This is a genomic window from Haladaptatus ordinarius (assembly GCF_054177595.1).
Genome location: NZ_JBPEHH010000018.1, coordinates 1 through 56,606, shown reverse-complemented (window position 1 = coordinate 56,606; position 56,606 = coordinate 1). Strand labels below are relative to the sequence as shown.

At 62.2% G+C, this 56,606-nt stretch carries 56 protein-coding genes and 1 tRNA gene (1 of these 57 running past the window's edge); 33 read left to right on the top strand and 24 right to left on the bottom strand.

Features of this window, described 5'->3' with window-relative positions:
- The 10 genes from ACR3FF_RS08815 to ACR3FF_RS08770 form a co-directional block, all read left to right on the top strand.
- A protein-coding gene (locus tag ACR3FF_RS08815; protein ID WP_458187624.1) for a GNAT family N-acetyltransferase crosses the window boundary here: on the top strand, window positions 1-322 show its 3' portion. Its footprint begins 161 nt before the window's first position; the window shows 322 of its 483 coding nt (coding positions 162-483); the start codon falls outside the window, past its left edge; its stop codon occupies window positions 320-322.
- Window positions 323-512: 190 nt separating this feature from the next.
- Window positions 513-875: a 50S ribosomal protein L7Ae gene (rpl7ae, locus tag ACR3FF_RS08810; protein WP_227376482.1), complete on the top strand. Its 363-nt coding sequence runs from the start codon at window positions 513-515 to the stop codon at window positions 873-875.
- A gap of 11 nt (window positions 876-886) precedes the next feature.
- Window positions 887-1,114, top strand: coding sequence for a 30S ribosomal protein S28e (locus ACR3FF_RS08805; RefSeq protein ID WP_049970866.1), 228 nt, complete (start codon window positions 887-889; stop codon window positions 1,112-1,114).
- Window positions 1,114-1,299, top strand: a complete 186-nt coding sequence (locus ACR3FF_RS08800; RefSeq protein ID WP_458187623.1) for a 50S ribosomal protein L24e — start codon at window positions 1,114-1,116, stop codon at window positions 1,297-1,299. The genes ACR3FF_RS08805 and ACR3FF_RS08800 overlap by 1 nt, the downstream gene beginning before the upstream one ends.
- A complete protein-coding gene (gene ndk, locus ACR3FF_RS08795; RefSeq protein WP_458187622.1) occupies window positions 1,296-1,751 on the top strand; it encodes a nucleoside-diphosphate kinase in 456 nt (151 codons plus the stop codon). The genes ACR3FF_RS08800 and ndk overlap by 4 nt, the downstream gene beginning before the upstream one ends.
- Before the next feature lie 158 nt (window positions 1,752-1,909).
- Window positions 1,910-2,047, top strand: a complete 138-nt coding sequence (locus tag ACR3FF_RS08790) for a hypothetical protein (protein WP_458187621.1) — start codon at window positions 1,910-1,912, stop codon at window positions 2,045-2,047.
- Window positions 2,048-2,167: 120 nt separating this feature from the next.
- A complete protein-coding gene (locus ACR3FF_RS08785; protein ID WP_458187620.1) occupies window positions 2,168-3,580 on the top strand; it encodes a selenium-binding family protein in 1,413 nt (470 codons plus the stop codon).
- Window positions 3,571-3,894, top strand: coding sequence for a 2Fe-2S iron-sulfur cluster-binding protein (locus ACR3FF_RS08780; RefSeq protein ID WP_458187619.1), 324 nt, complete (start codon window positions 3,571-3,573; stop codon window positions 3,892-3,894). The genes ACR3FF_RS08785 and ACR3FF_RS08780 overlap by 10 nt, the downstream gene beginning before the upstream one ends.
- Window positions 3,895-3,975: 81 nt before the next feature.
- Complete coding sequence (locus tag ACR3FF_RS08775; protein ID WP_458187618.1) at window positions 3,976-6,360, top strand: penicillin acylase family protein; 2,385 nt, start codon at window positions 3,976-3,978, stop codon at window positions 6,358-6,360.
- Window positions 6,357-6,686, top strand: a complete 330-nt coding sequence (locus ACR3FF_RS08770) for a hypothetical protein (protein WP_458187617.1) — start codon at window positions 6,357-6,359, stop codon at window positions 6,684-6,686. The genes ACR3FF_RS08775 and ACR3FF_RS08770 overlap by 4 nt, the downstream gene beginning before the upstream one ends.
- A 30-nt stretch (window positions 6,687-6,716) precedes the next feature.
- On the opposite strand, the gene ACR3FF_RS08765 is transcribed toward ACR3FF_RS08770, so the two are convergent.
- From ACR3FF_RS08765 to ACR3FF_RS08730, 8 genes are all read right to left on the bottom strand, one after another.
- Window positions 6,717-7,385, bottom strand: coding sequence for an HAD-IIB family hydrolase (locus ACR3FF_RS08765; protein WP_458187616.1), 669 nt, complete (start codon window positions 7,383-7,385; stop codon window positions 6,717-6,719).
- Window positions 7,386-7,500: 115 nt separating this feature from the next.
- On the bottom strand, window positions 7,501-8,646 hold the full coding sequence (locus tag ACR3FF_RS08760) for a DUF7973 family transport facilitator (protein ID WP_458187615.1): 1,146 nt from the start codon (window positions 8,644-8,646) through the stop codon (window positions 7,501-7,503).
- A gap of 1 nt (window position 8,647) precedes the next feature.
- Window positions 8,648-10,189, bottom strand: a complete 1,542-nt coding sequence (glpK, locus tag ACR3FF_RS08755) for a glycerol kinase GlpK (protein WP_458187614.1) — start codon at window positions 10,187-10,189, stop codon at window positions 8,648-8,650.
- Between the two features lie 150 nt (window positions 10,190-10,339).
- Complete coding sequence (locus tag ACR3FF_RS08750; protein ID WP_458187613.1) at window positions 10,340-11,296, bottom strand: NADPH:quinone reductase; 957 nt, start codon at window positions 11,294-11,296, stop codon at window positions 10,340-10,342.
- A 119-nt stretch (window positions 11,297-11,415) separates the two neighbouring features.
- On the bottom strand, window positions 11,416-12,201 hold the full coding sequence (locus ACR3FF_RS08745) for a sugar phosphate isomerase/epimerase family protein (RefSeq protein ID WP_458187612.1): 786 nt from the start codon (window positions 12,199-12,201) through the stop codon (window positions 11,416-11,418).
- The gene (locus ACR3FF_RS08740; protein ID WP_458187611.1) at window positions 12,198-13,757 is read right to left on the bottom strand and encodes an HAD-IIA family hydrolase; all 1,560 of its coding nucleotides are present in this window, start codon (window positions 13,755-13,757) and stop codon (window positions 12,198-12,200) included. Before ACR3FF_RS08740 ends, ACR3FF_RS08745 begins: the two co-directional genes overlap by 4 nt.
- Before the next feature lie 93 nt (window positions 13,758-13,850).
- On the bottom strand, window positions 13,851-14,783 hold the full coding sequence (locus tag ACR3FF_RS08735; protein ID WP_458187610.1) for a glycerophosphodiester phosphodiesterase: 933 nt from the start codon (window positions 14,781-14,783) through the stop codon (window positions 13,851-13,853).
- Between the two features lie 147 nt (window positions 14,784-14,930).
- Complete coding sequence (locus ACR3FF_RS08730) at window positions 14,931-16,184, bottom strand: CDP-glycerol glycerophosphotransferase family protein (protein WP_458187609.1); 1,254 nt, start codon at window positions 16,182-16,184, stop codon at window positions 14,931-14,933.
- Between the two features lie 367 nt (window positions 16,185-16,551).
- Here ACR3FF_RS08730 and ACR3FF_RS08725 point away from each other — a divergent pair, with 367 nt between their 5' ends.
- The 4 genes from ACR3FF_RS08725 to ACR3FF_RS08710 all read left to right on the top strand — a co-directional run bounded on the left by ACR3FF_RS08725 (window position 16,552) and on the right by ACR3FF_RS08710 (window position 19,841).
- Window positions 16,552-17,244, top strand: a complete 693-nt coding sequence (locus ACR3FF_RS08725; protein WP_458187608.1) for a TVP38/TMEM64 family protein — start codon at window positions 16,552-16,554, stop codon at window positions 17,242-17,244.
- 98 nt (window positions 17,245-17,342) lie between these two features.
- A complete protein-coding gene (gene sucC / locus ACR3FF_RS08720) occupies window positions 17,343-18,488 on the top strand; it encodes an ADP-forming succinate--CoA ligase subunit beta (protein WP_458187607.1) in 1,146 nt (381 codons plus the stop codon).
- Entirely contained in the window at window positions 18,485-19,354 is an 870-nt protein-coding gene (sucD, locus tag ACR3FF_RS08715; protein ID WP_458187606.1) for a succinate--CoA ligase subunit alpha, read from the top strand. The genes sucC and sucD overlap by 4 nt, the downstream gene beginning before the upstream one ends.
- Window positions 19,355-19,550: 196 nt before the next feature.
- Window positions 19,551-19,841 (top strand): hypothetical protein, encoded by a 291-nt coding sequence (locus ACR3FF_RS08710; protein ID WP_458187605.1) that lies wholly within the window; start codon window positions 19,551-19,553, stop codon window positions 19,839-19,841.
- Between the two features lie 282 nt (window positions 19,842-20,123).
- Here ACR3FF_RS08710 and ACR3FF_RS08705 read toward each other — a convergent pair.
- Window positions 20,124-20,198 (bottom strand) — tRNA-Val (locus tag ACR3FF_RS08705).
- Window positions 20,199-20,292: 94 nt separating this feature from the next.
- On the opposite strand from ACR3FF_RS08705, the gene ACR3FF_RS08700 reads away from it, so the two are divergent.
- The gene (locus ACR3FF_RS08700) at window positions 20,293-21,627 is read left to right on the top strand and encodes a hypothetical protein (RefSeq protein ID WP_458187604.1); all 1,335 of its coding nucleotides are present in this window, start codon (window positions 20,293-20,295) and stop codon (window positions 21,625-21,627) included.
- Here ACR3FF_RS08700 and ACR3FF_RS08695 read toward each other — a convergent pair.
- Window positions 21,624-21,869 (bottom strand): DUF7553 family protein, encoded by a 246-nt coding sequence (locus ACR3FF_RS08695; RefSeq protein ID WP_458187603.1) that lies wholly within the window; start codon window positions 21,867-21,869, stop codon window positions 21,624-21,626. The two genes, ACR3FF_RS08700 and ACR3FF_RS08695, sit on opposite strands and share 4 nt — an antisense overlap.
- A 115-nt stretch (window positions 21,870-21,984) precedes the next feature.
- Here ACR3FF_RS08695 and ACR3FF_RS08690 point away from each other — a divergent pair, with 115 nt between their 5' ends.
- Both ACR3FF_RS08690 and ACR3FF_RS08685 read left to right on the top strand, forming a co-directional pair.
- On the top strand, window positions 21,985-22,938 hold the full coding sequence (locus ACR3FF_RS08690) for an MBL fold metallo-hydrolase (protein ID WP_458187602.1): 954 nt from the start codon (window positions 21,985-21,987) through the stop codon (window positions 22,936-22,938).
- Window positions 22,935-24,644, top strand: coding sequence for an adenine deaminase C-terminal domain-containing protein (locus tag ACR3FF_RS08685; RefSeq protein ID WP_458187601.1), 1,710 nt, complete (start codon window positions 22,935-22,937; stop codon window positions 24,642-24,644). The genes ACR3FF_RS08690 and ACR3FF_RS08685 overlap by 4 nt, the downstream gene beginning before the upstream one ends.
- Here the strand turns inward: ACR3FF_RS08685 and ACR3FF_RS08680 are convergent, their stop codons facing one another.
- Window positions 24,645-24,845 carry a hypothetical protein gene (locus tag ACR3FF_RS08680; RefSeq protein ID WP_458187600.1) on the bottom strand — a complete coding sequence of 67 codons (201 nt, stop codon included), beginning with the start codon at window positions 24,843-24,845 and terminating at the stop codon, window positions 24,645-24,647.
- A 446-nt stretch (window positions 24,846-25,291) separates the two neighbouring features.
- On the opposite strand from ACR3FF_RS08680, the gene ACR3FF_RS08675 reads away from it, so the two are divergent.
- Both ACR3FF_RS08675 and psmB read left to right on the top strand, forming a co-directional pair.
- Window positions 25,292-25,471 (top strand): hypothetical protein, encoded by a 180-nt coding sequence (locus tag ACR3FF_RS08675; protein ID WP_458187599.1) that lies wholly within the window; start codon window positions 25,292-25,294, stop codon window positions 25,469-25,471.
- 75 nt (window positions 25,472-25,546) lie between these two features.
- Complete coding sequence (psmB, locus tag ACR3FF_RS08670) at window positions 25,547-26,281, top strand: archaeal proteasome endopeptidase complex subunit beta (RefSeq protein WP_458187598.1); 735 nt, start codon at window positions 25,547-25,549, stop codon at window positions 26,279-26,281.
- On the opposite strand, the gene ACR3FF_RS08665 is transcribed toward psmB, so the two are convergent.
- The gene (locus tag ACR3FF_RS08665) at window positions 26,278-27,780 is read right to left on the bottom strand and encodes a glutamate-cysteine ligase family protein (RefSeq protein WP_458187597.1); all 1,503 of its coding nucleotides are present in this window, start codon (window positions 27,778-27,780) and stop codon (window positions 26,278-26,280) included. The two genes, psmB and ACR3FF_RS08665, sit on opposite strands and share 4 nt — an antisense overlap.
- A gap of 27 nt (window positions 27,781-27,807) precedes the next feature.
- Window positions 27,808-28,146 (bottom strand): hypothetical protein, encoded by a 339-nt coding sequence (locus ACR3FF_RS08660; protein ID WP_458187596.1) that lies wholly within the window; start codon window positions 28,144-28,146, stop codon window positions 27,808-27,810.
- Between the two features lie 263 nt (window positions 28,147-28,409).
- Here ACR3FF_RS08660 and ligA point away from each other — a divergent pair, with 263 nt between their 5' ends.
- From ligA to ACR3FF_RS08645, 3 genes are all read left to right on the top strand, one after another.
- Window positions 28,410-30,059, top strand: coding sequence for an ATP-dependent DNA ligase LigA (gene ligA / locus ACR3FF_RS08655; protein ID WP_458187595.1), 1,650 nt, complete (start codon window positions 28,410-28,412; stop codon window positions 30,057-30,059).
- A gap of 444 nt (window positions 30,060-30,503) precedes the next feature.
- Window positions 30,504-31,775, top strand: a complete 1,272-nt coding sequence (locus tag ACR3FF_RS08650; protein WP_458187594.1) for an MFS transporter — start codon at window positions 30,504-30,506, stop codon at window positions 31,773-31,775.
- A gap of 202 nt (window positions 31,776-31,977) precedes the next feature.
- Window positions 31,978-32,727: an MBL fold metallo-hydrolase gene (locus tag ACR3FF_RS08645; protein WP_458187593.1), complete on the top strand. Its 750-nt coding sequence runs from the start codon at window positions 31,978-31,980 to the stop codon at window positions 32,725-32,727.
- 54 nt (window positions 32,728-32,781) lie between these two features.
- On the opposite strand, the gene ACR3FF_RS08640 is transcribed toward ACR3FF_RS08645, so the two are convergent.
- Genes ACR3FF_RS08640 through ACR3FF_RS08630 form a run of 3 tightly spaced genes read right to left on the bottom strand, consistent with a single transcriptional unit; the run spans window position 32,782 to window position 37,567 of the window.
- A complete protein-coding gene (locus ACR3FF_RS08640; RefSeq protein ID WP_458187592.1) occupies window positions 32,782-34,017 on the bottom strand; it encodes a cation:proton antiporter in 1,236 nt (411 codons plus the stop codon).
- Window positions 34,018-34,061: 44 nt separating this feature from the next.
- Window positions 34,062-35,153: a DNA topoisomerase IV subunit A gene (locus ACR3FF_RS08635; RefSeq protein WP_458187591.1), complete on the bottom strand. Its 1,092-nt coding sequence runs from the start codon at window positions 35,151-35,153 to the stop codon at window positions 34,062-34,064.
- On the bottom strand, window positions 35,150-37,567 hold the full coding sequence (locus tag ACR3FF_RS08630; RefSeq protein WP_458187590.1) for a DNA topoisomerase VI subunit B: 2,418 nt from the start codon (window positions 37,565-37,567) through the stop codon (window positions 35,150-35,152). The genes ACR3FF_RS08635 and ACR3FF_RS08630 overlap by 4 nt, the downstream gene beginning before the upstream one ends.
- 514 nt (window positions 37,568-38,081) lie before the next feature.
- Between ACR3FF_RS08630 and gyrB the strand changes: the two genes are divergently transcribed.
- Window positions 38,082-39,998 (top strand): DNA topoisomerase (ATP-hydrolyzing) subunit B, encoded by a 1,917-nt coding sequence (gene gyrB / locus ACR3FF_RS08625; protein ID WP_458187589.1) that lies wholly within the window; start codon window positions 38,082-38,084, stop codon window positions 39,996-39,998.
- Complete coding sequence (gyrA, locus tag ACR3FF_RS08620) at window positions 39,995-42,439, top strand: DNA gyrase subunit A (protein WP_458187588.1); 2,445 nt, start codon at window positions 39,995-39,997, stop codon at window positions 42,437-42,439. Before gyrB ends, gyrA begins: the two co-directional genes overlap by 4 nt.
- 446 nt (window positions 42,440-42,885) lie before the next feature.
- On the opposite strand, the gene rocF is transcribed toward gyrA, so the two are convergent.
- Window positions 42,886-43,806: an arginase gene (gene rocF / locus ACR3FF_RS08615; protein WP_458187587.1), complete on the bottom strand. Its 921-nt coding sequence runs from the start codon at window positions 43,804-43,806 to the stop codon at window positions 42,886-42,888.
- A 148-nt stretch (window positions 43,807-43,954) separates the two neighbouring features.
- On the opposite strand from rocF, the gene ACR3FF_RS08610 reads away from it, so the two are divergent.
- The 8 genes from ACR3FF_RS08610 to ACR3FF_RS08575 all read left to right on the top strand — a co-directional run bounded on the left by ACR3FF_RS08610 (window position 43,955) and on the right by ACR3FF_RS08575 (window position 49,480).
- Window positions 43,955-44,488: an Rrf2 family transcriptional regulator gene (locus ACR3FF_RS08610; RefSeq protein WP_458187586.1), complete on the top strand. Its 534-nt coding sequence runs from the start codon at window positions 43,955-43,957 to the stop codon at window positions 44,486-44,488.
- A 102-nt stretch (window positions 44,489-44,590) separates the two neighbouring features.
- Window positions 44,591-45,982, top strand: a complete 1,392-nt coding sequence (locus ACR3FF_RS08605) for a hypothetical protein (protein WP_458187585.1) — start codon at window positions 44,591-44,593, stop codon at window positions 45,980-45,982.
- Complete coding sequence (locus ACR3FF_RS08600) at window positions 45,979-46,239, top strand: DUF7410 domain-containing protein (protein WP_458187584.1); 261 nt, start codon at window positions 45,979-45,981, stop codon at window positions 46,237-46,239. The genes ACR3FF_RS08605 and ACR3FF_RS08600 overlap by 4 nt, the downstream gene beginning before the upstream one ends.
- Window positions 46,240-46,308: 69 nt before the next feature.
- The gene (locus ACR3FF_RS08595; RefSeq protein WP_458187583.1) at window positions 46,309-46,785 is read left to right on the top strand and encodes a GNAT family N-acetyltransferase; all 477 of its coding nucleotides are present in this window, start codon (window positions 46,309-46,311) and stop codon (window positions 46,783-46,785) included.
- Window positions 46,786-46,870: 85 nt separating this feature from the next.
- Window positions 46,871-47,245 carry a DUF555 domain-containing protein gene (locus ACR3FF_RS08590; protein ID WP_458187582.1) on the top strand — a complete coding sequence of 125 codons (375 nt, stop codon included), beginning with the start codon at window positions 46,871-46,873 and terminating at the stop codon, window positions 47,243-47,245.
- 42 nt (window positions 47,246-47,287) lie between these two features.
- A complete protein-coding gene (locus tag ACR3FF_RS08585; protein ID WP_458187581.1) occupies window positions 47,288-47,827 on the top strand; it encodes a CBS domain-containing protein in 540 nt (179 codons plus the stop codon).
- A gap of 195 nt (window positions 47,828-48,022) precedes the next feature.
- Window positions 48,023-48,634, top strand: coding sequence for a DUF1326 domain-containing protein (locus ACR3FF_RS08580; protein ID WP_458187580.1), 612 nt, complete (start codon window positions 48,023-48,025; stop codon window positions 48,632-48,634).
- A 60-nt stretch (window positions 48,635-48,694) separates the two neighbouring features.
- The gene (locus ACR3FF_RS08575; RefSeq protein ID WP_458187579.1) at window positions 48,695-49,480 is read left to right on the top strand and encodes a DUF2182 domain-containing protein; all 786 of its coding nucleotides are present in this window, start codon (window positions 48,695-48,697) and stop codon (window positions 49,478-49,480) included.
- A 28-nt stretch (window positions 49,481-49,508) separates the two neighbouring features.
- Here ACR3FF_RS08575 and purM read toward each other — a convergent pair whose 3' ends face one another.
- From purM to ACR3FF_RS08545, 6 genes are all read right to left on the bottom strand, one after another.
- Entirely contained in the window at window positions 49,509-50,483 is a 975-nt protein-coding gene (gene purM / locus ACR3FF_RS08570) for a phosphoribosylformylglycinamidine cyclo-ligase (protein WP_458187578.1), read from the bottom strand.
- A gap of 40 nt (window positions 50,484-50,523) precedes the next feature.
- On the bottom strand, window positions 50,524-51,159 hold the full coding sequence (locus tag ACR3FF_RS08565; RefSeq protein ID WP_458187577.1) for a zinc metalloprotease: 636 nt from the start codon (window positions 51,157-51,159) through the stop codon (window positions 50,524-50,526).
- Window positions 51,156-52,871, bottom strand: a complete 1,716-nt coding sequence (locus ACR3FF_RS08560; protein WP_458187576.1) for a TraB/GumN family protein — start codon at window positions 52,869-52,871, stop codon at window positions 51,156-51,158. Before ACR3FF_RS08560 ends, ACR3FF_RS08565 begins: the two co-directional genes overlap by 4 nt.
- Window positions 52,872-53,097: 226 nt before the next feature.
- Window positions 53,098-53,385: a HalOD1 output domain-containing protein gene (locus ACR3FF_RS08555; protein ID WP_458187575.1), complete on the bottom strand. Its 288-nt coding sequence runs from the start codon at window positions 53,383-53,385 to the stop codon at window positions 53,098-53,100.
- A 98-nt stretch (window positions 53,386-53,483) separates the two neighbouring features.
- The gene (locus ACR3FF_RS08550) at window positions 53,484-53,828 is read right to left on the bottom strand and encodes a DUF7344 domain-containing protein (RefSeq protein WP_458187574.1); all 345 of its coding nucleotides are present in this window, start codon (window positions 53,826-53,828) and stop codon (window positions 53,484-53,486) included.
- A 42-nt stretch (window positions 53,829-53,870) separates the two neighbouring features.
- A complete protein-coding gene (locus ACR3FF_RS08545; protein ID WP_458187573.1) occupies window positions 53,871-55,478 on the bottom strand; it encodes a bacterio-opsin activator domain-containing protein in 1,608 nt (535 codons plus the stop codon).
- 88 nt (window positions 55,479-55,566) lie between these two features.
- Here ACR3FF_RS08545 and ACR3FF_RS08540 point away from each other — a divergent pair, with 88 nt between their 5' ends.
- On the top strand, window positions 55,567-56,046 hold the full coding sequence (locus ACR3FF_RS08540) for an acyl-CoA thioesterase (RefSeq protein ID WP_458187572.1): 480 nt from the start codon (window positions 55,567-55,569) through the stop codon (window positions 56,044-56,046).
- Between the two features lie 220 nt (window positions 56,047-56,266).
- Here ACR3FF_RS08540 and ACR3FF_RS08535 read toward each other — a convergent pair.
- Window positions 56,267-56,606, bottom strand: a 340-nt coding sequence (locus ACR3FF_RS08535; RefSeq protein ID WP_458187571.1) for a hypothetical protein, incomplete at its 5' end; no start/stop codon positions are given.

Genomic DNA, 56,606 nt, shown 5'->3' with positions numbered 1-56,606 from the left:
CGAACCCATCGGCGAGGTGAGCGTGTTCGACGTCGAACGCGACCACGGCGAAATCGCCTACTGGATAGACACTGACTGGCAGGGAGAGGGATATGCCACGGAGGCGGTGTCGCTCCTGCTCGATTACGTCTTCGACACGAGAGGGCTTCATCGAGTCGTCGCGAAGGTCGTGGAGTTCAACGGTGCATCGCGAACCCTCGTCGAACGCCTCGGATTCACACAGGAAGGGCGGTTGCGAGACCACGTCTTCTCGGGTGGCGACTACCACGACGTGCTGTTCTACGGTCTGTTGTGCGACGAGTATTCCTCCGGGAGTCGATAAACTAAATGCCCGAAATCACCCAACACGGATGCGTGCGCACGCGTACCACTCAGTCGTCTATTTGAAAGCGTTTTTATGGGGGCATAATCTACTGACGGGTACAACCTGTGCGGGGTTGATGATGCTCCTAGCCATACAGGACTCATCCGGCAGGGGAGCCTGAGCCAGCGCACAGGGAGGTGAACAACCCATGCCAGTATACGTCAACTACGACGTCCCAGCCGACCTTCAAGACCGAGCGCTCGAAGCGCTCGAAGTCGCACGGGACACCGGAAGTGTAAAGAAAGGAACGAACGAGACGACCAAGGCAGTCGAACGAGGTAACGCAGACCTCATCTACGTCGCCGAGGACGTCCAGCCGGAAGAGATCGTCATGCACCTGCCCGAACTCGCAGACGAGAAGGGAATTCCCTTCGTCTTCGTCGAGACGCAGGACGATGTCGGCCACGCCGCTGGACTCGAAGTCGGCAGTGCCGCCGCGGCCATCGTCGATGCGGGCGAGGCTAGCGAGGACGTAGACGACATCGCCTCCAAGGTCGAGGAACTGCGGTGAGGTGGTAGACGATGAGTGCTGAAGAGACCGGACAGGAGGATTCCACCTCCGCCGAGGTCATCGAAATCGTCGGCAAGACTGGGATGCACGGCGAGGCCATGCAGGTCAAATGTCGCATCCGAGAGGGCGAGAACCAAGGGCGCATCATCACGCGCAACTGTCTCGGCCCCGTCCGCGAGGGCGACGTGCTCCAGTTGCGTGAAACCGCACGCGAGGCGGACTCCATCGGAGGACAATAATGCCACAGACGCGAGAGTGTGACTACTGCGGAAACGACATCGAACCCGGGACGGGCACGATGTTCGTCCGGACGGACGGAACGACCATCCACTACTGCTCATCGAAGTGTGAGAAGAACGCCGACCTCGGGCGCGAACCGCGCGACCTCGAGTGGACCGAGGAAGGCGCTGGTGGTGAACAATGACCGAGCGAACCTTCGTGATGGTCAAGCCCGACGGCGTCCAGCGCGGCCTCATCGGTGAGATCGTCTCCCGATTCGAAGACCGCGGGCTGAAGCTGGTCGGCGGGAAGTTCATGCAGATAGACCAGGAACTCGCCGAGGAACACTACGGCGAGCACGAGGGCAAACCCTTCTTTGAGGGCCTCGTGGATTTCATCACCTCCGGACCCGTCTTCGCGATGGTCTGGGAGGGACAGGACGCGGTCGCACAGGTTCGCACGATGATGGGCGAGACCGACCCCGCCGAGTCAGCGCCGGGAACGATTCGCGGCGACTTCGGACTCGACCTCGGTCGCAACGTCATCCACGGTTCGGACACCGAAGAAGGTTCCAACGAGCGCGAGATTTCGTTGTTCTTCGACGAGGACGAACTCGTCGAGTACGAGAAGAACGACGCCGAGTGGCTGTACGAGTAAATCCAGCCTCGATACGACTTTTTACGACACGAACCGATCGTACTAGTGAATTCTTTTTCGATATCTATTCGGTTGCCGAGGGTGGGTAGTCGTCTCTGTAAGCGTGTGAAACACGCAACGACCCGAACATATTTGTCGGCATTCGAATGTGTGGAGATATGGGACACTATCTCGCGTGCGGAGAAGAACTCGTCGAAGTCGTCGAAAGTGACACGGATGCCAAATTCAGCGACGCAACCGTCTGGGAGTGTCCGAAATGCGGGGGCATTCTCGGTGTCACGGAATACGGCGTGTGAGACCGATAGCCGGTCCCCACTTCGTTCATGTCGAACGGGCTACCACGAATTAACAGGCAATATTTTCCGCTACACGCCAGGTCACGACAATCGATAGCGTACCCCACCCGGGGGAAAACTGTGAGCGACACTGAATCACCAGAAAGCGGAGCACACGAACACCACGAACACCACGAACACCACCACGAGGTAGAGGGGCCGGGGTACGCGACGCCACAGGCAGCCATCGAACAGGCCGAGCGCGAGAAGATAGCGTACGTGCCATCGCTGTACGTCGGCACGGACATCGACGCACCGGACTTCCTGTCGGTCGTCAACGTCGACCCGGATTCCGACACTTACTGCCAGGTCGTCGACAGGGTGGAGATGCCCAACGAGGGCGACGAGTTACACCACTTCGGCTGGAACGCTTGTTCGTCGTCCTGCCACGTCGAGGGACTGGAGCGCCGACACCTCGTCGTTCCGGGCCAGCGGTCGTCGCGACTCCACATCGTGGACACGAAAAACCGCGAGAACCCGGAGATAGTGAAGACCATCGAACCCGAGGAAGTGTACGAGTACGACCTCTCGGCACCGCACACCGTCCACTGCATCCCCGACGGCGAGATACTCGTCTCGATGCTGGGCAACGCCGAGGGCGACCTGCCGGGTGGCTTCCTCGAACTGAACGAGGAGTTCGAAATCGAGGGGCGGTGGGACCCGCCGGGCGAAATCGGTATGAACTACGACTACTGGTACCAGCCCCGGCACAACGTGATGGTGTCGAGCGAGTGGGCCGCACCGAAGACCTACTACCCCGGCTTCGACCTGGAAGACGTGGAAGCGGGCAAGTACGGCCACAAAATCCACTTCTGGGACTGGACGAACCGAACGGTCGAACAGACCATCGACCTGGGCGAGGAGGGGCTGATTCCGCTGGAGGTTCGATTCCTCCACAACCCCGAGGCAGCCCACGGTTACGTGGGCGCGGCGCTCTCCTCGAACATGTTCCACTTCTACGAGGAAGACGGCGAGTGGCACGCCGAGAAGGTCATCGACGTCGAACCGCGCGAGCACGAGGACTGGGACATGCCGGTGCCGGGTCTCATCACGGACCTCCTCGTCTCGATGGACGACCGGTACCTGTTCTTCTCGGATTGGCTCCACGGCGACGTGCGGATGTACGACGTGAGCGACCCGAAGAACCCGCGACTCGCCGACCGGGTGTGGGCCGGCGGACTCTTCGGCCCGCGCCATCCGACCGGCGAGGACGACCGACCGGTCTTCGCGGGGCCACAGATGCTACAACTGTCCATCGACGGCGAGCGCCTCTACTGGACGACCTCGTTGTTCTCCACGTGGGACAACCAGTTCTTCCCGGAGGAGGGCGAACACGGTTCCGTGATGCTCAAGGCGGACGTGAACCCGCGGAAGGGAACGATGACCCTGGACGAGGATTTCCTCGTGGACTTCGGCGAGATGCCAAACGGCCCGGCGCGGGCACACGAGATTCGGTGGCCCGATGGTGACTGCACGAGCGACGTGTGGCAGTGAGCCACCGCGTCGAACTCGTCTGGCGCGATAGCCGAACCGAAACCGTCCACACCGACGGCGAACGGTCGGTACTCGACGCGGCGGAGAGCGCGGCGGTCGGTCTGCCCTTCGGCTGTCGAATCGGCGCGTGTGCGACCTGCACGGGACGACTGCTCGACGGGCGAATCGAACACACACGACCACCGAAGGCACTGAAATCGAGGTTTTTAGACGACGGTTACGTCTTGCTGTGTATTGCACGAGCGCGAGCGAACTGTCGAATCGAGGTCGGCGTCGACGTGCAGACCGACCTCGTGACGAATCCGTGGAAGTAACCCACGGACCATCACGAAACGGTCGCCGAACCTCTCGACCGGCATACGTTTATTTATATCGGCTCGCTCACAGTTCGATACATGGACACGGACATCACCCGTCGGGCACTCGTCGGGGCGATTCTCGGTGGGAGCGTCGTCGGCGGGTCGCTCTCGCCCGTTCGGAGCTATCTCCGGCGATTCGCGCCACTCAGCGGAACGGCGTGGGAGGGAGCGACCGACCGCACCGACCGGCGCGTCGAGAGCCCCTACGGTCCGGCAAAACTCCGATACGACGACGACGGCGTTCCGAACGTGACGGCAGAGGACGGACGGGCGCTCTACTTCGCGGTCGGGTACGCTCAGGCCCGAGACAGGCTGTTTCAACTCGACCTCCAGCGCCGACTGATGCGCGGTCAGGTGTCTGCCGTCGTCGGTGACGCGGCCCTGGAGTCGGACGAGTTCCACGTGCAGATGGATTTCGCGGGCGCGGCGGCGGCGACGTGGAATCACGTTTCGGATACCGACACGGGGAAACTCGTCGAGGCGTTCTCCGAGGGCGTCAACACCTACATCGAGAACGAATCGCTCCCGCTGGAGTTCGCCCTGCTGGAGTACGACCCCACCCTGTGGACGCCCGCAGACACCATGCTGATGGAAAAACAGATCTCGTGGAATCTGACCGGGAGCTTTCTCACCCTCCGGCGTGCGAAGGTCGCCGAGATGCTCGGCGGGGAGGCAGCACGCGACCTGTATCCGGCACGACTCGACCACGACTCGCCAATCGTTCGAGACAGTGGCCGCGAGAACCGCGGCCAAAACCGGGACGAGAGCGGCACCGAGCACGCTGGCGGGGGAGCGAGTGCGTACGAACCCCCGAGGGAGACGGTCGGTGAGTCGCTGCTCGACTGGGTGAGCGAGTTCGAACGCGGACACGGAATCGGGTCGAACAGCTGGGTCGTCTCCGGAGAGCACACCGCGAGTGGAAAGCCCATCGTGGCGAACGACCCGCACCTGACTCTCATGGCCCCGCCGGTCTGGTACGAGATGAACCTTCGAGCGGGCGAGATGCAGGTTCGCGGCGTCACCTTTCCGGGCGTGCCGTTCGTCGTCATCGGGGAGAACCACGCCGGAGCGTGGGGGTTTACGAACACCGGGGCAGACGTCATCGACTTCTACGATTACGAGACGGAAGGCGACCGCTATCGATACAGAGGCGCGTGGCGCGAGTTCGACACCGAGCGGCGGGAGATAGAAGTTGCCGACGGCGAGAACCGCAGCGTGACGGTCAGAAAGACGGTTCACGGTCCGATGCTGGAACGGGAAGGCTACCGCGTCGGCGTCGCGTGGACGGGCCACACCGCGACGGAGACGACGCTGGCGATTCACCGCTACAGCGAGAGCGAGGGGATGGACGACGTACTCTCGGCGACCCGGCAGTTCGACCTGCCGACACAGAACCTCGTCCACGCGGACCGGGATGGCAACACCCTCTACTACGTCACCGGTCGGATTCCGAGGCGGACGGTGGACGGCGAGCGGGTGCGAGGCGACCGCATCTTCGACGGTTCCGCCGGGGAGGGCGAGTGGACGGGCTTCGAACCCTTCGGCGTCTCCTCATGGGAGGGGTTCGTCCCGTTCGAGGAGAAACCGCACGTCGTCAACCCGGACGTGCTGGCCACCGCCAACCAGCGCGTCACCGACGACCCGTATCTCTCGGAAGCCTACTCCAGTCCCTACCGCGGTCAGCGGATTTACGAACTGCTGGACGCGGCGGTAGATTCCGGCTCGGTAAACGTGGCGACGATGGAGGCGATACAGGCAGACACGCTCGACAAGCGCGCTCAACGACTCGTACCGGAACTGCTCGAGGCGGCGCGTGGCGAAGACGACCTCCAGTCGACCGTGAAGACGCTCTCCGAGTGGGACTACCGAATGCGCCGCGATTCGCGGGGCGCGCTGTTGTTCGCTCGCTGGTTCGACGCCTTCCGCGAGGAGGTGCTGGGCGACGAGTTCGAACGGGCGGGGTTAGACGAGAGCTACTACCCCCGCGACTGGGTTCTGGCACACCTCCGGGGAAAACGGTGGTTCGGCGGCGACGGGAGGAAGACGGCGATGGTTCGGGCGCTACACGACGCCCAAGCGGAGATAGAGGAGGCGGGCTACGAGACCTACGGCGACTACAACACGACCCGGGCGATAACACACCCCTTCGACCAGTCGTTCCTGAACTATCCCCACCTGCCGACGGACGGGTCGAGCCACACCGTGAACAACTATCGGGTGGAGTCCGCCGCCGGCAGCAGTTGGCGGATGATTTGTCCGATGGGCGGCGATTCGGAGGCCATCTTGCCGGGTGGCAACTCGGGTGATTACTTCTCCGACCACTACCGCGACCAGCTGCGGGCGTGGGCGAACACGGAGTACAAATCGATGGCACGCGAGATTCGCGGGGACGTCGCCGTCACCTTTGAGGAGGGACGATGAGCCGACTCGACGCGGTTCAGGACGACGACACTCGCCGATGGATGCTGGTCGGCGGGGGAGCAGTGCTCGGCCTCGCGCTCGCGTGGTTCCACTGGCTCGGCTTGCTGGTCGGCGGCGCGCTGGTCAGTCTCCCCACGAGAGAGTGGAAACGCGGGGTGCTCGCAGGGCTCGGTTTCGGCGTCCTCGCCATCCTCGTTTTCGCCGGACTACTCGCCGCACACGGCACGCTCGCTCCGGCGGTCGAGATGGGTCAGATTACGTTCCTGGCCGTCGGCGTGCCGCTCGTCGCGGGAGGAATCGGTGGGCTGGCGCGGGCGCTGGTCTGAAAATTCGCCGCGCGTGTTCGGGGTCAGTCGCTACCGCCGAAGGTCCTCCAACACCGAAATCGCGCCGTCTGAGTACGACTCGGAGACGACCGTCTCGGCGGCCTGTTTCGCCTTTTCGTCGGCGTTCGCTACGGCGTAGCTCTCGCCGACGACGCCGAAGGTGGAGACATCGTTTTCCGAATCGCCGACCGCGACGAACTCCTCGGGGTCGCGGCACAGCAGTTCTGCGACGGATTTCACTCCCATTCCTTTGCTCATCCCCGACGATTTGACGTGGTAGGCGTAGCCGGTGTCGACCACCTCCTGGCCGTGTTCGCTGGCGAGTTCTTCCAGCGGGCCGAGTGGCTGGTCGCGCTGGACGGCGATTTCAGTCTCGCGCCAGCGATTCGTCAGGTCGGTCTCTCCCCACCCCAACTCGTAGCCCGTCGCTTCGTACGCCTCGGCGACTCGGCGGGCGGCCTCGCCGTCCCCGTTTTTCGTCACCTCGTCGTCCACCAGGACGATGCCGCCGTTCTCGGCGATGACACACTGTGGAATGCGGAGGAAGTGACAGAGGGCGACCGGATAGGGAAACGCCTTCCCGGTGGCGACGACGACCGGCGCATCCCAGTCGGGAAGCAGGTCGAAAAACCGCGGGTCGATGGAATCGTCGGGACGGGTCATCGTACCGTCGATGTCGAGGACGAGCGGCGGAACCATGTCCGAACTTCGGGTGTCCGGCACTTAGTCCCGGTGTTTCGCCGGTCTTCCCCGGCGGGTCGTCGCCCCCAGTCGCGGGTCTTCCCGACCACGTCGCCGGATACGCGTCGCGGCGTTACAGCCCCATCGTCGGTACCCAGACGCTCTGGGGGAAGACGTCGAGGATAGTGAGCACCGCGATGAGGAAGGTACCGACGACGATGGCCGCCGCAGGCGGGTCGAGGTGGGTGTCGGCGTGCGCGTAGAACACTCGCTGGACGATTTCACCGGCGAGCGCGCAGACGACGCCGAAGACTCCACCGACTGCCAGCGCGGGGAGTATCGGAACCGCCGTCGCGACTTCGGCGGGGGGGATCTGCGAGACCGACACGCTCGCGGGAGCGAGCGCGAGCGCCGCCGTACTCGCGGGAAGGCTGATGTGGTGTGTGACCGGAATCCGCTCGACGCCGCAGTTGAGGAAGACGAGACTCGCGGCGCTGATACCGAACGCGAGGAACGGACTCCCCGTCTCGTAGGCGATGAACGCCGCGAGGATGCCGACGACGAGGCCGATGGTCGCCACGTTCGCCCACTCGTACTGGTGAGGTAACCACGGTTCGACGACGAACCGTCCCTCCGCGGTCGCTCCACCGTCGGCGACCGGTTCGTCGGGCGTCGTCTCGCCGCCCTCCGTTGCTGCTTCGCCGATGACGCGGCGTTCACCATCCTCGAACGGTTTCATGTCGAGGATGCCGCCGCTGGTGTCGCCGACGAGGTCGTAGCCGAAGACGAGTCTGTGGGCGACGGCAGAGAGCACGACGCCCATGGCGATCGGGTCGTAGGGCATCGAGAACGACGACGAGAGGACGGTCAGCCAGTACCCGAGGATACCAAACACGCCGCCGACGCCGAGTACGTCGGGTTTCGTCCCCTGCGCGAAGGCGATGTCTTTCGCGTTGTGGTAGTCGAATCCGGATTCCATGTACCCTTTCTTCGCGGCGTAGGCGGCCGCGGCCGCACCCCCCGCGAAACTGATCGCGGGTGAGAACGGCGCGCCGAACGCGATGGTACCGGTGATGCCGACCGCAGCGAGTTCGCCCGCCGCGCCCGCTTCGGACGCACCGGCGACGGCTTTGCCGATGATGTTCGCGGCCTCGCCGGCGATGACCATGAAACCGGTGAAGATGAACGCCGGAAGCGCCCCGAGCGCCGCACCGAACGCGCCCCCGGCGAACGCGGCGATGAGCATCTCCACGGCGAACAGCGGTGTCAAATCCGCCATCTCAGTCACTCCCTTCTCGGGCCCAGTCGAGCGAGCGTTCGACCGCTTCCTGCCAGCGACCGTACTTCTCGTCGATGTCGGCGTCCGGTTCGGTTTCGAACTCGCGGTCGACCTGCCAGTTGTTCCGCAGTTCGTCTACCGTCTCCCAGTAGCCGACGGCGAGACCAGCGGCGTACGCGGACCCGAGTGCGGTCGTCTCGTCGACGACCGGGCGGACGATGTCCGCGCCGAGGATGTCGGCTTGCAGTTGACAGAGGAAGTTGTTCTTCACCGCGCCGCCGTCGACGCGCAGGGTGTCGACACCGATGCCACTGTCGGCTTCCATCGCTTCGGCCACGTCGCGGGTCTGGTAGGCGATACTCTCTAGCGTGGCACGAACGATGTGCTCTTTTCGTGTGCCGCGGGTCATCCCGACGATGGTGCCGCGAGCGCGCTGGTTCCAGTGCGGTGCGCCGAGGCCCGTGAACGCCGGCACGACGTAGACGCCGTCGGTCGAATCCACGCTCCGCGCGAGGGTTTCCGTCTCCGCCGCGTTCGAGATGATGTCCATGTCGCCGAGCCACTCGATAGCCGCCCCGGTGACGAAGATGGAGCCTTCGAGCGCGTACTGGACCGGTTCGCCCGACCGCTGGAAGCCGACCGTCGTCAACAGCCCGTGTTCGCTCTCGACGGCCTCGTTGCCCGTGTTGAGCAGGAAGAAACTCCCCGTCCCGTAGGTGTTCTTCGCGTCACCCGCGTCGAAGCAGGTCTGGCCGAACAGGGCCGCCTGCTGGTCGCCGAGCGCACCCGCGACGGGAACTTCCGCACCGAGGAAGCCCTCGGCGTCGGTCGACCCGTACGTCTCGTCGTCACTCGATGGCCTGACCTCGGGCAGCATCGCCTGTGGGACGCCGAACTCCGCACACAGGTCGTCGTCCCAGTCCATCTCGTGGATGTCGAACAGCATCGTCCGCGAGGCGTTCGTCACGTCCGTGACGTGTTCGCCCGTCAGATTGTAGACGAGCCACGAGTCGATGGTCCCGAACAGCACCTCACCGTCGTCGGCTCGGTCGCGCAGGTCGGCCGGGCGCGCACGTTGGGTTTTGATGGGGTCTGCGTTGTCGAGCAACCACTCGGCTTTCGTCGCCGAGAAGTAGGCGTCCGGTTCGAGCCCCGTCTTCGACCGAACGTCCTCGGTCTTGCCGTCTTCCTCCAACTGCTCGACGCGGTCGGTCGTCCGGCGGTCCTGCCAGACGATGGCGTTGTGAACCGGCTTGCCGGTGTCCGCGTCCCACAGCAGGGTCGTCTCCCGCTGGTTGGTGACGCCGAGTGCCGCCAGTTGACCGCCCTCGATTCCGGCCTCCGAGAGCGCGGACTGGATGACCGACTTCGTGTTCTCCCAGATTTCGAGGGGGTCGTGTTCGACCCACCCCGGTTCCGGGTACATCTGTTCGTGTTTCTCGTATGCGTTCGCCACGACCGTTCCGGCGTGGTCGAACACCATGAACCGAGTGCCGGTCGTGCCCTGGTCGATGGAACCAACGTAGGTTTCGTTCGAAGCCATGTCCACTGGTGCGTAGTGCTAACAAATAAACCAGGGTTATAACTATATGAAGTCAAACATGTTGGAAAGGCTATCTGAAAGAGAGCGATAATCGGTGCGCTCACAGCTACCGTTCGACCGCTTTCGTGGGGAGAGAACGGCCTTTTCGATTCACGGCTCCACGACGAGTTTCCCGAGGAAACTCGTCTCCATCACGTCGCGCTGTGCGTCGTCGACCTCGTCCAGCGAGTACACCTGTTCTATCTCCGGGACGATCTCGCCGTCGGCGACCAGACGAGCCAATCGTTCCAACACCACCGAAATGTCGGGGGTGTTGAACATGCTCATCAGCGTGATGGTGAGTTCTTTCGAGCGCGCCGCCGGGACGTTCTCGAAGCCCGCCGTTACGTCTTCGTTACCGATGCCGACAACGCGTGCACCCTGCGCGGCCACGTCGGCGTCGAAGTGGAGGTAATCGTCGAGACGGTGGTCGAGGACGACGTTCGGTTCGCCCGCCTCGCCCACCGCGTCCGTGAGGTCGTCGCGTGCGTAGTCAAGGACGGTTCTCGCACCAAGGTCTGCGAGACGGTCGTGATATCCTTCGCTCGCGGTCGTCGTCACGCGTGCGCCGGTCGAGGCCGCTAGCTGGACGGCGACGTGACCGACGCCGCCGCTCCCGCCGTGAATCAGACACGTTTCGGCGGGTTCGAGTCCGGCGTGGTCGACCAGTGCCCGCCACGCCGTGACGCCGACGAGGGCGACTGCGGCACCTTCGTCGAAGCCGACCCCACTGGGGAGGAGCGCCACTCGGTCGGTCGGCGTCGTGACGTACTCGGCGCAGGTACCCGGTCTGTCGTTGCCGAGGCCAGTACCGAACACCCGGTCATCTTCGGCGAATCCGTCGACGTTCGTGCCGACCGCTTCGACCACCCCGGCGAAATCGGACCCCGGAATCCACGGGAGGTCGCCGGGTGGGTACGACCCCTCGCGGAAGTAGGTGTCGACGGGGTTCACCGCGGCGGCGCGAACCGCCACGAGCAGTTCGTCGTCGTCCGGTTCCGGTCGGTCGACGTCGTCCACTCGGAGTACCTCTGGCCCACCGTGTTCGTGATAGCGTACTGCGCGCATACCCGAACCAACGTCGGGCAGGAAAATAAGTCCGCAGGGAACGCAGGCTACCGCCGACGTGTTCGGATTACCAACCGGTCCGTCTGGACGCCGACTGATTCCCTCCCAAGTCCACCCGCTCAGAGATAGCTGTCCAACTTTCGCTTGCTCAGTTCGAGGTAGTCGAAGTCGAAGGTGTACACCTCGACCGAGACGGTGCCCGACCACCCCTCTCGAAGTGGGGAGAGTGCCGTCTCGAAGTCCAGGGTTCCGGAACCGGTCGGGACGTGTTCATCCGCCGCGCGACGGGCGTCGTTGACGTGGACGTGCGAGATCCGCTTGCCGTGGTCGGTCAGAAAGGAGGCGATGTCCTGGGCGTCCATCCTGTCGACGCGTGCGTGGCCCGTGTCGAACGTCATCGACGCCTCCGTTTCGGCGAACACGCGGTCGAAGTCGTGGACCGTGAACAGCACACCGGGAAGGTTCTCGACACAGATTTCCACGTCGCGTTCGCCGGCGAACGCGTCGAGTTCACGTATCGCTTCGAGCAGATGCGGTTCCACGTCTGCGACGTTCCACTCCGGCGGCCTGGCGTGAGAACTCGCGTGCAACACCGCTTTTTCCGCACCCATCTCCGCGGCAGTCTCGATACACGTCTTCTGTTCTTCGCGTGATGCCGCTCTGATTCCCGCCCTCGGTGAACCGATTTCGACGTCTACGAACGGGAGGTGGACGAGCAGGTCGAGACCGTCGTCCGCTGCGAGCGACGTGATTGCCGCCGGGTCGAGCGTCGTTCGCTCGGTCGACCCGTCCATGTACAGTTCGGCGAAATCGAACCCGAGGCGTGCGCCCTGGTCGAGCGCTTCCTGCCACGATACGTCGCCCGTGTGCGTCTGGGTCACGAACCCGATTCGAACGTCGCTCACGACGCCTCCTCGTCGACGACTCGCTGTGCCCTCGCCTCCGACGACCCCGTCACGAACTGGTCGAGCGCGGAGACGCTCGGTGCGACGAGCGTCGGGCAGACGTCGCTCCGTTCGACGTCGAACCGAGTGGCGTCACCGGTCAGCACGCACACCGACTCACAGCCGACGTTTTCGGCCAACTGCACGTCGGTTTCTAATCGGTCGCCGACGACGACGACGTCTTCAGGGGCGTATCCGTTTCTGTCGAGGACGTGTTGTATCATCTCCGTGTTCGGCTTGCCGAAGATTCGGTCCGGTTTCCGGTCGGTCGCTCGTTCGACGAGGGCACCGATCGAACCGCAGTCTGGAACCATCCCCGCTGCCGTCGGGCAGACGGCATCGGGATGTGCGAGCAAGAACGTCGCCCCGTCGCGGATGGCGAGGGTCGCCTCGCGGGCCTTCTCGTAGGTGAGTTCGGTGTCGAAACCGACGACCACGTGTTCGGGATCGTCGGCACCGACTTCGACGCCGTGTGCGGCCAGCGCGTCCCGCATCGCCGTCGTGCCGAGAACGTACACCTCCTCGTCTACGTCTTCGAGATGCTGAATGACGCCATCCGTCGAGAGGAGCACGTCGTCGACGTCTGCTTCCACGTCCAGCGCGTCCAGTTTCGCCACGTACTGGTCCTTCCACCGCGAGGAGTTGTTCGAGAGAAAGTAGACGTCGACGCCGGACTCGCGTAGCGTTTCGATGCGCGCTCTCGCGTCGTCGACGAGGTCGTCGTCGAGATAGACGGTTCCGTCCAGATCGAAGAAGACCACCTCTTTCGAATCGAGCCACGAGAGCGAACTGAAGGTGCGATCTGCCGCCTGTAAATCCTCGAGGTCGTCGATTTCGACCCAGTCGTATTCACCGACGTCCACGGCCGTGAGGTCGTGGGGATGGGTTCGAACGACCCTGTCGATAGCGACCTCGGTCCACTCGCCGTACTCGCCGCGTCGGTCGATGGTCCTCGTAATCTCGTCGAACAGCATCGTCGAGAACGCCTCGGAGAATCTGTAGACGTCGGTGGACGAACTGTGGGCGGCTTGCTCCGGAATACCCTTGTCGATGTGTGTGATTCGGTCGTTCTCGTCGACGGAGACTTTCATCGCTTCGTCGATTATCTGTCCACTGTCGCAGGCGACGGCGCTGTCGACGTCGGCTTCGACGAGGGTCGCGAGAAGTCCGGGGTCGAAGGCGACGTCCCCGTTGCTGAGAACGAACTCCTCGCCGGCGACCTCCTCACCGGCGAGGGAAAGCGAGTACATGTTGTCCGTGTTGGCGTACACGTCGCTCGTTCTGACGGTCACGTCGAGGCTCGGACGCCGGCTTTCGACGTTCTCACAGACGGACCGCACGTGGTCGGCCAGATAACCGGCGACGACGGTTACGTTCGTTATCCCCGCGTCGACGTAGGCGTCGAGTTGTCGGGCGAGAACCGGCGTTCCGTCTACCGTCACACAACATTTCGGTTTGTGAAGCGTTATCGGTCGAAGTCGAGACCCAACCCCCGCTGCCAGAATGACCCCCTTCATGAAATGACACCGACCCAATACCGCGACGTAGTTCGTGATAACGTTGCTGGCTACGTGGCAGTTCGGTGAAAGTCACGAATCTCGACGATTCGCTCACTCGTCGGAAAACCGGAGAACGTTCGGATAATCCGCGATGATGCCGTCCACACCAGCGTCGCGAAGTTGGGTCGCCTGATACCAGCTCTCGACGGTCCAGACGTTTACGTCGTAGCCCTCCTCGTGAGCGACATTCACGATGTCGACGTCGTCGTAGGGGCCGAACGACCCGTACTCGTCGTTGAACAGTTCTGTCCCAGCTATCATGTTCCAGGGCGGATGAATCGCGTCACACTCGTATCGACGGGCGATTTCGAAGCCGTCGACGATGGATTCTGCGAACACTGCTGCGACGGGAATCGTCGAGTCGACCTCGCGCACTGCCGCGAGTGCACCCTCGGCGAACGAGGAGACGAGAACGTCGTGGTCGTAGCCGGCGAGCGTCGAAACGACGCGGTCGGCGAACGGAAGCCACAACTCTTTCTGGCTGTCTCGTTCACCGGGTGGGAGGTTCTCGTGCGTTCGAACGTCGAGCGTGCCGGGGTTTTTGAACTCGACGTTCACTCCGACCGATGGTGGAATCGCATTGAGGACGGTCTCCAACCGCGGTATCGTCTCCTCGGTGCCGAGAATCTGCACGTCGCTCAGCGTCTCGAAAGGGAGGTCCCAGACGGGTTGGTTCGCAATCGACTCCGGGGCGTCGGTCAATCGGTCGAGTCGGCTGTCGTGAAAGACGACGACCTCGCCGTCGGCAGTCGGATGGACGTCGATTTCTACCATCTCCGGCGTGCTCCCCAGCGCGGTCGTCGACTGACGAATCGCAGCGACCGTATTTTCTGGGTAGACGCCTGCAAAGCCGCGGTGGGCGATAACCGAGAGGTCGCTGCTGGATACCGCCTGCTGGTCGATGTCCGTGGATAGTTCGAGGTCCGAAGAGCGCTGTTCTAGGTTCGCCGACTGTCGTTCCGCCGTTCCGCTCGTGCGTGCCATATGCTGATTCGGGCAGATCCGCGCGTCCGGCGCGCTATGGCGGTTCTGCCACCCTTACCAGCGAATACGGCCAACCGAACTTCAATGTTTCTTTTTAGTATATGGAATTCCTTTGAACTCTAGAGTGGCAGGCGGTTTCACAGCAATCTATATAGATTCGTCCGGGGAGAACGACTGCACTATCGCGTCGTACACCGACGCCGACTGGTGGCCGTCGCGTCGCACGTCGGTCAGCAGATGCCGTCTGGTCGTCCGTCGCGCTGCGACGGCGGAATCGTCCTCTAGCACCTGTGACAAGGCAGCGAGCAAGTCGTCGAAATCCGAGGCTATCGGGCCAGCGGTGATCTCGTCGTAGTCGAAGTAGAATCCCCGCGTCTCCTCGTACCTGGCACGGTCGAACGCGTAGAACACGACCGGACGGTCGAGATACAGGAAGTCGAAGTAAACAGAGGAGTAGTCGGTAACGAGCACGTCCGCGAATCGGAGTAACGGATACACGTCACACTGCTCGGGCAGTGAAACGATTCGTGAGAGGTTCGGCGGGAAGGAAAATCGCTCCCGAGCGTGGGTTTTGACGACGAGATACGCGTCCTCGCGCTCCAGGAAGTCGTCGAGGGCCCGAAAATCGAGGTGGGCCGCGATATCAGCGGCCGAGTCGTCTCGAAACGTCGGTAAGTAGAAGACGACACGAGAGTCCCGTGAAAGTCGCCGTACTCGTCGTCCCGCCGTCTCGTCCGTTCCGAGGTCGCTCCCCCGCACGGGTCCGAAGAGCGGGTCGAGGCGAGGATAGCCGGTTATCACCATCCGGTCAGGGTCGATGTGGAGACCGGATTCGAACACGTCGGTGAGATTCTCTCCCGGGACGGCGAGTCGGTCGAACTCCCCCGCCATGTACTCGTGGACCGCTCTGAGCGGTGCCGGTTCGTCCGGAAACTCGGCGTCCCAGGAGACGTTCTTCAGGGGGACCCCGTGCCAGAGGAGTACCGTCTTCGCACCGGCACAGCACGGCATGACGACGTCGCGATGTCCTTGCGTCACGACGACGACCCCTGCACGGAGGTTCGCCAACAATCCGCGGAAAGAGTAGCAGTAGTGGGCTTCGTACCCGGATTTCCGCAGTTCGCGGACGACCCGCCGGTTCTTCGAGAGCCAGACGGAACGAACGCCCGGTTGTTCGTCGGCGACGTGGAGATACAGGTACTTGGCGTTGTCCACGAACGCGTCGCCGCCACGTGCGCCGAACACCCACAGGGAGTCGTCCCGCGTCCAGGTTCTCGACAGTCGTTTCACGACGAGGTACAGCAGCCACTGGGGGAAGAGCGAAGCGCGCTCGACCCGCGTGGAGAGGGCGCGAAGTCCCGACCGCACCCGTGAGACGAGTCCGGACTGGTCGAATTTCACAGCACCGACGAACGGTCGCTACTGGCAAAAATCACCTGCTTGCGTCGGAGACGGTGTCGTATCGAGACGAGAGAAAAGTCTCCACCCACACGAGAGCCGAAAAAGACGACGGGGTCGACAGGACCGTGGAGCGAAGAACCGAACTTACTCGGAGAACTCATTCCATAGATTAAACTGGTATTACTCGAATATCGCTACCATGGATACTATCGGTACGATGAGAATTTTCGATCCTGATAGCGACGTTCCCTACTCCGAACCGACCCTCGTCGTAGGGACAACTGCGTTCTCCGACGACGGTGGTCGACGAACCGTGCTCGCCAGGAGTCGCTAATATTACATGTCGGCTTCGCGACGACCGTTCGAGATGCTCCGCGAGGTCCGAATCTTCACTTCCGCTCGGAGCAGACGAACGACACTCGTGTACCTCGCCATCATCTCCATCGTGTTCGTCGGTGCGTCCGTTCTTCTCCCTCAGCGGTTCCCGGTTCTCACGAACTCCGCCGCACTTCGAGAGTACGTCCGGGGATTCGGCCTGTTCGCACCGGTGGTGTTCGTCCTGTTGCAGGCGAGCCAGGTCGTCGTCGCACCCATCCCCGGACAGTTGCTTGCGTTCGGTAGCGGCTACCTCTTCGGGCCCGTCTATGGGACCGCCTACAGCCTGCTCGGGGCGACGATCGGAAGCTACATCGCGTTCTCGCTCTCCCGGCGGTACGGCCGGCCGTACGTCGAGAAGGTAGTTCACGTCGAGACGCTCCAACGGTTCGACTCACTGGTCGGAAACCGGGGACTACTCGCGCTCTTTTTCGTCTTCCTCATCCCCGGCTTACCGGACGACGTCATCTGTTTCGCCGGGGGACTCACCGAGATGGACATCCGGAAGATGGTCGCGGTGTCGTTTTTCGGTCGATTGCCCGGCTACTTCCTCATCAATCTCGCCGGTGCAGAACTCGCAGCGAATCGCCTCGTTCAGATGGGACTCATCGTCGGGGGCCTCCTCGTACTCTCTGCGTGGGGATACCTCAAACGAGACGCGTTGGTCGAACGATTCACTCGGTGATATATCGTCCATCCGTTGGCCAGTCGCGCCAGCGTCGACCGCTCCGAGAATCCCGAACCGGCGGGATTTAAGCGGCACGGAAACCCCTTTTCGAGTGCATGAGGCTACACGAGTACCAGGCGAAGGAGGTGTTCTCCGACGCGGGGATTCCGACGCCCGACGCGGCACTCGCAGAGAGTGTCGACGAGGCTGTCGAGGCGGCGGAGAACATCGGCTATCCGGTCGCGGTGAAAGCGCAGGTACACGTCGGCGGCCGCGGGAAGGCCGGCGGTATCAAGCTCGCCGAGAACCGCGAGGAAGCCGAAGACGCCGCAGAGTCCATCCTCGGGATGGACCTCAAAGGCTACACGGTCGAGAAGTTGTTGGTCGAAGGGGCCGTCGATTTCACCGACGAACTCTACGTCGGCGTGACGATGGACCGCGGCGAGGGCGAACCCGTCGCCATGGTCTCCTCGAAAGGTGGTGTCAACATCGAAGAAGTCGCCGAAGAAGACCCAGACGCCATCGCACGCGAACACGTCGACCCGGCGTTCGGGATGCACCCCTATCAGGCCCGGAAGGCGGTCTACGACGCAGGTGTTGACCGCGACGTGGCACTGGACGTGGCGAGCGTCCTCACGACGCTCTACGACCTCTGGGAGGACAAAGACGCGAGCGACGCCGAAATCAACCCACTGATGCTAACCGCGGACGACGAAGTCGTCGCTGCGGACGCAGTGTTGAACATCGACGACGACGCGCTGTTCCGTCATCCCGACCTCGCCGAGATGGAAGAGGACTCTTACGAGGACGACCTTGAACGCAAGGCGGGCGAGTACGGCTTCGACTACGTCCGACTCGACGGCAACGTCGGCATCATCGGGAACGGGGCCGGACTAGTCATGACGACGCTCGACCTTGTGGACTACTACGGTGGGAACCCCGCCAACTTCCTCGACATCGGTGGCGGCGCGAAGGCCGAACGAGTGACCAACGCGCTGGACATGGTGTTCTCCGACGAGAACGTCGATTCGGTCGTCTTCAACATCTTCGGCGGCATCACCCGTGGCGACGAGGTTGCCAAGGGTATCAACGAGGCACTCGAATCGCTGGACGAAATTCCGAAACCCGTGGTCGTCCGCCTCGCCGGCACCAACGCAGAGGAGGGGATGGAGATTCTGAACACCGACCTCGTCCAGGTCGAAGCGACGCTCGAAGACGCGGTCCAGCGTGCCGTCAAAAACGCTGAGGAGGTCGAAGCATGAGCATTCTCGTCGACGACGAAACCCGTGTGGTCGTCCAAGGTATCACAGGCGGTGAGGGGAGTTTCCACACCGAGCAGATGATGGAGTACGGAACGAACGTCGTGGCGGGCGCTGTGCCCGGCAAAGGCGGACAGGAAGTGAAAGGCGTGCCCGTCTACGACACCGTGAACGAAGCCGTCGAAGCAGAGGACGCCGACGCGTCCGTCGTCTTCGTCCCGCCCGCGTTCGCTGGCGACGCCGTCTTCGAGGCGCTCGACACCGACCTGGACCTCGTGGTCGCCATCACCGAAGGCGTTCCGACCCAGGACATGTCGAGAATCTACAAGCGCCTCTCGGAAGTCGACACACGACTCATCGGGCCGAACTGTCCCGGCATCATCACGCCCGGCGAGGCGAAACTGGGTATCCTGCCCGGCAACATCTTCGAGTCGGGCAACGTCGGTCTCGTCTCCCGCTCGGGGACGCTGACCTACCAGGTCGTGGACAACCTGACCCAGCGCGGTATCGGGCAGACGACCGCCATCGGTATCGGTGGTGACCCCATCATCGGAACGGACTTCATCGACGCGCTGGAACTGTTCGAGAACGACACGGACACCGACGCCGTCGTCATGTGCGGCGAAATCGGTGGTGAGGACGAAGAACAGGCGGCGAAGTTCATCGCCGAGAACATGGACACTCCCGTGGCTGGCTTCATCGCGGGCCGTACCGCTCCGCCGGGCAAGCGCATGGGTCACGCTGGCGCTATCGTCTCCGGCAGTGGAACCGGGACGGCCAAAAGCAAGATAGACGCGCTGAACGACGCGGGCGTTCCGGTCGGCGACACGCCCGAGGAAGTCGCGGACAACATCGAAGACATCCTGTAATCTACGTTTTCACTTTTCTTGCGTCGCACCGTCGACTATCGGGGTTATTGTGAAAAGTGTAGTTGAAATACGATATCACATAGTAAATATTTGAAATAATACATATATGTGCGCAGTAATACCTCTCTACCGTATATCAGGTAACGAAGACGACAGTACTGGTGGGACGGCCCTCGATCAACGAAGCTATGGGAAGATGATTCTGTTTTTCGTCCTCTCACTGGGCTTCTACGGCCTGTACTGGATGCACCAGGTGCACAAGCAGTATCAGAAGGAGTTCGGGAAAAAGTACGACCCGACGCTCCGAACGCTCGGTCTGTTCGTTCCGTTCTACAACCTCGTCGTCTGGAAACTGTGTCAGCTCTCGGAGAACGTCGTCGACGACCAGGACGGTACTAACCTCTTCATACTGTGGATTCTCGTCGCACCCATCGCGGTGTATCTCATCCAGTCGGGTATCAACAGCAAAGTAGAGGACGCAGTCTAAGACTCTCGGCTCGTTTTCGAATCGTACCGCCTCGCCAGCGTGAATAGACCTTCGAGGTCGGTCGAGAGTTCACGCAGGCGGACTGTTTCACCGTCCCTGCCGACGATACCCAAATCGACTAATTTCGGCATTCGAACTACGCCAAGACGGGTCTGCTCACACCGCTACGCTCCGCGGACTGCGTCTTGTCTAGTTCGAACTGCCCCTCCGACTATTTCGTGGCTCACGCTGGGGCGAGTGCCGCAGACGCGGCACTCACCGAGTTGTTCGCCACAAAACGAGTGGGTCGGGGCAGATTCGAACTGCCGATCTGCTCCGTGTGAAGGAGCTGTCATAACCGGACTAGACTACCGACCCTCGCAGTTTCAGATTTCCTTGCCCGAGACTTAAGACTTGCTTTCGAAAGCGGGCGGCCACTACGACCAAGGGTCGCGGATACCCACCCCCTGACGTGAACGACTGGAACGTGGTGAACGTTGCCGAGAGGGACCCTGCCGTTCGAGACGGCGAGAAGTCGCTGCATCGCGTCCTCGCCGAACACGCTGACGCTCGGACGAAGTTCGTCCTGCCCGAAGGGCGATACCACATAGACGGACGGTTCGAGCACAACGACTGCGAAGCTATCGCCATCGAGGGCGACCCGCACGCGACGCTGGTCGTGACCGACCCCGACCAGCAGTACTGTCTCGACGTGGGCGGCGGGTGGGGTGTGGCACCCGACGAGGCCGCCGAGCGCGTGGAGGTGAGAAATCTCACGTTCGATATGAGCGCGGATGGGGTGGGCGCGCAAGCCGTCTCCGCACGGGCCGCTCGCGACCTCCGAATCGAAGACGTGTCGGTGGTCGGCGAGTGCGCGTCGGCGGAAAAGAAGGCCCTCGGCGCGATTTACGCCGCCGTCACGCACCCCGACGGGTCGGGGGTCGTGAACGTCTCGCTTCCGGATGGCTGTGCGTTTCGCCCCGACGCGTATCCCGACCAGTCGTCCGTGGAGTCCCAAACGAGCCATCCGATCGGCATCAGCGTCACCGACGACCATCGAGGCGAGCTGACGTTCCGTGAGTGTCACGTCGAGGGGTGGGTGAACAACGGTGGCTACCTCGCCGGCGGCGAGGGGCCGTGCGTCGTCGAGGGAGGACGCTGGAAGGACAACGGGAACGCGAACCTCCGCCTGGGAGACGGCGACGTGGCCCGGAACGTTCGAATCGACGTGGACGAGACGACGTACACCGGGTGTGGTCTCTGGTTGCAGGAGGGGGAAGTGCACGTCTCGGGCGGCGAGATGACTCTGCCGAACTGCGACAACGACGGTCTGCGCGTTTCGAGTCTGTCGGCCCGCGTGCGTGACCTCCGAATCGACTGTGACTCGTCGGCCCGAGCCATCAAGGTCAACGACTGGTCGGCCGAGGACGAGGCGACCCAGGACGGAGTGAGCGAGGTGCTACTGGAACGAGTCGAACTGCACGACGGCGGCGACGGCTCGAAACACACCTACTGCGCGGAACTCTGGCGCGACGGTACGACGCTTCGAGACTGCACGCTCACCTTCGAATCGGGAGCGAACAATCGAAACGGAATCAACGTTCTCGGCGCGAACGTCGTGTTCGACGGCGTGACCGCCACCCACGAAGCCAGCGACCGAACGACGGTGCTGGTCAAGGCGGACGACGTCGAACTCCGAAACTCGACGTTCCGTGGACGAGTCGACGTCGACCGAAAGAATGCGGCGTCGCCGCGGTTCGAGAACTGCGATTTCACCGATTGTGAGTGCGTCGGTTTCGAACCTTAGCTCAGCCCGATACGTTTTCGCGCGTCGCGCACTGCGTCACGGGAGCGTCGTTTTGCCTTCTTCTCTACGTCCTGGATGTTCGACCGCACCGTCCCGCTCCGGGACGGTTCTCGAGTCTTCTCCCTGCCGGTCGCCTCTCGAATCTTCAGTTCGAACGGTTCCAGTTCCTCTCTGATACCACGTTCGAGGTGCGTGCCGGCACGTCGAAGGTAGTACCACGCGTCTTCGAAATGTTTGTTCATCGTCGTGTACTCCAATTGTGTCCTTACGAAGGGGACAAATATAACGATTTCGCCAGAATGCGGAATCGACTGGCGGTTCAAAAACGGTTTTACCTCGGGCAAAGAAAGCAGGGGTATGTTCACCCGGTTTTCGATTCCGACGCCGTTTCAAATAGGACCAGTGAACGCCTATCTCGCGGGGCGGACGCTGGTCGACCCCGGTCCGGGAAGTGAAGAAGCATGGACAGCGTTGCTCGAAGAGTTGGAACACCGCGAACTCGACCCAACGGACATCGAGCAGGTGCTGGTCACCCACCCACATCCCGACCACTTCGGACTGGCGGCACGGCTTCGAGAATTGGGCGCGCGCGTCGTCGCGAGTCCCGAAACGGCGAAGATAATCAGCGATTTCGAACGACGGTTGGAGTACGAACAGTCGTACTTCGCCGACTTCTTCGACCGGAGCGGGATGGCAGAGACCACTGCCAGGACAGTGACCGACCTCCCGGCGGCGTACCTCTCCGTCTCACCCGGCGTCGAAACGGACCTCGAACTGACGGACGGCGAATCGGTCTCCGTCGAAAGAGTCGACGTGACCGCAGAAGCGGTGCAGGGACACGCGCCGGGTGAAACCATCTTCACCTTCGAAACCGATGGCGAGTCGCGCGCGCTCGTCGGCGACCACGTCCTCCCCGACATCACGCCGAACCCGCTCCTCCAGCCGCCTGCCGAGGACGGCGACAGCCGTCCCCGCGTCCTCCCGGCGTACAACCGGTCTCTCGAACAGCTCCGCGACCGCGAATTCGACGGATTTCTTCCGGGCCACCGCGAGGAGATTACGGCCCCGACGGAGCGAATCGAAGAGATTCTCGCCGCCCACGAAGACCGAACCGAGACCGTCCGTGACATCGTGGACGGCCCGACGACGGCGTTCGACGTGATGAACGCGCTGTTCGACGACCTGCCCGCGACGGAGTACTTCCCGGCCATGAGCGAGGCGGTCGGTCACCTCGACGTGCTCGAAGACCGAGGAGAGATAGAACACGAAGAACGCGGCGGTGTCGTGGTGTACGAGGAGGTGACGGCGTGAACGACTTGCAACCAGTCGCTCTCGATGACGAACCTGCAGATCTCGTCATCCGAAACGGCCGCGTTCTCCTCCCCGAACTCTGTGAGTTCCAGGCCCGTGACGTGGTGATACGGAACAATCGCGTCGCGGCCCTACCAGAATCCGCGACGGATGCTATCGGCGACGACACGAAGGTCATCAACGCGACCGACCGCGTCGTCGTTCCGGGATTCATCGACGCTCACACCCACCTGGACCTCCACCAGACGTTCGAGAACGCCTACCACTACGCCCTCGAAGGTGGGACGACGACCGTCGTCTCGGAGGTGACTGGATTCGGCCCTGCCTTCGGAACGGAGGGTGTCGAGCAGTTGCTCGCCGCGACGTCCTACCTCCCGATTCGCGTGTACGCTTCCGTCCCGCCACAACCGATAATCGACACGTTCGAACCCGGACGCGCCGACCCCGAATCGCTCGCTCACCTCCTCGAAGACCCGCGGATCGTCGGCGTCGGCGAAACCGACTGGATTCACGCCGTCGGACGCGACACGCGAGCGGAGGTGCTGTACGAACGCGCCAAACGCGAAGGGAAGACGGTCACCGGACACGGCGCAGGCTGTTCGGGTCCGAAACTACAGGCGTTCGCGTCCATCGTCGACGACGACCACGAGGCTATCACCGCCGACGAGATTATCGAGCGCGTCGAGAACGGCATCCACGCCATCGGTCGGTACGGGTCGATTCGAGACGACATGGGTGCGGTCGGCGAGGCCTACGAGGAAATCGGAGCGAGCGAGATTTCGCTCTCGACGGACGGGATGTGGCCGAGACAGCTCACCCGCGAGGGCTACATGGACGTGGTCGTTCGCCGGGCCATCGAAGAGGGGGTCCCACCGGCCGACGCCATTCGGATGGTGACGCTCAACCCGGCGCGACACTTCGGCCTGCAGAACCTCGGGACGCTCGCCCCCGGGAGCATCGCCGACGTGGTCATCATCAACGACTTAGAGACCGTCAACGTCACCACCGTCGTCAGTGGCGGCGAAATCGTCTACAACAACCACGAGACCACCGTCGCACCGCGTTCCTATGAGTATCCCGAGCACTTCTACGACAGTGTGAACGTCAGCACCGACCCCGAGGAATTCCGAGTGCCCGCAATCGACGGGCCAGTGCGGGCAATCGAGTACCGGGGCGGTCTGCTCTCCGGAGAGACGAGGGTCGAACCCCCCGTCGAAGACGGCGAACTCGTCGCCGCACCGGAACACGGACTGTTGAAGGCCACCCTGTTAGACCGGCACCCCGACGGCGACGGAACCGGCTTCACCGGCTTTCTGGCGGGTTACGGGACGCTCGACGGAGCGGTAGCGACCAGTCTCACCTGGGAACTTCCCGGCGTCGTGGCGGTCGGAAGCGGCGACGACGTGCGTCACGCGGTCGCCCACGTCAACGATATGGGTGGTGGCTGGGCCGTCGTCAAAGACGGTGACGTGGTCGCGGAACTGCCGACGCGGGTCGGCGGCGTGTGCTCCGACCTCGAAGTCGAGGAGACGGCGAAACTCTACGGCGCGATAGGGAACGCGCTCCGCCGTCTGGGTGTGGACGTGGAGCGACCGATGCTCGCACTCCAGACGCTCACGTTCCCCGGTGTTCCGTCGCTCAAACTCTCCTTCTCGGGCTACGCAGACATCTTCGCCCGTGAAATCGTCGGCCTGGACGCGAGCTAACTACGCTCGGTCGCTCCCGTCGTGCTCTCGAATCGTTCGAATCTGCTCGTACGGGAAGAAATTTCTGCCACCGGTTCGCGTGAGCCAGACTCCCGTTTCGTAGAACTCCAGTTCTGAACCTTCGACCGGCGAGACGATGTTCTGTTCGCTCCCCCGTTTTCCAGTCGGTACCAGATACACGTCGTATACCTTCTCGGGCATGACGAACGGCGTACGATAGTCGTGAGCAAAAGCGTACCGGCCACGGTCGAACTGTCAGACGACGGTTCGGTTCCCTGCTTTGCCCGACGAGACGGTCGGGTTCGAATCGCAGGCCGGGGCCAGGCGAACGACGCGCCGAGTGCGAACTTCTGGGGACGTCAGAACTCGACGTACCGAGCCACGATTCGTGGTGACACGTGTCAGCTGATTTGACCAGTCTGCGCGCACGAGAGACCGATAATGTCCATAACTTATGCGTACGCCCAGCGTTAGAAACTCCGTTCCTACGTCGTGACGCGCTCGAATCCGTCTTCAGTTGACCAGTGGACAAGCATAGTTGAATCGGCAGACTGCGCCGGGCATGTTCCGCAACATAAATAATTATGATAGTAAGAATTCAGAAATGCTTTTATAGAGAGATAGCTCAGGCACGGCCGAGGTACGAGATGTTCGCACCGCTACGACGCCTGACCCTGTTCGCCCTGTACCAGCTTAGTGTCCTGACCGGCATTCTCCTGCTTCCGGTTGCCCTCGTAGCCCGGCGGGCAGGTGTGCCAATCCCGATGCACCGTCTCATGGAGACACTAGAGAAAGCGTACGACGAGGCCACAGAATCGAACGCGTAACACGACTGCTGGTTTTACGACAGTCCATACCCGGAATGGTTGGTTTTATCAGTGCTGACGGATTACGTCCGGGTAATGCGTACTCCAATGCACGGTTCCGAATTTTCGCGCAATCTCGAGCGCGTCAGTGGCACCGAAACCAGTCCGTACGAGCCGGAAATCGGCTCGCTGCCCCAAAGTGAGTTCTCGAAAGACGACCTCAAAAACGTCAACAAGACCGGGACGACGACCATCGGTCTCACGACCGCAGATGGCGTCGTCATGGCGACTGACATGCGTGCCAGCCTCGGCGGGCGATTCGTCTCGAACAAGAACGTCCAGAAGGTCGAACAGATTCACCCGAGGGCGGCACTGACGATGGCCGGGTCGGTCGGGGGCGCACAGTCGTTCATCCGGACGATGCGCATCGAATCGAATCTCTACGAATCGCGGCGCGGCGAGCAGATGAGTATGCAGGCCCTCTCGACGCTCGCAGGGAACATGCTCCGTGGCGGCCCGTTCTTCATGGTCTCTCCAATCCTCGGTGGTATCGACGAAGAAGGGTCTCACATCTACAGCCTCGACCCCGCCGGTGGCGTCATGTCCGACGACTACACCGTCACGGGAAGCGGGATGCAACTGGCCTACGGTGTGCTCGAACAGGACTACGAGGAGGGTCTCTCGAACGAGGAGGCAAAGACCATCGCGGCCCGCGGTATCAAGAGCGCGGTCGAGCGCGACACGGGCAGCGGAAACGGTGTGTTCCTCGCAGAAATCACGGAAGAAGACGTGGAAATCGTCGGCCACAAGAACTTCGACGACGTGCTCTAGGTCCAGTCTGCGAAACTTCCCTCGAGTAACGTCTCTTTCTGTCGGTCGATGTACGTCCGCTGCATCCCTTCGATAGCGTCTGCGAACGTCTGACCGTCGTCAAGTCGTTCCCGAACCTCGGTCTTTTTCCATCCCGCCGGCGTCACGCCGTGGCGGGCACGTTGACGAAGCGGCCAGAGATACTTCGCGGCCGTCTCGTCGGACAACCCCCGGGCTTGCAGTCCGTCTTTCGCGTGGGCGAACAGGTCGGCGAACACCGACTCAGTGTCGGTCGTCTCCTCACCGTCGTTGGTAATCCAGTAGAGGTCGGCGTCGAGTCCCTCGCGCATAGCGGCGTAGAAGTTGTCTCGCGCGACCACCCAGTCGAGGTGGCGAACGGGATGTTCCCGGCGGAACGTGCTCTCTAACAAGCCGGCGAACGCCGCCTGAAACGCGATCGAATCCCGAACGGTCGGCTGGGCCGCGATGGGTCGAAATTCGAGTCTGGCGTTGGCGGCAGACCGCGTCGGGCCGCCGAAGACCGGTCGCACCCAGCGCCAGTAGGCTCCGTGTTTCAGTCGGAAGTGGGCGAACTCGTCGTCGAAGCGGGCCGAACGTGATACGGGCATCGGAACCATCGTGCGGTCTGCCGCTATGTTGTCGATAGTCGCTTCGACCGATTCGACGTCTTCGGGGAACCGAACTTTGCCGGGGTCGTTCTGATTCAGCACCGACTCGAAGACACCGATTCGGTTTTCCATCCACGCTTCGTCGACGATTTCCTCCGGCGGCGCGTCGTCGTACAGGTCCGGTGGGAAGAACGGCGAGTTCACGCCCAGCGCAAGCAGTGGGGCCGCGATTCGAATCGCGTATCTGAAGTAGGTCGGCAGGTCGCGGGCGTGAGGCATCTGATAGTGGGGTTGAATCGACGTGATGAGACTCTCCGGCATCACCGTCTCCGCCGAGAGCGAGACGTGTGGAGCGTCGAGTTCCATCCCCGCCGTGTCGTCGGCGTTCGCCATCGCGTGATACCGCACCGAGTCGCTCATGTTCGACGCGATTCTGACACCGTCGTCTTCGACGCTGTCGGTGAGATACTCGCGGGCGGTCTCGCCTTCCGGCGGAATCGTCCAGAGGCCGTCGCTGACGAGGAGCATCCCTTCGGTAGTGGTTCGATTCTCCGCCGCAGACAGGCGGGCTTTCACCTCGGCTTCCTGTGCGGCCAGACCGTACTCGTTCAACGGTTGCGGACTGGTCGACATCTCCGCGTTGTGCAAGCCCAGTTCCTTCTCGAATCCGATGAGTTCGAGCAGTCTGCGTGGGACGCGGGCGAGGGCTTTCGTCTCGGCATCGACGGCGTAGAACTCGTACTCGAAGCCGATGATGGCCTGCGGATTGTCGAACGTTCCGTCCGCGAGTTCCCGCTTGATGACCTCTGCGTCCTCCTCGACGCGAGTTTGAAACCCGCTACTGTCGACGGAAAGTACGTCCTGAACCTGCGATACGAGGTCCTCAGTCATTGGAGGGGAGTGAGCGTGCCAGACGCTTCAATCCACGGGCTTTGTGGCCGTCGTTTTCGTCGCTTCGCCGTGGCGGCGCTCAGTCGCAATGACTGTCCTCGCCACTGATTCACGGAACGTGACGACGAGTTCGTAAGCATCTGCGCTCATATCAGCCGTACAGCCGACCGGCAAAAGCGGAATATCGCGCAAAAGACCGTCTTTCTCTCCCGTCTTAACGACAACGTCGAGCGTTTCGTTCGACCGGTCGTACGAAACCGTGGCGAGTTTTGCCTTATTACACGACCCGGAACCGACCCAGAGCGCGCCCGAAACGACGATCTGCTTCGAATCTGGCCGAAATCGAACGTTCGGGGGTGCTTCCACGTCAGTCGAACCGTCGGCGTTACCGACGGCAAATTCAACGTCACGGACATACTCTCGTCAGTCCGCTTCCCGCCGACCAACTGGCCGAGACAACCGCTGCTCACGAGCACTCCGGCAGAAACGAGTAGTTCGCGGCGGCGCACACCTTCCCTGTCGTCCTCCCTTCGTAAAAATTGTCGGTAAAGTAAAACGAGTGTTTCAACCATCCAGTCCGTGAATTATCGACCGTTCGATTTATCTCCGCCCGTCGAAAATCGCCGGTAATGGAGTTCGCGGAGTTCGCCGAGCGTGCTGGTGAAATCGAAGAACTGAGTGCCGACAGCGACATCATCGAGGCCGTCGTCGACCTCCTCTCGGCCGCGAACGACGACGTCGAAGTGCTCGCCCGGTTCGTCCAGGGCCGGGTGTTCCCGGCGTGGGACTCCATAACGCTCGATATCGGGCCGAACCTCTGTTATACGGCTATCGCCCGCGCTGCCGGGCGGAACGTCTCGGCCGACGACGTGGAAGACCGCCTCGCCGAGATGGGAGACGTCGGCGCAGTCGCGGCGAGTTACGACTTCGGCGGGCAGCAGGGACTCGCCGCGTTCGGTTCGGGGCGAGACGAGTTGACCGTCGCGACCGTCGCAAAGGAACTCGAAACGCTGGCACACACCGAGGGGTCGGGGAGCCAGGACACGAAGATGGACATTCTGTTCGGACTGTTCAACCGAACCAGTTCGAAGGAAGCGCGCTATCTCGCCCGACTCGTCCTCTCGGAGATGCGAATCGGCGTCGGCGAGGGGACGGTTCGAGACGCCATCTCGGGGGCGTTCGAGGTGCCCGTCGACGCGGTCGAACGCGCATTGCAGGTGTCGAACGATTACGGCCGCGTCGCCCGAGTCGCCCGCGACGAGGGCGAAACGGGACTCGATGCGATGGAATTGGAAGTCGGTCGGCCCGTGCAGGCGATGCTCGCGCAGGCGGGTACCGTCTCCGACGCACTCGACGACTGGGAGAAAGCGGGCGTCGAGTGGAAGTTCGACGGCGCTCGAACGCAGATTCACTACGACGGCGAGGACGTTCGAATCTTCTCGCGGAACATGGAGGACGTGACCGACGCCCTCCCCGAAATCGTGGAGTACACCCGCGAACATTGCGACACCTCTGCCATCATCGACGGCGAAGTCGTGGCGATGGACGAGGGCGAACCCCTCCCGTTTCAGGAAGTCCTGCGACGATTCCGCAGAAAACACGACGTCGCCCGCGCCCGCGAGGAAGTGAGCCTCGAACTCCGGGCGTTCGACTGCCTGCACGCAGACGGCGAGGATATGCTCTCGGCACCTCTTGCGGAACGCCACGACCGATTGCAAGCGGTACTGTCGGGCGGCGTCTCAGCGCTCACCGTCACCGACGACGCAGAAGAGATCGCCGACGTCGAGGCGAACGCGCTGGAGGCGGGTCACGAGGGCATCATGCTGAAAAATCCCGATTCGACGTACTCGCCGGGTCGCAGAGGGAAGAACTGGCTCAAGCGAAAACCGGACGTGGAGACCGTCGACCTCGTGGTGACCGGCGCGGAGTGGGGCGAGGGCAGACGGGCGAGTTTCCTCGGCACGTTCTTGCTGTCGGCGTGGACCGAGGACGGCTTCGAGACAATCGGCAAGGTCGCCACCGGTATCACCGACGAGGAACTGGCCGAACTGACCGAACTCCTCGAACCGCACATCGCTACGCAGGACGGACAAACGGTCGAAATCACGCCGCGGGTCGTCTTCGAAGTCGGCTACGAGGAGATTCAACGGTCGCCGACCTACTCGTCCGGCTACGCCCTGCGCTTCCCGCGATTTCTCGGCGTCCGCGACGACAAATCGCCGGACGATGCTGATTCGCTTTCGCGCGTGGAACGACTCGCAGAAACGCAGCAGAGATGATGTATTTCGATTCGGTTCAGTATCGAGCGAGTGCTCGGCATCCGGACGGGAATTTTCGCGCACCGGGATGACAGCGTCGTGGCCGCACGGACCAAACGCAGACGGTCGTGAACGAAAGGACTCGCCCCTCGACAGGAGTTTGGGAGACTCCCCACAGTAAATTTGTCATCTGTATTTCACTATCCCCGGTGTATGTCGATAACGGCGTGACATTTCGATCGTAGTCCGACGACGCAACACCGCGTAGCTTCGGGTATCCGTGCCCGTGACACTGAGCGGTGACCTGCGTTGTGACCACCACTCCGTCACGCCGTATGTTCCGACAGTTCACACACAGTTCCGACCGACAGTATCGCTCTACGCACTCCCCTCCGTCTCCGAGACGGCCAGCTCATCGGTTTTGCTGTGCGCTCTTTCCCACGGGTTTCCTCGGAGGTGGTCGTGGTGAACGAACTCCGCCGGGCGGTGCTAACGTACTACGCCTACCGCTGCATCTCCGCAATCAGATTTATCGGCCCGTTCCTGAACGTGTTCCTTGTTAATCGTGGAGTGACGTTCACCGACCTGGCTATCGGCAGTTCGATGATGGCCGCGGTGACCATCCTCGGCGAGGTACCCAGCGGATACGTCGGCGACCGTTTCGGTCGTCGGCGAAGTCTCCTGCTCAGCCAGACGCTGTTCGCAGTCGGCATCTCCTCGTGGGCGTTCGTGCGCTCGACGACGGCCGTCGTGGTCGTCTTCGGATTTGCCAGTGCCTTTCAATCGAGTATCACCGAGGCATGGCTGTACGATTCTCCCGTGGAGGCTGGCGAGGAAGGGCGGTACACCGAAATCGAGAGCCGTGGCTCCGCACTGCGTCTCTGGGTTTCTGCGATGACAATGGTCGCCGGCGGTCTCCTCTACGTCTTTCACCCGCTGATTCCATTTGCCTTTGCCGCCACACTCAGTTGGCTCGGCGTCGCCATCGTCGCGTCGCTGCCCGCGAATAGGAACTACCGGAACAGCGATGGTATCGGAGACGGTGGCGACACTCCCCTCACTCCCCGTCGTGCATTGACCGTGATTCGACGCTTCCTCGGGCGTCGTGATCTCCGCGTCGTCGTCGGTATCGTCGCTGTCTTCACCGAAGCCTCGTCCGCCGCGGGTGACTACCTCCAACCCGTGGTAGTCCGCGTCCTGCCGCAAACGACCGTAACCGTCGCAGGCGTTCCATTTCCGGAGTTCGTCGTCCTCGGTTGCCTCTACGCGACGTTCACCGCGTTGTCTGCGGCCGCCGTCGATAGGGCAGATACTCTCCGTGAGACGCTGGGGTCGACTGGCGCGTTGCTCGTGCTGGTCGGCATCGGTGGTGCTACGATGTTGCTTCCACTCGTCGGTATCTGGATGCTGAATGGTTCTCTCACCGTGGTCACGACACTCGTGGCTGTCGTCGGTTTCCGAACCTGTGGTGACGTCGCCCATCCGATTCACAGCACCTACCTGAACGACAGAGCGGACTCCGTTGGTCGGGCGACGAAGCTCAGTGCCGTCGCCTTCGTCGGGGCTGTCGTCCGTATTCCATTTCTGATAATCGGTGGACAAGTCGCGGATGCGATGACACCGGCGGTGGCGCTCGCTCTCGTGGGCGTCATCCCACTCGGTGTCTCACTCGGTATCGCCATCTCACACCGACCGCTCCTGACCACGGCGTCGTCGATAGCCACGTCCGACGATTGACGCGGTCGCATCTCTCTCGACGATGCACTGGACGAGTTGGTCGCCGAAGGTACGGTCGAAACCAGGGAGGCCGGTTCTGATGGCGAGACGAAGACGTACCATCGGCCCGTCACGTCCGAGACGTGAATCGTTTCGACGTAGCCATCGTCCTCAGACACGTCCACCCCAACCCTTTTACGCGAAAACGAGACTATCGACTGGTATGACGGTTCAGTACGACGGCCTGACGGTGGAGTGGTTCGGCTACGCGACGGTCCGACTCGAAACCGAAGACGGGTTCGTCGCGTACGTCGACCCCGGTCGGTACGGCGTCCTGACCGGCGAATGGAAACCGGACAGTCCGGATGCGGCCCACCCGAACCCGGTCGATTACCACGCACGGGACGGCGACGCCGTCTTCGTCACGCACGACCACCACTACGATTCCGACGGAATCGAACGCGTCGCCGGGGAGGACGCCACCGTCGTCGTCTACGAGGGAGTCGACGCTTCCGAAATCGACCGGGACGTGAAAGCAGTGGACGACCTCCCCTACGATGTCCGGCGAATCGGGGAAGAAGACCGCTGCACGGTCGGCCACTGTGAGGTCTGGTCGCTTCCGGCCTACAACGAATCGGACGGGCCCCACACGAACGCGAACGGCGAACCGTTCCATCCGAGAGGCTTCGGCGTCGGCTATCTGCTCTCGCTGGCTGGAACGACGGTCTTCTGGCCCGGCGACTCGGACGTACTGGAAGGGCATTCGGAACTCGAGGTGTCGCTCTTTCTCCCACCCATCGGCGGGAGTTTCACAATGGACAGACACGAAGCGGCGGAACTGGCAGCGGGGTTGAACCCGGGGCTCGTCCTGCCGATTCACTACGACACGTTCTCAGCGCTGGAAACCGATTCGGGTGCGTTCGCGACGGACGTCGCCAAACGGGGCGTCCCCGTCGTGTTGGACGAGCAGTGACGACGACGGTCGAACGTCGATAGCGAGGCGAGGTCCGTCGTCGGCCGAGAACCGTCATCCGTCTGCTGCGGTTCCAGTCGCTCGGAGAACGTATGGCATCAACAGGCCCTGTACGACGGTTCCGAAGACAGCGACGCCGAACACCATGGTTCGAAGCTCCGTCCGGAACGGTACCGCGGCGGGCGTACCCAGCACGAGCGCCACTGGGATGACGGTGTGGAGGCCGCCCCATATCAGAACGTGTTGATAGCTCATCGGAATCGAGTGTGGCCTGACGACGTTCAGCGCACCGAGGAGACCGTACACGACGACGGCACGGACGGTGACGACCAACACCAGTGCGACCGTGACGAGTTCGACGTTTGCAGCGAGATTCTCGATTCGGACGTTCGCGCCGATTAGCAAGAAGAGCAGCGTCGTAACCACGAAGGCAGCCGTATCCCACACGGCGTGCATGAACGCGACGTCCTCGGGGCGTTCGGTGTACTCCTCTCCCCGAATACCCATCAGTAGGCCAGCACCGACCGTCGCGAGGATTCCACTCACGCCCAGATAATACTCCGCGAGGAGGAAACTGCCGTACGCGACGGAGGCAGTCAACAGCACCGTCGCCATGCGCTCGTCTATCCACCACGTGAGCCGATGAGCCGCGTATCCCAGACCCATCCCGAGCAGTAACCCGCCGACACCGACGACGAGAAAATCGGTACCGAATCGCAAGACCGCCGCCGACAGGTCGGAAGACAGACTGGCCCCGGGCTGGTCGGCTCGCCACCACAGGTCGAGGACGATGGCGAAGAGCACGACCCCGACGCCATCGTTGAGGAGGCTCTCGGCCTCGACGATGTTCGAGAGTCGGTCCGGGGCACCCAGTTCCTCGAAGAGAGACAGGACCGCCGCCGGGTCGGTCGGCAAGACGATAACCGCGAAAAGCAGCGCGACGAACGGCGGTAGACCCGTCGCGAACGTCGTCGCCGGGGCGAGAAGAGCGACGGCGGCCGGGATGCCGACGACGACGAGAACGACGGGAACGATAGCCGAGTTTCGGAGCGCCCCCAAGTCCAGTTCGACCGCGCCCTGGAACAAGAGCGCCGGGAGCAACACGGCCATGATGGTGTCGTGTGACAGGACGAGCCCGACGTCGATACCGAAAAGCGAGATGAGAAATCCCGTCAACACGAGCACGGCGGAGTAAGAGACGTTAGAGAACTGGTTGACGACCAGGCGAACTCCCAGGGCGACGAGGAGAACGAAGAACAGCGAAACGATGTACTCGTCTACCGGTTGCATCCATCCTGACCGATGGCATTCGAGCGTAAAAAATCGTGGCCGGTTCAGATGATACCCATCTCACCGAGGCGGTCGGGGAGGTAAGTGTCGGTCACGAAGTCCAACCCATGCGAAGCGAGCGCCTGCTGTTCGGACTTCTTCTCGATGTCGAGTTGGAGTTCTATCTGCTCTCGCCAGTAGTCGGTCTGATAGCGTGGGTCCTCCAGTTCGCTTTCGAGTGCGTTCTTGTCCGAGTCCGAGAGGGGGTCCGTCGGAAGGTCGTACTCGACTATGTCTCCGGGTTGGATGCCGATGAACTGCGCGTCGGGCGTGGCGAGATAGTCGCTCAGATGCGCACTCTTGATAGAGCCGTAGGCGACCGACCCGTAGATGCGGTAACTCCACGGGTCACCGTCGGTGAACACCGTGACGGGAAGGTCGAGTTCCTCGTGGAGTCGCCGGGTGATACGTCGGGTCGCACGCGCTGGCTGCCCTTTCAGGTGGACGATGAGGGCGTTGTACTCCTCGTCGAAGCCGTTTTCGACGAGTCGGTCGCGCATACCACCGGTCTCCACACAGAGGATGAAATCCGTGTCGTGGTCGAGAAACTCGATGGTGTCCGGATTGTTCGGAATCTGGTAGCCACCTTCGCCGACGTCCTCCTGGCAGTGGATGTCACGTTCGCCCCGGCGAGTCTGTTCTCGGAGGTGAAGGGGGCCGATGATGGTCGCACCCGACTCCTCCGGGCGCATGTGGAAGTCCTCGCGGGTCACGTCCGAGACGATTTCCAGGTCCTCGATGAGCTGGTTCGACTCGTCCTGGTCGGAAAACTGCGCTTCCTTCGAGTCCCACGATTCCGAGAGGTAGTACAACTCACGGAGGGTCGAAGAGCGGTCTTCTTCGAGTTGGTTCGAGAGGAACTCGATGGTGTAAACGGCCTTCAGCAGTTTCCGTGCCCCACGGACGCTGTTCGCACTGCGGGTGCTCGTCCGGTCGCCGTACACCCAGACGCGTTCGTCTTCGTCGTACTCGATGTTGCTCTTCGTCCGCGTCGGGATGGACATGTGGGGAATCTCTCCCGCTGCGAACTGGTCGTAGAACTCTGCGGCGAGGTCGATGAGTTTTACCTGGGCTTCGGCGTCGATATCTGCGCTCATGTGTTGTTGGTCAGTCGTTCCGCTTCGATTCCTTCGACGGTCACGCTGTCGAACGATACGTCGTCAGCGACGGTGTACTCGAGTACGGCCTCCTCACCGCTCTCGACGGTCGGTTCCCACGTGACGAACCACTCGCCGTCCATCTCGACTGCGGACGCACCGTCCGAGAGATTCTCGGGTCTGGTCGCGACGATGTCGGTGAGTTTCGGCGATTCGTTCGTCGAGGAGTGGTTCTCGATGACGAGGCTGACGGTTCCGTCCTCGACTTCGCGTTCGACGAGCACGTTGTTCATTATGCGCGCCAGCGAGTCTTCGATGACGAGTTCCTCTCGGCCGGTCACTTCCGAGAGTTTGTGTGCCATCTCGGGGAGAATGGTGGCGATGACGCTCTGTTTTTTCTGGCGTTTCTTGAGCGATTGACGCTTCTTGAGGTACGATTTGAGTTCGCGTGCCGCCTCCCGAATCGCCAACTCTATCTCGTCTTCGATGGCCGGGACGTTGGCGATGGCGTCTTTCGACTCGCTCGTGAACGGAACGTTGGTGGACGCGACGTGAACCATGATGACGACCGGTCCGTTGGGGATTCCACGCCCGCCGGGTTGGTCGAGATTGTAGTTGCGCCAGCCGATGGACTTAATCACGTCCGTCGTCGCACAGGCCCCGCGCTGGTAGACGAGCGGAACACGGTTGGCGAATCGCAACACCTCCGCAGACCCCTCGGCGTCCAACTCGCCGCCGTAGGCGATTCCTGCTTCTACGATGAAGGGGTCGCCGCCGTGAACGTCCGCGTCGCGGGTCGCCGCCGCGTAGAAGTCGGCGTCGTACTCTTTGCGAAGTCCGGCTTCCACGAGTTCGGCGGTGATGGGCGAAAGACAGTTCGTCGGGGGAGCGATGATGTCGGTCACCGCCATCGCATCAAGCAGTTCGCTTGCAGTGTCGCGGTCGTCTGCGATGGCTTTCACCTTCGGTACGTCGTCGGGCACCGTCACCATCGACTCCCAGATGGCGTCGACGACGTTCTCACGGGCCGTCTCGCCGATGGTCGCGTCCGCGCGCTCTTCGGTCATGTCCGCCGCGCGCTCGACGTACTCAGTCAGGCGTTTTTCGGTCGCCCGGTCCGTACCCTCCTCGCCGTCGAACTTCGCTGCGATTCGTTCGGCGAGTGCGCGAACCGTCTCGTCGTCTTTCCGGGTGCTCGTCGCCTCGTCGACGAGTTCGTAGAGGTCGGACACTCGGTCGTCGGTGATGGCGTCCCACGCGGCCTCGAGTGCGTTCTCCTGTACCGTGTCGCCGAAGGACGTGCCGAACTCGTCTTCGACCTCCTCGGCGGTGACCGCGACGACCGCGCGCACCTGATGGTGCGAGATTCGGTCACTCTCTTCGATTTTTGCGGTGACGCGCTCGGCGAAGGCGGCGGTGGCGTCGGCACCCTTGTTCGCGACCGCCGCCTCGACGGCGGCGGCGATATCCGCTTCCTCGTGGGGTTGGGGCGGTCGCCACGCGGCCTCGCGCCCGAAGTGGCGGTCGCGGAAGTTCTCGATGACGTTCTCCGCCGTCTTCTTCCCGACGCGGGTGAACTCGGTCTGGAGGAAGCCCGAGACGCTGTGTGAGTCGGTCTGGGCGAGCATCTTCAGGAGGGTGCCGAGTTCGACGCCGTGTGGATGCGGGCGAATCTCCTCGGTCTCGGCGGGGAGGGCGGCACCCTCTGCGCGCTCGAAGACGAGTTCGTCGCCCGCTTCCATCCCCGGCTCTTCGAAGACGATCTTCGCGTGCGGATTGACGACCGCGGTGTGTTTGATGTACCGGAGGAGTTGCTGGCGGGCGCGCATGTTCGCTTCCATCTCCAGTTCGATTCGCGTCCCGTGCGTGCCGACGAGTTCGCGTCCGACTGGCGGGGTGTCGGATTCGGTCTGGATCTCCGGTTCGTTCTCGTCGGTGTCGATGATGAGTTCGAAGTAGCGCTGGCCGGTGGTTCCTTTCGGCTTGCTCGTTATTTTCGCGGGTTTCCCGCTGGTCAACTGCGAGTAGAGGACGGCGGCGGAGATACCGATACCCTGCTGTCCGCGGGACTGTTCGCGTTTGTGGAACCGAGAGCCGTAGAGCAGTTTCCCGAACACCTTCGGAATCTGCTCTCGTGTGATACCCGGCCCCTCGTCCTCGACGATGAGGCGATAGTAATCCCCGTTCTCCTCTATCTTGACGCGAACGAACGGTTTCAATCGGGCTTCTTCGGAGGCGTCGAGGGCGTTGTCGACGGCCTCCTTGACGGCGGTGACCAACCCCCTGGCACCGCTGTCGAACCCGAGCATGTGCTTGTTCTTCTCGAAGAACTCGGCGATGGAGATCTGTCGCTGGCTCTGGGCCAGTTCTTCGGCGATCCCCTCGTCGCCGAGCGTCGACTGCATCGAAGGCATTCTTCGGACGTATTTATCGCCGGGTAGGTTAAAACTGCCCCGATGGTGCGGAGTGAAAGTGAAAGTGGACGGACGAAGCGTCAAAATAGTCCGTCGGAGCCGATTCGATACGACGAGGGCGTTTAAATACTTTCGATGCGATAAGATAAAAACAAAGAGATGTCCTCCGACACCCGTCGCTCGTTTCTCCTCCGTCTTTCGGCCGTGGCCGCGGCCACGGTGGTGAGTGGCTGTATGGCACTCACGCCGGTCGATGCGACGATTAAATTCGCCATAATTCACAGGTGCGGAGGGAAAGCGGCGGTGTACATCAGTCGAGGAAACTCGTATCGAGATACGAGTTTCGAACCACCGAAAAAATGTGCCGCGTTCCTGCATCGTCTCGCTTCGATGAAACGTAGTTCGTCGCGTTCGCGGGGGTTCCTGTCTCTCTCTGGAGGATAGTTTTTTCTGTTCCGTGCGCGCGCGTGCGTGACCTTTATCAGTTGGGGGCGTCTACGATAAATCAGAATTTATGAGCGACGGAAATGAGTACGGAGCCGGGCAGATTCAGGTGCTCGAGGGGCTTCAGGCCGTTCGAAAGCGTCCGGCGATGTACATCGGTTCTACCGACACTCGCGGGTTACACCATCTCGTGTTCGAAGTCGTGGACAACTCCATCGACGAAGCACTCGCTGGCTACTGTGATACCATCGACGTGACGATTCACGAGGACGATTCTGTCAGCATCGTGGACGACGGTCGGGGCATCCCGGTCGATACCCACGAAGAGTACGACAGACCCGCACTGGAGGTCATCCTGACGGTCCTGCACGCCGGTGGGAAGTTCGACAACAAATCCTATCAGGTCTCCGGAGGCCTCCACGGCGTCGGCATCTCCGTGGTGAACGCCCTCTCCAAGCGCCTCGAAGTCCAGGTGAAACGCGACGGCGGGATCTGGCGACAGACCTTCGAGCGCGGCGAACCCGGCGGCGAGATGGAACGCGTCCGTGACCTGAACGCCGACGAGGAGAACGGAACCGAGATTCGATTCTGGCCCGACGACGACATCTTCGAAACGAGCGATTTCAACTACTCGACGCTGGAGAATCGTCTGCGAGAACTCGCGTTCCTCAACTCGGGCGTCGAAATCACGCTGGAGGACGAACGCGACGAGGAAAAGGGCGATTCGTTCTACTACGAGGGTGGCATCCGAGAGTTCGTCGAGTATCTGAACGAGACGAAGACGTCCCTCCACGACGAGGTCATCTACTTCGAAGACGAGGAGCAAAACATCCAGGTCGAAGTGGCGATGCAGGCCACCGACGAACTGCAGGGCTCGATTCACGCCTTCGCCAACAACATCAACACCCGCGAGGGTGGGACACACCTGACCGGGTTCAAAACAGCCCTCACGCGCGTCGTCAACGACTACGCGAACGACAACGACCTCCTCAGCGACATCGACGAGAACCTCCGGGGCGAGGACATCCGCGAGGGGTTGACTGCGGTCATCTCCATCAAACACCCCGACCCGCAGTTCGAAGGCCAGACGAAGACGAAACTCGGCAACAGCGAGGTCCGGGGCATCGTCGAGAGCGCGGTCCACGAAGGACTGTCGGTCTACTTCGAAGAGCACCCGAACACGGCACAGGCCATCATCCGAAAGGCAGTCGAGGCGGCCAAGGCTCGCAAAGCCGCGAAGAAGGCAGAGGAACTCACCCGCCGGAAGAGCGCACTCGAAACGAGTGCGCTCCCCGGCAAACTGGCGGACTGCCAGACGCGCGACCCGACCGAGTCGGAGTTGTTCGTCGTCGAGGGTGACTCCGCAGGTGGGTCGGCAAAACAGGCCCGCGACCGCAAGTTCCAGGCCATCCTCCCGCTGTTCGGGAAGGTGTTGAACGTCGAGAAACACCGCCTCGACCGCGTGCTCGAAAACGAGAAGATACGCGATTTCATCACCGCCATCGGGACAGGCGTCGGCGAGGAGTTCGACATCGAGGAGGCGCGCTACCACAAAATCATCATCATGACCGACGCCGACGTGGACGGTGCGCACATCCGGACGCTGTATCTCACGCTGCTCTACCGGTACATGAAACCGCTGCTGGAAGCGGGCTACGTCTACGCGGCCCAACCGCCGCTGTACCGCGTCCGCTATCGCGGCAAGACGTACGACGCGATGACCGAGGAAGAACGCGACCGCATCATCGAGAAGAAGTGTGACGGCAACCCCTCGCAGGTACAACGATTCAAGGGTCTCGGCGAGATGAACCCCGAGCAGTTGTGGGATACCACGATGAACCCGGAGAATCGCATCCTGAAACAGATTACCATCGAGGACGCCGCCGCAGCGGACAAGATGTTCTCGGTGCTGATGGGTGACGCCGTCGAACCGCGCAAACAGTTCATCCAGGACCACGCGACGGAAGCCGAGTGGGTCGATATATGAGTTCAGAGTCACCGGACGTACCCGACGAAGTTGCAGAGCGCGTCCAGACCGTCCGCGTCGAGGACGAGATGGAACAGAGCTACATCGACTACGCGATGTCCGTCATCGCGGGCCGCGCACTGCCGGACGTGCGCGACGGGCTGAAACCCGTCCATCGGCGCATCCTCTACGCGATGCACCGTTCCGGCGTGACGAGCGGTGCGGCCCACCGCAAGTCCTCGAACATCGTCGGGGACACGATGGGTGATTTCCACCCCCACGGCGACCAGTCGATATACGACGCCCTCGCCCGGATGGCCCAGTCGTTCTCGATGCGCTACCCGCTCATCGACGGGCAGGGGAACTTCGGCAGCGTCGACGGCGACCCACCGGCCGCGATGCGGTACACGGAGGCCCGGATGGCACCCATCGCGGAGGAACTGCTGGCCGACATCGAGATGGACACGGTTGAGTTCCACTCCAACTACGACGACCGTTTGCAGGAACCCGAAGTCCTGCCCGCCTCCGTGCCGAACCTCCTGGTCAACGGGTCGTCGGGAATCGCGGTCGGGATGTCTACCAACATCCCGCCGCACAACCTCGGCGAGGTCATCGACGCCACCGTCGAACTCATCGACACTCCCGACGCGACGGTAGAGGACCTGATGGAACACGTCAAGGGCCCCGACTTCCCGACCGGCGCGAACATCGTCGGGCGAAACGACATCCACCAGGCGTACAAGACCGGCCGGGGGCGACTCCGGGTGCGTGCGGAGTACGAGGTGGAAGACGATCGCATCGTCATCACCGAACTGCCCTTCCAGACGAACAAAGCGCGACTCATCGAGCGTGTCGCCAATCTCGTCAACGACGGTACCATCGACGGCATTCGCGACCTGCGCGACGAGTCCGACCGCGACGGGATTCGCGTCGTGGTCGAACTGAAGCAAAACGCCATCCCGGAGGTCGTCGAGAACCAACTGCTCGACCACCATCTCGAACGAACCTTCGGCATCATCTCGCTCGCGCTGGTCGACGGCCAGCCGAAAGTGCTGACGCTGAAAGAACTGCTCCAGCACTATCTCGACCACCGACGAGAGGTCGTCCGACGCCGGAGCGAGTTCGAACTCGGCGAGGCCGAAGAACGCGCACACATCCTCGAAGGGCGACTGCGCGCGCTCGACAACATCGACGACGTGGTCGAACTCATCCGCGGTTCGGACGACCGCGATGGCGCACGGACGGGCTTGCAGGAGACGTTCGATTTCTCCGAGAAGCAGGCCGAACACATCGTTCGGATGCAACTCGGCAGTCTCACCTCGCTCGAATCCGAGGAGATCGAATCGGAGTACGAGGAGGTCACGGCGCGCATCGAGCGCCTCGAAACCATCCTCGGCGACGAATCGGAACTGCTCGCCGTCATCAAAGACGAGCTGCTGGAGATGAAAGACGAGTACGCCGACGACCGCCGGACCAAAATCGTCGAGGACACCTCGGAGGTCACGCGCGAGGACCTCATCGCCGAGGAGGACGTGTTCGTCGTCGTCACCGAACAGGACTACGTCAAACGGATGCCCATCGACCGGTTCGACGCGCAGGGTCGCGGCGGCAAGGGTATCATCGGCGCTGACGTGAAAGAAGACGACCGCGTCTCGAAGGTGTTCCGTGCGAACACTCACGACTACCTGCTCTGTTTCACGAACCACGGGCAGGTCTATCGGCTGAAGACCTACGAGATACCGGAGATGTCGCGTACTGCCCGGGGCAAATCCGCCATCAACCTCCTCGATCTGGACAGGGGCGAGGAACTCACCGCCGTCATCACGACGGACGAGTTCGCCGAGGACGAGAGTCTGAGCATGGTCACTCGGCAGGGCTACGTCAAACGGACCGCGGCGAAAGAGTTCGAGAACATCCTCTCGACGGGAATCATCGCGGCGCGACTCGAAGACGGCGACGAACTCGTGGACGTGAAAGTCACCGACGGAACGAAAGACCTCGTCGTCGCCACGAAAAACGGGATGACCATCCGGTTCGACGAGACGGAAGCCCGCGAGATGGGGCGCAGTGCACGCGGTGTTCACGGCATCCGACTCGAAGGCAACGACGAAGTCGTCGGGATGGTCGCCGCCGATAGCGAGTCGCGCGACCTGCTCACCGTCACCCGACGGGGGTACGGCAAGCGAACGCCCCTCTCGAAGTATCGGTCACAGTCGCGCAACGGGAAAGGACTCATCGACATCAAGACCGGCGACCGAAACGGCTCGGTCACGTCGATCAAGAACGTCACCGAGGACGACCACCTCGTCATCATGAGCGAACGCGGCCAGATCATGCGCATCCGTGCGGCAGACATCTCGGAAGTCGGTCGCAACACGATGGGTGTGACGGTGATGGACGTCGCAGCGGACGACCAGGTGGCGAGCGTTGACGTGATTCCCGCGTCGTCCACCGACAAGTAACCGCGTTTTCTCTTTCGTCGCACGGCTTTCGAAATGCGAATCGCGCGAATCTGCCCACGAGCTACTGCCGGCAATCAGCCGGTGACACAACCACCAGAAATCAGCCGGTGACACAACCACCAGAAATCAGCCGGTGACACAACCACCAGAAATCAGCCGGTGACACAACCACCAGAAACCAGCCGGTGACACAACCACCAGCGGCTAGCTCGCCCACCGGGAAATCTCCGATTTCCGGGCCAAGGAACCCCCGAAGGAGTGTAGCGACTGAGGGGGTTACGCCGTGCTTTTGGTCGAGCTTTTACAGGGAATGCGAGACGGCAAAGCCGTCTCGTTCCGGCACGGGCATAGCCCGTGAAGGAGACGGCCAGCCCGTCAAGGAGACGGCCAGCGCCCGCGTCGCGGCGACGCGGGCGCTGGCCCTCAACCGTCGTAAAAGGTCGTGGTTAAAGAATCGATTTCCCGAGCGCGCTGGCGGCCAGTTCGGTCGCCAGCTCTGCAGTTTCGTTGTGCTCGTCCAGGATGGGGTTCACTTCCACGAGTTCGAGCGAACGCAGGACGTCGTCGCGTTCGTCGCGCTTGGCCACGGTTTCGAGCGCGGAGTGGGCCTCGCGGTAGGTGACACCGCCGCGAACCGGCGTCCCGACGCCGGGGGCTTCCTTGGGGTCGAGCCAGTCCAGATCGAGGCTGACGTGGATGCCGTCCACGCCGTCGGTGGCGATATCGAGGGCCTCCTCGACGACGTCGTTGATACCGTGTTCGTCGATGTCGGACATCGTGTAGGCGGTCACCTCGCTTTCGCGGATGGCCTCGCGTTCGGCCTCGTCGATGCTCCGCAGACCGACGAGGACGACGTTCTCCTCGCGGAGTCGTGGGGCGTTGGCCCACTCGGTGTCGAGGAAATCGTCGATGCCGAGCGCCCCGGCGAGTGGCATCCCGTGGACGTTCCCGCTCGGGGAGGTCTGCGGGGTGTTGAAGTCACCGTGCGCGTCGAACCAGACGGCCCCGATGTCTGCGTCGCGGGCCGACCCGCGCAGCGACCCCATAGCGATGGAGTGGTCGCCGCCGAGGACGAGCGGGAAGGCGTCGTCGGCGAGCGCCCCCGCCACTTCGTCGGCGAGGCGGGAACAGGCGTCAGCCGTCTCGCGCAGGAACTTCGCTTTCCCCTCGGCGGGTTCGTCGGTCTCCGGGTCGCGCTCTTCCGCGCGCGGAACGAGCAAGTCTCCGGTGTCGATGGCGGTGACCCCTGCGTCGGCGAGGTCGTCGGCCAGTCCGGCGTATCGAAGTGCCGACGGCCCCATGTCCACTCCGCGTCGGTTCGCACCGTAGTCGACCGGTGCCCCGATTATCTGAACTGTCTTGACCATACGACCGAAGACGAGTCGAAGGGGTTTCAAAACCTCCCTTTCGAAGACGGAGTACGAACTTAAAGGTCCACGACGCTCGTTGTATCGCACCGCGATTCTCCTTCGATATTCGTCGCATTTAAGGAAATCTATTCCTTATATTCGGGTAATGTCGAGCATTGAGTTGACGCCGAGCCAGAAAACGATTCTGACGGCACTCGTAAATCTCCACCGAGAGACTGAAGACGCGGTCAAAGGCGAGGACATCGCCGAAGAAGTCGACCGCAACCCCGGAACGATTAGAAACCAGATGCAGAGTCTCAAAGCCCTCCAACTCGTCGAAGGCGTTCCCGGTCCGAAGGGTGGGTACAAACCGACCGCAACCGCATTCGAAGCGCTCGACATCCACCAGTTGGACAGCGCCGCCCAGGTGCCGCTGTTTCACAACGGCGAACGGGTCGAGGTCGGCAACGTCGAAGAAATCGACCTCACGAGCGTCCATCACCCGGAACTCTGTCGCGCCGAGATTCACCTTCGCGGTTCGGTCCGGGACATCCACGAAGGTGACGAGATTACCGTCGGTCCGACCCCACTCTCGAAACTCGTCGTCGAGGGCCTCGTGGACGGCAAAGACGACACCCAGAACATCGTCATCCTGAAGATAACGGACATGGAAGCGCCGACCGAAGAGCCCGAACACTGACCGTCACGCCGTCAGATCGTTTCGCCTCGAACCCTCGTTCTCTTTTTCCGTTCTCGACCTCGTTTCGGAAGGTATTATCGACGGACGCCCCTAGCGCCGGTGATGAACCGCCGAACTGCGATAACCTACGCCGCTCGGTCGGTCGCCGTACTCTGGGTCGTCGGCGTCCTTTCGGGCCACGCGCTGGCGCACGGGGGGAGTCTGCGAGGGTCCTCGGAGTCACTGTCGGTTCCACTCTGGTTGTTCTTGCTCACCGGCGGGGGTGCCGTGAGTGCGTCGTTTCTCCTCGCCAGTTTCGTCACCGACCGGTCGCTCATCCGTGCGATTCACGGGTGGCGGCGGTTCACCTCGCTGTCTGCGAACAGACTCGTCACTGTCGTCCGCGTCGCTGGCGTCCTCGCACTCGTCGGAATCGTCGTCGGAGGGCTGTTCGGCCCGACAGTCGCTCGGCAAAACGTCGCCATCCTCGTCGTCTGGGTGGGGTGGTGGGCCGGCTACACGGCGACGGTGTACCTCGTCGGAAACACGTGGCCCACCTTGAATCCGTGGCGGACGCTGGCCGAGGGGGTCGACTCGGTCGTTCCAACACCCGACGTCGACTATCCGGAGCGATTGGGTGCGTGGCCGAGCGTCGTCGGACTGCTAGCGCTCGTCTGGCTGGAAGTGGTCAGTCCCCTCGCCGACGACGCGAGGTTGCTGGTCGGCGTGATTCTGGTCTACTCCGTCGTGACGCTCGCCGGTACCACGACGTTCGGCACCGACCGCTGGTTCGCGACCGTCGACCCGGTCGCACGCGTGTTCCGTTACTACGGACGAGTCGCCCCGATTCGACGAACCGAGTCCGGGTTCGAACTGCAGTTGCCCGGTGCGCGGCTGACCGAGACGAAACTGGTGACGGGGCGAGACGAAGTCGCGTTCGTCGTCGCAATCCTCTGGGTGACGACGTACGACGGGTTCGTCGTGACCGACCTCTGGGGCACCATCGCGAGCGCTGGCGTCGGTGTCGGGCTACCGCCGCGCCTGGTGTATCTCGTGGCACTGCTCGGTGGCTACGCACTCTTCCTCGGGGTCTACTGGGCGGCGGCACGGTTCGTCCGTGAAATCGGGGATACCTACCTCACCCCCGGTGAAATCGCTCGCCGGTTCGCGCCGTCCCTGCTTCCAATCGCCGCGGGCTACCACCTCGCCCACTATCTGAACTACTTCCTCTCGCTGTCGCCGACCCTGCTCGGTGTGCTCGCGAATCCCGCGAACCCTCCGCAGGCGACGATACTCGTTCTCCCGTCGTTTTTCGGCGGTCTGAACATGGCGTTCGTCCTGCTCGGCCACCTGCTCGCGGTGTGGGTAGCCCACGCGACGGCCTACAGCGTGTTTCCGAGCAGACTGCAAGCGGTGCGGAGTCAGTACCCGCTCGTCGGCGTGATGATTCTCTACACGATGACGAGCATGTGGATCGTCTCGCAACCGACTCTCGCCAGCCTTCCGGAACTATGACACTCGATACCGACGTCCCGACCGACGAATCGCCCGTCACGTGCGCGTACTGCGGACAACCGTTCCGACGCGACGAGTATCTCGTTCTCCATCGAGGGCTGGAACACGGCGACGACCTGTCGGAAGCGGAGGTCGCTGCGTTCCACGAGGCCTACGAGGACGAGACGGAAGAACTGCGGCTGTTCCGCCTCAAGGCGCTCGCGCTCCTCGTATTCCTGTATTTTGGATTCCTCTTTACGTACTCCATCGTGACGTGAGACGGGGAGTCTGGATGGAGTATCGACCCGTTCGATAAGTCTACGTACGTCGCGAGCGTCCCGAACTGCATGATTTCGATTCGCTCCGCCACCGAAGCCGACGCAGCGGCCATTCTCGACCTCCACGTCGCGTCCATCCAAGCGTTCGGACCGGAGTCCTACCACGACGAGCAGGTAGACGCGTGGGCGACGAAACCGGACGGGAGCGAACCGTACCGCAAGTCGGTGCGAGACGATGCGGTCTACATCGCCGTCGCGGAAATCGACGGAGAACTCGCGGGGTTCGGTCGCGTCGACTTCGACACCGAGACGGTCGACGCCGTGTACGTCCACCCGCACTACGCCCGGCGAGGGGTGGGTGCCCGATTGCTCTCCCATCTCGAAGCGCGAGGGAGGGAGGAAGGACTCGATTCGCTATCTCTCTACGCGTCACTGAACGCGGTCGAGTTCTACGACCAGGCCGGATACGAACGAGTCGCGACCGTCGAACACGAGACGACCGGCGGCGTCGAACTGGCGTGCGTGGAGATGACGCGAGACCTGTAGTCGGGGATAACCGAAAACTTCTGTGACAGGCGATTTCTGGGCGGAAACCAAAAGACACGAAACCCTCGGGCGTCTCGACTCTCGTATGAGCAATTACCTCGTTGCGATGGAGGCGGCCTGGTTGGTACGAGACGTCGGCGACATCGACGACGCCATCGGCGTCGCGGTCAGCGAAGCCGGAAAACGCCTGAATCAGAAGAACATGGACTACGTCGAGGTGGAAGTCGGCGCGACGGGGTGTCCCGCCTGCGGCGAACCTTTCGACTCGGCGTTCATCGCGGCCCACACCGCGCTCGTCGGCCTCGTCCTCGAGATGAAGGTGTTCAACGCGGACAGCGAAGAGCACGCCCAGCGCATCGCGAAGAGTGAGGTCGGTGGCGCACTCCGCGACGTGCCGCTCTCCGTGGTCGAAACCATCCAGTACGACGAAGACGAGGAGATTGACTTCGGCGACGCCTGAAGAGTCGAACGATTTATGACATAACCGCTGGTTATTTCTCGTATGGAACTCCCGACACCGCAAGACCTCAGGGAACGACGGACCGACCTGAGTCTCACGCAGAGCGAACTCGCCAATCGAGCGGGCGTCTCACAGCCGCTCATCGCCCGAATCGAGGGTGGCGACGTGGACCCGCGGCTCTCGACGCTCCGACGAATCGTCAACGCCTTAGAAGAGTCCGAGGGCGACATCGTACGCGCCGACGACCTGATGCACGAAGACGTCGTCCACGTCGCGCCGACCGACCCGGTGAGCGCGGCGGTACAGAAGATGCAGGAAGCGGGCTACTCCCAACTGGCAGTCATCAAGCAGGGCGTCCCGGTCGGCTCGATTAGCGAGAGCGACCTCGTCCACGTCGATTCGGACGCCCGCGACGAACCGGTTCGCGACTACATGAGCGAGAGTTTCCCGACCGTCTCGAAGTCGGCGACACTGGACGAAATCAGCAATCTGCTCGACCACTACAAAGCGGTGATGGTCACCGAAGAAGGCGAGACGGTCGGCATCGTGACCGAGGCAGACATCGCAGCACGGTTGTCGTAAGGTCACCGTTCGAATCGACGGAGACCGGGGTGTCGGTGCGTGTCTGGACGAGCGAACCCGCGAGCATCGGGCGTTCGTTCGTCGGTCGGGAGTCGCGTTCGGGTGAGAAAAACTGATACTTTTCACGAACGTCGCAGATAGTTAACACTCAGAGCTAATATGCTATGTGTTGGCATTCGTCACGAGGTCGAAATAATGGCTACGAACTGGCATCTGGAGGGAGATTTCGTCGAAGCCTGCAACTGTGACGTGACGTGTCAGTGCATCTGGCTGGAACCCCCCGACGACGAGGTCTGTCGGGCGTCACTGGTCTGGGACATCGAGAACGGAGAGTACGGTGACACCGACTTGAGTGGGCTATCGGTGGGGATGTTGATACACACCGAGGAAGGGGTCATGTTCGGCCCGGACACTGGATGGCACGTCGTGCTCATCGTCGACGACGAGGCAGACGACGAACAGAGGGCCGCCCTCGAAGACATCTACTTCGGGCGAGCGGGCGGTATCTGGGGGCCGGTCGCCGACACCCACTTCGAGACGACCGAGGTCACGACCGCTCCCTTCAGCTTCGAACGGGACGAATCGGAGTTTTCGGTCTCGGTGGGGGACGCCGTCGCGATGGAGACGGTCGGGAAGGTCGGTTTCAACGACGAGGTCGGGATGATATCGCCATACCCGCTGACGAAGAGTCTCGAAGCCAAGACGGGCAAATCGACGACTGCGACCGTCGCCCACGACGACGACTTTTCCTGGGACGTCGGGGGGAACAATTCGTACTTCTGTGAATTCGAGTTGGCGAACGGCTGAGTCACAGAGTGACCGTCTCTGACGTGGATCGAACCGGACGTCGTCTTCCACTCGTCGACCATGCACCGACCCGAACCACTCCGTCGAATCCTCACGGCACGCGAAACGACAGTCGTCGCGGCGGGAGTGTATCTGCTCGCAGTCGTCGCGTGGCTCGCCATGATCGGCCGGTGGCTACCGATGCCGGAACGGTCGGGAGCGATGGACATGGCCGACCCCGGGGTACCGGAGGCGATGGCGACGACGAACGGTGCGACAGGCTGGGTTCTCTACGTGGCGATGTGGGCGGTGATGATGGTCGCGATGATGTACCCCTCGTCGGTGCCGCTCGTCCGACTGTACTACCGCACGCTCGATGGGATTCCCGCTCGGACGAAACTCTCCCGACTCGGTGCCTTTCTCGGGACCTACACCCTCGTCTGGACGGCGACCGGCCTCGTTCCACTCGTCGCCAATCACCTCGTGCCGCTTACGGCAATCACAAGCAGTGGCGTCCTCCTCGCCGGAACGCTCCTCTTTCTGTCGGTGTATCAGCTGTCGCCGTACAAAGACCGCTGTCTCGAACACTGTCGCTCACCGCTGGGATTTCTGATGCAACATCGTCGACCGGGTGCCCGAGGCGCGGCACGAATGGGATTCGACCACGGCCTGTTCTGTCTCGGTTGTTGCTGGGCGCTGTTCGCGTTCATGGTCGTCGTCGGGACGATGAACCTCGTCTGGATGGCCCTCATCACCGTCGTCCTCTCGCTCGAACGAACGGTCTCGTGGGGTGGTATCCTCTCGAAAGGCGTCGGTGTGCTGTCGGGTGTGAGCGGTTTCGCGCTCCTCGTCTGGACCCTCGTGTGAGGACGGTGGACGGGGACGTGTGGTCCAGTTACTCCAGGCTCAGTCCGCGAATCGCCACGCTCTCGCCGTCTTCCACGGTGCCGATGATTCGACCGTCCGTCTTTTCGACCAGACTCTCGGCGTCGTCTCTCGGCAGTGCCACGACGAATCCGGTTCCCATGTTGAAGGTGCGGTGCATCTCCTCGTCGGAGACGTTGCCCTCCTCCTGTACGAACTCGAAAATCGGTTGGGCAGGGAAGGGGTCGGTTACCTCGTAGTGGTAATCGCCCATCCGCAGGAGATTCGTCCAGCCGCCGCCGGTCACGTGCGCGGCAGCGTGGATGTCGCGCGTGCGGAGTTCCGGAAGGAGATAGGTGTAGAGGCGCGTCGGTTCGAGCAACTGCTCGCCGACCGTGCCCTCGCCGTGTGGGAACGAATCGCCGTACTCGTGATTTTTGGTGGCGGCTTTCCGGGCCAGCGTCAGGCCGTTCGAGTGGATGCCACTGGATTCGAAGCCGACGAGCACGTCGCCGACCTCGGCCTCGCCGGGGAAGATGGCGTCCTTCGGTGCGAGTCCGGCACAGGCCCCCGCGAGGTCGAGGCCGGTGATGACCTCCGGCATGACGGCGGTTTCACCACCGACGAGGGCCACTCCGGCCTCCTCTGCACCCGCGGCCAGTCCGTCGCCGACCTGTTCGGAGAACTCCTCACTCGGTTCGTCCACGGCGAGATAGTCCACGAACGCGACCGGTTCGACCCCGCTGGCGACGAGGTCGTTGGCGTTCATGGCGATACAGTCGATGCCGACCGTGGAATAATCGCCCAGTGCCTCCGCGACGAGCAGTTTCGTCCCGACGCCGTCGGTCGCCAGCGCGAGATACTGGTCGCCGATGTCGAGCAAGCCCGCGTAGTCTGTCGTGTTGTCGATGTCAGCGACCGCGCCGACGAGCGCCGCCGTTGCCGCCTCGCTCGCGTCGATGTCCACCCCTGCGTCAGCGTAGGTGAGTTCCTCCTCCTCGCTCATGGTCGAACGCGCGCACCGGGCGAGTAAAGATGTGCCGTTCTCAGAATCGGGGGAACGGCATGAACAACAGCGCGTACACCGCGAGCAGGAGGAAGGGGACGAACGTGAGGAGGAACGCCGTGGTGCTCCAGCTTTGCACCTTCTTCCCGTCGAGAGGCCCCCACGGAAGCATGTTGAACCCCGCGAGCAGGAAGTTTATCTGCACGCCGAGGTGGCCGAGGAGATTGACGAACGAGTCACCGGGTGCGAACAGCCAAATCGGGAAAAAGAGCGCACCGAGTGCGACGTTCGTCACCGGTCCCGCTAGCGCGATGAGACCGTTCTCGCGTTCCGTCACCATCCCGCGGTGGTACACCGCACCGGGCGCGGCGAACAGAAAGCCAGCGAGTGCGCTGACGATGGCGATAAACAGCATGCCGTAGTCCGCGCGGAACTCCGCTATCTGGCCGAATCGAATCGCCGTCACCTTGTGCGCGAGTTCGTGCAGGAGAAACCCGACCCCCGCCGTGAGTAACGAGATACCGAACGCCCTGAGGAACGTGCCGGAGACGCCGCCACCAGGTTGAATCGACGACTGCACGAAACCCGGCTGGAGAAACAGGGTGAACGCGACGCCGAGGGCGAGCCACGCCACCAACAGGTCCCGAATCTCGCGCCCGCTGAAACGAACGTTCACGTCAACGCCTCCCAGATGATGTCCGCGCTGTTCCGTGCCCCCTCTATCATCAACCGCGTGATTTCCTCAGGACCTCCGATTTCAGGCCCGAGGAACGGCAGTACGACGAAGGGAAAGAGAAACGTCGCGATCATGCTCCCGAGGTTCGTCATGGCGACAACTGCGATGAGTCGAAAGAGCGGCACGTCGAGCATTCGGGACAGGATGTCCGAGAGTGGACTCTGTTCGTCTTTCATTATCTCGTTTAGTTTGCCGATGTCGCCGATGTTGACCTGCGTGTATTTCAACTCGACGTACCCGGCGAACCAGCCGGGTGCGAGGAGAGGATTGATGCTCGTCAGCCACGCAATGGCCCCGCCGACGAGCGCGGAGAGCCAGTGTGCGCCCGCCAGTTTCGCCATCGAGAAGGCGAAGATACCGTTGAACAGGAACCACGCCGCGAACACTTCGAGGAGGAAGGTTCGCCGCACGCCGGCCATAAACAGCAGGACGAAGAAGGCGAAGAACCCGACGGTCACCAGGTACCCGAACGCCTTGAAAAGCGAGAAGCGCCGTCCTTTCTCCGTCCCGACCAGCGACGCCATGGGCGGCAGACTGCTCGGGTTGGCGAGGTAGTTTTCGATTCCTGCCCGATGGCCCGCACCGACGACCGCGACGACGTTGTGTCCTGCTTCACGGAGTTCGACGAGTCGGTGAGCGATGAACGCATCGCGTTCGTCGATGAGCGCTTCTGCCCCGCCGGGAGAGAAGCGACGGAACTCCTCCATCATGGCCGTAATCACGTCGCCGTCGGTCAGGTCTTCGACGTCGAACTCTTCGTCGAACTCCTCCTCTTCGACGCCCGTGCCGAGGTAGGCACTACCGATCAGTCCGAGGAGGAGTCCGCCGCCCACGCCGACGGCGAGGGCCGTGAACACCCGCAGCGAGACCGCTCCGATGGATTCGAGCGTCGCGACGTCGACGACTGCCACGGACCCCACGCCGGCCGCGAGACCGACGACGACGCCGAAGACGAGTCCGCCGCCGAGCGCGATGTCGTACCGTCTCGTCGCGCCGAGTGAGACGGCGAACGCACCGAGTGCGAGTCCGGCGAACGCACCGCCTGCGAGGCCGCCGACGAGTTGGAACGTGCCCGCACCCGCACCGAGGGTGAGCGCTTCGTTCAGTCCGAGGATGGGTGCGACGAAGATGCCGAACAACATCGCGAAGAAGACCCCTATCGTGGCACCCCCGACGAGTCCGAGGGTGAGCGGGTCGGTTACGCCCAGCGCGAGACTGCCGACCATCCTGAACTTCTCTCGCAACGTCATCCGCGCCCAGAATCGCTGAATCGTCATCTGGATGTCGCGGTCGACCAGCGCCACCTCACTGCCCGTCTTCTCCGCCACCTCGATGGCGGCTTTCATGTCCGCGCCGGGTTCGATGTCGAACTCTTCGCCCATGCGTGCTTGCACGTACGAGAGCATCCAGTAGGCGAGAAACTGAAAGACGGTGTTACCGTGAAGCAGGTCGGACGGTTCGAGGTCGTCTGCCATTTCGCCCTGCATCTGCTTGTATCGGCCCTCGTCGAGTTCGACCGCGACCACGTCGGGTCGCTCCTCTTCGACGGCCGATTCGACGCGCTCGACGCTCTTCTCCGAGACGTGGGCGGTCCCGACGACTCGTACGTTCCCCTCGCCGCCTCCGGACGGCGGCGGGTCCTGGTCGGTCATCACTCTCGTTACTCACCCTCCGTTTTTACCGTTATCGGTGACGAGACACGTTTCTACCCGTTCTACTCGAATCGGGGGGGTTCGGGGACGTGAGAGACGTCGCTCGCAGCTCCACTCGCCGCCGTAGGACCGCGAAGGCTTACTACTCACGGTGGCCCTGTCCCTCGTCGACGTCTCTAGCTGTGCTCTCTACCTCACCAGAAAATTCGCTCCACGGGCAATCGGGCTACTTCACGGAGCGGACGATGACGCGGCCGTGGCTCTGTACTTCGATTTCGTGGTCGTCCACGACGAAGGAGATAGACCTGGTGAGTGGTCTGAGTTGGCCGTTTTCTCGCGGGCCGAAGATAGATTCGAGGGCGTCCACGTCGAAGACGTGGTGGAGGGGCGGAATGTCTTCCGGAGGTCGTCCGGTCGCTGACGCGAGCGTTTCGACAATAGTGTGGACGAGCGTCATCTCGCCACCCCACGAGTACTGTGCCGACGCGGCTGGTTCGGGCGTATCTACTATCACTGTTCGGTCACTCTCATAATCACTAGGTCGAGAAACCCGACCATCCGCTTGTGGCTTCAACTATTGCGCTTGTAAATACGAAACAGAACCGGGCAATATTAACACGTCGTCCGGTAGATACTGTCGAGGGCTGACAGATACTCGTCGGGAACCGTGTCCATTTCGACCGACTCTCGCGTTCTGTTCCACGTGATCAGACCCGAATCGGCCAGCATCGGAAGGTGGACGTGGCGAAGGAGGAGCTGGGTCTGGTCGTCGTCACCTTCGATGCGAGCGGTGAGGGTGCGCAGCGATACCGGTTCGTCCTCGGCCCGCAGTGTTACCAGCGTTTCACGGCGGTACCTGTCCGCGAGTACCGTAAAGAGTGTGTCAGGGTCGGCAGCGGTGGAACCGTTCCACCGACTCGCGTCGGTTTCGTTCTCGATAGGGCTATCGTGTTGCACGTACCATATCATCTTCCGGCCGGTATTGAACGAGAGGGCTAATCAATTAGCCTCGCGGGTGTCGTCGAAGAGCGCCGAGAGAACGATGGCTTCGGCGAGTCTGAGATGCTTGTGCAGCGTCGGTGCCGAGATGTCGAGCGACGTCGCCAGTTCTTCACCCGTCGTCTCGCGCGGCCACTCGAAGTAACCCGCTCGATACGCGGCCCTGAGGACGTTTCGCTGGCGATCGGTCAATCGCTGGTCGAGCGTGTCACGGAACTGTCCGCGCGTCTCGACGGAGCGTTTGACGGTTTTGCGAGAGACCAGTTCGGTCGTCTCGAAGACGCCCGCCATCGCGTCTACCACCTCGCGGACGGACTCGGTCTCCGGGAGGTCGATGAGAACGTGACCGACGCCATCGTCCGACACTGCAGACCTGACGACGCCACCGTAGTCTGCCAGCGTCGTAAACGCGGACGACTCCTCGTAGTGGAGTTCCAGTAGACACTCGTCTTCGCCCTCCCGAACGACACGAAGGTGTGTTACGCTCGGAGACTCGGCAGTGGCTTCGACGATGCGTGCTGGGTCGGCCGCGCTAACCGAGAGGTACAGGAGGAGCAGGCCGTCCGAACGGAAAACGGCGTCCTCGAACCGTATCGTACAGTCTTCTCGTCCGGAAAGCGCAGTGAAAAAGTGGTCGTCGTCCTCTAGCCGAAACTCCAGTTCGACCACCCGTTCTGCGACGAGCGCCTGTCTGCTTTTCACCGCAGCGAACGCGTGACCCACCATCTCACCCAGTTCCGACAACACAGTTCGCTCGGATTCGTCGAACGCGTACGGTCGGTCCGAGTAGACCGCGAGCACGCCGTACACCGTCTCGTCGTGAATCAGCGGAACGGTCGCCATCGATTGAAATCCACATTCGGACGCCGGGCCGCTCCAGTCGTAGTCTCCACGTTCGATGTCCTGGACGACGTACGCCGTCTTGGTTCGGGCCGCCGTCGCTCCGGGCCCGGCGGAGATATCGAAATTCGCCTGCTGGACGAGTTCGACGTACTCGTCGTCGATTCCGGCCCACGTCTTTACGTCCAACTCCCGAAACTGGGGGTCGAACGTTGCGACCAGAGAAAACCGATACGGGTCGGCGTTCGCGAGACGGTTACAGACCGCCTGTTCGATTTCGTCGGTGGTTTCTGCCCGGACGACGGCACGGTCGATGCTCCGAATGACGGTGTTGATACGACGCAAACGCTCCAGTTCGTCGCGTTGTGCTTTTCGTTCCGCGTCTCGTTTCTCTCTGGACGACACGTCGCGGGCGACACCGACCGTCCCGACGAAATCACCGTCCTCCCGAACGACCGAGAAACGGAGTTCGCACGGAACCGATTTTCCGTCGGCCGTTCGAATCGATAGCTCGGTCGTTCGAACGTCCTCCGGCCCAGTCGCCAGCAGTTCCCCGATTTCGGCTTCGACGCGAGCAGCGTCGTCTTCGGCGACGACGAGCGTGACGTGTGCCCCCAGCAGTTCCTCGCGGTCGTATCCCGTCACTGCCACCACGGCGTCGTTGACCGAAACGAAGTGCCCCGTCGTATCGAGTTGATAGACGCCGTCCCCGACCGTCGAAGCGACCCTCTCGTCCGGTACCAATCCGGTCTCCCGCTCCCGACTCATCGAGAGGAGACAGTCGTCCGACGACGATAACTCTGGCGCGGCGCTCGAACTGGGACGAACTAAATACGGTGACCGTCAACCTCGGACTATGCCAGCCACCTCGACGTTGATGGACTCGTACACCGAGATGACCGAAATCCTCCTGCCGAACGACACGAACAACCTCGGACGAGCACTCGGGGGTGCGGTGCTCCACTGGATGGACATCTGCGGGGCCATCGCAGCGATGCGATTTTCGAACCAGCAGTGTGTCACCGCGTCGATGGACCACGTCGATTTCATCTCGCCGATCGACCTCGGCGAGGTGGCTATCGTCGAGGCCTTCGTCTTCGACACCGGTCGGACGAGCATCGACGTGAAGGTGAACGTTCGCGCCGAAGACCCCAAAGAGGGCGAAGAGAGGGAAACGACCACCTCGTTTTTCACCTTCGTCGCACTGGACGAGTCGGGAACCCCGACCCCCGTGCCGGACCTGGTGTGTCCCGACGAGAACCAGGAGTCGCTCCGTGATTCGGCACGAACGGAGCGCATCGAGCAACTCCGCGCCGTGGCCGAGCGAATCGATTGACTGCGGTAGGATTCGACTCGTTCCCGATACAGCGACTTAGCGCTGTGGGCCACCTGGCGTCGTGAATCGTCTCACCACGTTCGACAACTGCCGACATCCTTCCTGGTCACTTCCCTCATCGAAAACGACCCGTCTCCGGAGACGAATACCGGGAAACCGTATTCTGTCGTCCAATGTTCGCCCGGTGAAAAAACGGTGAACCGCCGATTATCGTTCTGGTTCAGACGACGGTCGTCTCGTCTTCTTCGTTGGCTTCGTTGCTCTGCTCGTTGTCGTCCGCGCTCTGGCTCTGGTAGTTCTCGTTCGACGCGCTCGCGGCACCGACCTGTGCGTTGACATTCGACTGCTTGTTCTCTTGGTCGGCTTTAGCCTTGCCGTCGACCGATTTCTTCGTCGTCTCCGTCGTCGTGGTCTCTTTCGGCGTGGTCTTTTTCACCTTCGTCTCTTTCGGCGTGGTCTTTTTCACCTTCGTCTCTTTCGGCGTGGTCTTTTTCACCTTCGTCTCTTTCGGCGTGGTCTTTTTCACCTTCGTCTCTTTCGGCGTGGTCTTTTTCACCTTC

Excerpts from the sequence above, each read along its gene's own strand:
- rpl7ae (WP_227376482.1), top strand. The coding sequence starts at position 513 with ATGCCAGTATACGTCAACTACGACGTCCCAGCCGACCTTCAAGACCGA.
- ACR3FF_RS08805 (WP_049970866.1), top strand. The coding sequence starts at position 887 with ATGAGTGCTGAAGAGACCGGACAGGAGGATTCCACCTCCGCCGAGGTC.
- ACR3FF_RS08800 (WP_458187623.1), top strand. The coding sequence starts at position 1,114 with ATGCCACAGACGCGAGAGTGTGACTACTGCGGAAACGACATCGAACCC.
- ndk (WP_458187622.1), top strand. The coding sequence starts at position 1,296 with ATGACCGAGCGAACCTTCGTGATGGTCAAGCCCGACGGCGTCCAGCGC.
- ACR3FF_RS08790 (WP_458187621.1), top strand. The coding sequence starts at position 1,910 with ATGGGACACTATCTCGCGTGCGGAGAAGAACTCGTCGAAGTCGTCGAA.
- ACR3FF_RS08775 (WP_458187618.1), top strand. The coding sequence starts at position 3,976 with ATGGACACGGACATCACCCGTCGGGCACTCGTCGGGGCGATTCTCGGT.
- ACR3FF_RS08770 (WP_458187617.1), top strand. The coding sequence starts at position 6,357 with ATGAGCCGACTCGACGCGGTTCAGGACGACGACACTCGCCGATGGATG.
- ACR3FF_RS08765 (WP_458187616.1), bottom strand. The coding sequence starts at position 7,385 with ATGGTTCCGCCGCTCGTCCTCGACATCGACGGTACGATGACCCGTCCC.
- ACR3FF_RS08760 (WP_458187615.1), bottom strand. The coding sequence starts at position 8,646 with ATGGCGGATTTGACACCGCTGTTCGCCGTGGAGATGCTCATCGCCGCG.
- glpK (WP_458187614.1), bottom strand. The coding sequence starts at position 10,189 with ATGGCTTCGAACGAAACCTACGTTGGTTCCATCGACCAGGGCACGACC.
- ACR3FF_RS08750 (WP_458187613.1), bottom strand. The coding sequence starts at position 11,296 with ATGCGCGCAGTACGCTATCACGAACACGGTGGGCCAGAGGTACTCCGA.
- ACR3FF_RS08740 (WP_458187611.1), bottom strand. The coding sequence starts at position 13,757 with ATGAAGGGGGTCATTCTGGCAGCGGGGGTTGGGTCTCGACTTCGACCG.
- ACR3FF_RS08735 (WP_458187610.1), bottom strand. The coding sequence starts at position 14,783 with ATGGCACGCACGAGCGGAACGGCGGAACGACAGTCGGCGAACCTAGAA.
- ACR3FF_RS08725 (WP_458187608.1), top strand. The coding sequence starts at position 16,552 with ATGCTCCGCGAGGTCCGAATCTTCACTTCCGCTCGGAGCAGACGAACG.
- sucC (WP_458187607.1), top strand. The coding sequence starts at position 17,343 with ATGAGGCTACACGAGTACCAGGCGAAGGAGGTGTTCTCCGACGCGGGG.
- sucD (WP_458187606.1), top strand. The coding sequence starts at position 18,485 with ATGAGCATTCTCGTCGACGACGAAACCCGTGTGGTCGTCCAAGGTATC.
- ACR3FF_RS08710 (WP_458187605.1), top strand. The coding sequence starts at position 19,551 with ATGATTCTGTTTTTCGTCCTCTCACTGGGCTTCTACGGCCTGTACTGG.
- ACR3FF_RS08695 (WP_458187603.1), bottom strand. The coding sequence starts at position 21,869 with ATGAACAAACATTTCGAAGACGCGTGGTACTACCTTCGACGTGCCGGC.
- ACR3FF_RS08690 (WP_458187602.1), top strand. The coding sequence starts at position 21,985 with ATGTTCACCCGGTTTTCGATTCCGACGCCGTTTCAAATAGGACCAGTG.
- ACR3FF_RS08680 (WP_458187600.1), bottom strand. The coding sequence starts at position 24,845 with ATGCCCGAGAAGGTATACGACGTGTATCTGGTACCGACTGGAAAACGG.
- ACR3FF_RS08675 (WP_458187599.1), top strand. The coding sequence starts at position 25,292 with ATGTTCGCACCGCTACGACGCCTGACCCTGTTCGCCCTGTACCAGCTT.
- psmB (WP_458187598.1), top strand. The coding sequence starts at position 25,547 with ATGCGTACTCCAATGCACGGTTCCGAATTTTCGCGCAATCTCGAGCGC.
- ACR3FF_RS08665 (WP_458187597.1), bottom strand. The coding sequence starts at position 27,780 with ATGACTGAGGACCTCGTATCGCAGGTTCAGGACGTACTTTCCGTCGAC.
- ligA (WP_458187595.1), top strand. The coding sequence starts at position 28,410 with ATGGAGTTCGCGGAGTTCGCCGAGCGTGCTGGTGAAATCGAAGAACTG.
- ACR3FF_RS08645 (WP_458187593.1), top strand. The coding sequence starts at position 31,978 with ATGACGGTTCAGTACGACGGCCTGACGGTGGAGTGGTTCGGCTACGCG.
- ACR3FF_RS08640 (WP_458187592.1), bottom strand. The coding sequence starts at position 34,017 with ATGCAACCGGTAGACGAGTACATCGTTTCGCTGTTCTTCGTTCTCCTC.
- ACR3FF_RS08635 (WP_458187591.1), bottom strand. The coding sequence starts at position 35,153 with ATGAGCGCAGATATCGACGCCGAAGCCCAGGTAAAACTCATCGACCTC.
- ACR3FF_RS08630 (WP_458187590.1), bottom strand. The coding sequence starts at position 37,567 with ATGCCTTCGATGCAGTCGACGCTCGGCGACGAGGGGATCGCCGAAGAA.
- gyrB (WP_458187589.1), top strand. The coding sequence starts at position 38,082 with ATGAGCGACGGAAATGAGTACGGAGCCGGGCAGATTCAGGTGCTCGAG.
- gyrA (WP_458187588.1), top strand. The coding sequence starts at position 39,995 with ATGAGTTCAGAGTCACCGGACGTACCCGACGAAGTTGCAGAGCGCGTC.
- rocF (WP_458187587.1), bottom strand. The coding sequence starts at position 43,806 with ATGGTCAAGACAGTTCAGATAATCGGGGCACCGGTCGACTACGGTGCG.
- ACR3FF_RS08610 (WP_458187586.1), top strand. The coding sequence starts at position 43,955 with ATGTCGAGCATTGAGTTGACGCCGAGCCAGAAAACGATTCTGACGGCA.
- ACR3FF_RS08605 (WP_458187585.1), top strand. The coding sequence starts at position 44,591 with ATGAACCGCCGAACTGCGATAACCTACGCCGCTCGGTCGGTCGCCGTA.
- ACR3FF_RS08600 (WP_458187584.1), top strand. The coding sequence starts at position 45,979 with ATGACACTCGATACCGACGTCCCGACCGACGAATCGCCCGTCACGTGC.
- ACR3FF_RS08595 (WP_458187583.1), top strand. The coding sequence starts at position 46,309 with ATGATTTCGATTCGCTCCGCCACCGAAGCCGACGCAGCGGCCATTCTC.
- ACR3FF_RS08590 (WP_458187582.1), top strand. The coding sequence starts at position 46,871 with ATGAGCAATTACCTCGTTGCGATGGAGGCGGCCTGGTTGGTACGAGAC.
- ACR3FF_RS08585 (WP_458187581.1), top strand. The coding sequence starts at position 47,288 with ATGGAACTCCCGACACCGCAAGACCTCAGGGAACGACGGACCGACCTG.
- ACR3FF_RS08580 (WP_458187580.1), top strand. The coding sequence starts at position 48,023 with ATGGCTACGAACTGGCATCTGGAGGGAGATTTCGTCGAAGCCTGCAAC.
- ACR3FF_RS08575 (WP_458187579.1), top strand. The coding sequence starts at position 48,695 with ATGCACCGACCCGAACCACTCCGTCGAATCCTCACGGCACGCGAAACG.
- purM (WP_458187578.1), bottom strand. The coding sequence starts at position 50,483 with ATGAGCGAGGAGGAGGAACTCACCTACGCTGACGCAGGGGTGGACATC.
- ACR3FF_RS08560 (WP_458187576.1), bottom strand. The coding sequence starts at position 52,871 with ATGACCGACCAGGACCCGCCGCCGTCCGGAGGCGGCGAGGGGAACGTA.
- ACR3FF_RS08545 (WP_458187573.1), bottom strand. The coding sequence starts at position 55,478 with ATGAGTCGGGAGCGGGAGACCGGATTGGTACCGGACGAGAGGGTCGCT.
- ACR3FF_RS08540 (WP_458187572.1), top strand. The coding sequence starts at position 55,567 with ATGCCAGCCACCTCGACGTTGATGGACTCGTACACCGAGATGACCGAA.